General features: G+C 59.9%; 43 protein-coding genes and 6 pseudogenes. 25 read left to right on the top strand and 24 right to left on the bottom strand.

All coding sequences use genetic code 11. The features are described 5' to 3' along the window. Window positions 1–204, top strand: a pseudogene (locus ACP96_RS11000) (IS5/IS1182 family transposase); the annotation flags it as partial. 31 nt (window positions 205–235) lie between these two features. On the opposite strand, the pseudogene ACP96_RS17740 reads toward ACP96_RS11000, so the two are convergent. The 7 genes and pseudogenes from ACP96_RS17740 to ACP96_RS11030 form a co-directional block, all read right to left on the bottom strand. Beyond that, a pseudogene (locus ACP96_RS17740) lies at window positions 236–394 on the bottom strand (ParA family protein); the annotation flags it as partial. 204 nt (window positions 395–598) lie between these two features. Then, complete coding sequence (locus ACP96_RS11005) at window positions 599–1,816, bottom strand: tyrosine-type recombinase/integrase (protein ID WP_050033346.1); 1,218 nt, start codon at window positions 1,814–1,816, stop codon at window positions 599–601. A 436-nt stretch (window positions 1,817–2,252) separates the two neighbouring features. Continuing rightward, window positions 2,253–3,334, bottom strand: a pseudogene (locus ACP96_RS11010) (transposase); the annotation flags it as partial. Beyond that, a pseudogene (locus tag ACP96_RS11015) lies at window positions 3,321–4,127 on the bottom strand (APC family permease); the annotation flags it as partial. The pseudogenes ACP96_RS11015 and ACP96_RS11010, both read right to left, overlap by 14 nt. 21 nt (window positions 4,128–4,148) lie before the next feature. Next, window positions 4,149–4,895, bottom strand: coding sequence for an IclR family transcriptional regulator (locus tag ACP96_RS11020; protein WP_050022965.1), 747 nt, complete (start codon window positions 4,893–4,895; stop codon window positions 4,149–4,151). 826 nt (window positions 4,896–5,721) lie between these two features. Next, window positions 5,722–6,531: an enoyl-CoA hydratase/isomerase family protein gene (locus ACP96_RS11025; protein WP_050023052.1), complete on the bottom strand. Its 810-nt coding sequence runs from the start codon at window positions 6,529–6,531 to the stop codon at window positions 5,722–5,724. After that, window positions 6,518–7,414: a 3-hydroxyacyl-CoA dehydrogenase family protein gene (locus ACP96_RS11030; RefSeq protein ID WP_050033348.1), complete on the bottom strand. Its 897-nt coding sequence runs from the start codon at window positions 7,412–7,414 to the stop codon at window positions 6,518–6,520. The genes ACP96_RS11025 and ACP96_RS11030 overlap by 14 nt, the downstream gene beginning before the upstream one ends. Before the next feature lie 97 nt (window positions 7,415–7,511). Between ACP96_RS11030 and ACP96_RS11035 the strand changes: the two genes are divergently transcribed. Beyond that, a complete protein-coding gene (locus ACP96_RS11035) occupies window positions 7,512–8,654 on the top strand; it encodes a thiolase family protein (protein WP_050033349.1) in 1,143 nt (380 codons plus the stop codon). Between the two features lie 103 nt (window positions 8,655–8,757). Here the strand turns inward: ACP96_RS11035 and ACP96_RS11040 are convergent, their stop codons facing one another. Both ACP96_RS11040 and ACP96_RS11045 read right to left on the bottom strand, forming a co-directional pair. After that, window positions 8,758–10,191, bottom strand: a complete 1,434-nt coding sequence (locus ACP96_RS11040) for a zinc ribbon domain-containing protein (RefSeq protein ID WP_050022969.1) — start codon at window positions 10,189–10,191, stop codon at window positions 8,758–8,760. Continuing rightward, entirely contained in the window at window positions 10,188–11,360 is a 1,173-nt protein-coding gene (locus ACP96_RS11045; RefSeq protein ID WP_050022971.1) for a thiolase domain-containing protein, read from the bottom strand. Before ACP96_RS11045 ends, ACP96_RS11040 begins: the two co-directional genes overlap by 4 nt. 234 nt (window positions 11,361–11,594) lie before the next feature. Here ACP96_RS11045 and paaK point away from each other — a divergent pair, with 234 nt between their 5' ends. Beyond that, window positions 11,595–12,881: a phenylacetate--CoA ligase PaaK gene (gene paaK / locus ACP96_RS11050; protein WP_050033350.1), complete on the top strand. Its 1,287-nt coding sequence runs from the start codon at window positions 11,595–11,597 to the stop codon at window positions 12,879–12,881. A gap of 66 nt (window positions 12,882–12,947) precedes the next feature. Here the strand turns inward: paaK and ACP96_RS11055 are convergent, their stop codons facing one another. After that, window positions 12,948–13,343, bottom strand: a complete 396-nt coding sequence (locus ACP96_RS11055) for a PaaI family thioesterase (RefSeq protein WP_050033351.1) — start codon at window positions 13,341–13,343, stop codon at window positions 12,948–12,950. A gap of 103 nt (window positions 13,344–13,446) precedes the next feature. Here ACP96_RS11055 and ACP96_RS11060 point away from each other — a divergent pair, with 103 nt between their 5' ends. The 7 genes from ACP96_RS11060 to ACP96_RS11090 all read left to right on the top strand — a co-directional run bounded on the left by ACP96_RS11060 (window position 13,447) and on the right by ACP96_RS11090 (window position 21,018). Beyond that, window positions 13,447–13,914: a MaoC/PaaZ C-terminal domain-containing protein gene (locus tag ACP96_RS11060; RefSeq protein WP_050022978.1), complete on the top strand. Its 468-nt coding sequence runs from the start codon at window positions 13,447–13,449 to the stop codon at window positions 13,912–13,914. 28 nt (window positions 13,915–13,942) lie between these two features. Next, complete coding sequence (locus tag ACP96_RS11065; protein WP_050033352.1) at window positions 13,943–15,394, top strand: aldehyde dehydrogenase family protein; 1,452 nt, start codon at window positions 13,943–13,945, stop codon at window positions 15,392–15,394. A gap of 157 nt (window positions 15,395–15,551) precedes the next feature. Beyond that, window positions 15,552–16,802, top strand: coding sequence for an ABC transporter substrate-binding protein (locus ACP96_RS11070; RefSeq protein ID WP_050022981.1), 1,251 nt, complete (start codon window positions 15,552–15,554; stop codon window positions 16,800–16,802). A gap of 9 nt (window positions 16,803–16,811) precedes the next feature. Next, window positions 16,812–18,833 (top strand): ABC transporter permease, encoded by a 2,022-nt coding sequence (locus tag ACP96_RS11075; protein WP_050033353.1) that lies wholly within the window; start codon window positions 16,812–16,814, stop codon window positions 18,831–18,833. Then, a complete protein-coding gene (locus ACP96_RS11080) occupies window positions 18,830–19,597 on the top strand; it encodes an ABC transporter ATP-binding protein (RefSeq protein WP_050022983.1) in 768 nt (255 codons plus the stop codon). The genes ACP96_RS11075 and ACP96_RS11080 overlap by 4 nt, the downstream gene beginning before the upstream one ends. Beyond that, window positions 19,590–20,312, top strand: coding sequence for an ABC transporter ATP-binding protein (locus ACP96_RS11085; protein WP_050023056.1), 723 nt, complete (start codon window positions 19,590–19,592; stop codon window positions 20,310–20,312). The genes ACP96_RS11080 and ACP96_RS11085 overlap by 8 nt, the downstream gene beginning before the upstream one ends. Window positions 20,313–20,607: 295 nt before the next feature. Next, window positions 20,608–21,018, top strand: coding sequence for a universal stress protein (locus ACP96_RS11090; protein ID WP_050022984.1), 411 nt, complete (start codon window positions 20,608–20,610; stop codon window positions 21,016–21,018). 1 nt (window position 21,019) lies between these two features. On the opposite strand, the gene paaE is transcribed toward ACP96_RS11090, so the two are convergent. The 6 genes and pseudogenes from paaE to paaA all read right to left on the bottom strand — a co-directional run bounded on the left by paaE (window position 21,020) and on the right by paaA (window position 23,906). After that, on the bottom strand, window positions 21,020–21,187 hold the full coding sequence (paaE, locus tag ACP96_RS19780) for a 1,2-phenylacetyl-CoA epoxidase subunit PaaE (protein WP_303645585.1): 168 nt from the start codon (window positions 21,185–21,187) through the stop codon (window positions 21,020–21,022). Further along, the gene (gene paaD / locus ACP96_RS11095; RefSeq protein ID WP_050033354.1) at window positions 21,184–21,615 is read right to left on the bottom strand and encodes a 1,2-phenylacetyl-CoA epoxidase subunit PaaD; all 432 of its coding nucleotides are present in this window, start codon (window positions 21,613–21,615) and stop codon (window positions 21,184–21,186) included. The genes paaE and paaD overlap by 4 nt, the downstream gene beginning before the upstream one ends. After that, window positions 21,608–22,441 (bottom strand): 1,2-phenylacetyl-CoA epoxidase subunit PaaC, encoded by an 834-nt coding sequence (gene paaC, locus ACP96_RS11100; RefSeq protein WP_050022989.1) that lies wholly within the window; start codon window positions 22,439–22,441, stop codon window positions 21,608–21,610. The genes paaD and paaC overlap by 8 nt, the downstream gene beginning before the upstream one ends. Further along, a complete protein-coding gene (locus ACP96_RS11105; protein ID WP_394296550.1) occupies window positions 22,441–22,806 on the bottom strand; it encodes a phenylacetic acid degradation protein PaaB in 366 nt (121 codons plus the stop codon). Before ACP96_RS11105 ends, paaC begins: the two co-directional genes overlap by 1 nt. Continuing rightward, window positions 22,783–22,965: pseudogene (locus ACP96_RS19900) on the bottom strand (PacF protein); the annotation flags it as partial. The gene ACP96_RS11105 and the pseudogene ACP96_RS19900, both read right to left, overlap by 24 nt. A 2-nt stretch (window positions 22,966–22,967) precedes the next feature. Further along, the gene (gene paaA / locus ACP96_RS11110) at window positions 22,968–23,906 is read right to left on the bottom strand and encodes a 1,2-phenylacetyl-CoA epoxidase subunit PaaA (RefSeq protein WP_050022993.1); all 939 of its coding nucleotides are present in this window, start codon (window positions 23,904–23,906) and stop codon (window positions 22,968–22,970) included. Between the two features lie 87 nt (window positions 23,907–23,993). Between paaA and ACP96_RS11115 the strand changes: the two genes are divergently transcribed. The 3 genes from ACP96_RS11115 to ACP96_RS11125 all read left to right on the top strand — a co-directional run bounded on the left by ACP96_RS11115 (window position 23,994) and on the right by ACP96_RS11125 (window position 26,769). Then, complete coding sequence (locus ACP96_RS11115) at window positions 23,994–24,641, top strand: helix-turn-helix domain-containing protein (RefSeq protein ID WP_050033355.1); 648 nt, start codon at window positions 23,994–23,996, stop codon at window positions 24,639–24,641. A 110-nt stretch (window positions 24,642–24,751) separates the two neighbouring features. Then, window positions 24,752–25,513, top strand: a complete 762-nt coding sequence (locus ACP96_RS11120; protein ID WP_050022996.1) for an enoyl-CoA hydratase/isomerase family protein — start codon at window positions 24,752–24,754, stop codon at window positions 25,511–25,513. A 194-nt stretch (window positions 25,514–25,707) separates the two neighbouring features. Continuing rightward, complete coding sequence (locus ACP96_RS11125) at window positions 25,708–26,769, top strand: MBL fold metallo-hydrolase (RefSeq protein WP_050033369.1); 1,062 nt, start codon at window positions 25,708–25,710, stop codon at window positions 26,767–26,769. Window positions 26,770–26,835: 66 nt separating this feature from the next. Here ACP96_RS11125 and ACP96_RS11130 read toward each other — a convergent pair whose 3' ends face one another. Continuing rightward, a complete protein-coding gene (locus ACP96_RS11130) occupies window positions 26,836–27,276 on the bottom strand; it encodes a DUF302 domain-containing protein (protein WP_050033356.1) in 441 nt (146 codons plus the stop codon). Window positions 27,277–27,529: 253 nt separating this feature from the next. Here ACP96_RS11130 and trxA point away from each other — a divergent pair. Beyond that, window positions 27,530–27,942, top strand: a pseudogene (gene trxA, locus ACP96_RS11135) (thioredoxin). Window positions 27,943–28,244: 302 nt separating this feature from the next. On the opposite strand, the gene ACP96_RS18685 reads toward trxA, so the two are convergent. Further along, on the bottom strand, window positions 28,245–28,400 hold the full coding sequence (locus tag ACP96_RS18685) for a rubrerythrin-like domain-containing protein (RefSeq protein ID WP_152663287.1): 156 nt from the start codon (window positions 28,398–28,400) through the stop codon (window positions 28,245–28,247). A gap of 767 nt (window positions 28,401–29,167) precedes the next feature. Between ACP96_RS18685 and ACP96_RS11140 the strand changes: the two genes are divergently transcribed. The 7 genes from ACP96_RS11140 (at window position 29,168) to ACP96_RS11170 (ending at window position 34,670) form a co-directional block, all read left to right on the top strand. Continuing rightward, window positions 29,168–30,418, top strand: a complete 1,251-nt coding sequence (locus ACP96_RS11140) for a M20 family metallopeptidase (protein ID WP_050033358.1) — start codon at window positions 29,168–29,170, stop codon at window positions 30,416–30,418. A gap of 203 nt (window positions 30,419–30,621) precedes the next feature. Further along, complete coding sequence (locus ACP96_RS11145; protein ID WP_050023001.1) at window positions 30,622–30,858, top strand: sulfurtransferase TusA family protein; 237 nt, start codon at window positions 30,622–30,624, stop codon at window positions 30,856–30,858. Next, window positions 30,855–32,000 carry an NAD(P)/FAD-dependent oxidoreductase gene (locus ACP96_RS11150; protein WP_050033359.1) on the top strand — a complete coding sequence of 382 codons (1,146 nt, stop codon included), beginning with the start codon at window positions 30,855–30,857 and terminating at the stop codon, window positions 31,998–32,000. The genes ACP96_RS11145 and ACP96_RS11150 overlap by 4 nt, the downstream gene beginning before the upstream one ends. Window positions 32,001–32,002: 2 nt before the next feature. Continuing rightward, window positions 32,003–32,629, top strand: coding sequence for a DUF1641 domain-containing protein (locus ACP96_RS11155; RefSeq protein WP_050033360.1), 627 nt, complete (start codon window positions 32,003–32,005; stop codon window positions 32,627–32,629). A 116-nt stretch (window positions 32,630–32,745) separates the two neighbouring features. Beyond that, window positions 32,746–33,084 carry a thioredoxin family protein gene (locus ACP96_RS11160; protein WP_237561639.1) on the top strand — a complete coding sequence of 113 codons (339 nt, stop codon included), beginning with the start codon at window positions 32,746–32,748 and terminating at the stop codon, window positions 33,082–33,084. Between the two features lie 15 nt (window positions 33,085–33,099). Beyond that, window positions 33,100–34,218: an aminotransferase class V-fold PLP-dependent enzyme gene (locus ACP96_RS11165; protein ID WP_050033361.1), complete on the top strand. Its 1,119-nt coding sequence runs from the start codon at window positions 33,100–33,102 to the stop codon at window positions 34,216–34,218. A 131-nt stretch (window positions 34,219–34,349) separates the two neighbouring features. Next, entirely contained in the window at window positions 34,350–34,670 is a 321-nt protein-coding gene (locus tag ACP96_RS11170; RefSeq protein WP_050033362.1) for an antibiotic biosynthesis monooxygenase family protein, read from the top strand. Between the two features lie 271 nt (window positions 34,671–34,941). Here the strand turns inward: ACP96_RS11170 and ACP96_RS11175 are convergent, their stop codons facing one another. From ACP96_RS11175 to ACP96_RS11185, 3 genes are read right to left on the bottom strand one after another with little or no spacing between them, the layout of a single operon-like run. Next, window positions 34,942–35,160 carry a HalOD1 output domain-containing protein gene (locus ACP96_RS11175; RefSeq protein ID WP_050033363.1) on the bottom strand — a complete coding sequence of 73 codons (219 nt, stop codon included), beginning with the start codon at window positions 35,158–35,160 and terminating at the stop codon, window positions 34,942–34,944. A gap of 6 nt (window positions 35,161–35,166) precedes the next feature. Beyond that, window positions 35,167–35,739 carry a DsrE/DsrF/DrsH-like family protein gene (locus ACP96_RS11180; protein ID WP_050033364.1) on the bottom strand — a complete coding sequence of 191 codons (573 nt, stop codon included), beginning with the start codon at window positions 35,737–35,739 and terminating at the stop codon, window positions 35,167–35,169. A 2-nt stretch (window positions 35,740–35,741) separates the two neighbouring features. Further along, window positions 35,742–35,987 (bottom strand): sulfurtransferase TusA family protein, encoded by a 246-nt coding sequence (locus ACP96_RS11185; protein WP_050033365.1) that lies wholly within the window; start codon window positions 35,985–35,987, stop codon window positions 35,742–35,744. Between the two features lie 248 nt (window positions 35,988–36,235). On the opposite strand from ACP96_RS11185, the gene ACP96_RS11190 reads away from it, so the two are divergent. The 4 genes from ACP96_RS11190 to ACP96_RS11205 are packed head-to-tail and all read left to right on the top strand — an operon-like array spanning window position 36,236 to window position 39,635. Then, window positions 36,236–37,429 carry an MBL fold metallo-hydrolase gene (locus tag ACP96_RS11190; protein WP_050033366.1) on the top strand — a complete coding sequence of 398 codons (1,194 nt, stop codon included), beginning with the start codon at window positions 36,236–36,238 and terminating at the stop codon, window positions 37,427–37,429. Between the two features lie 8 nt (window positions 37,430–37,437). Then, window positions 37,438–37,995 (top strand): YeeE/YedE family protein, encoded by a 558-nt coding sequence (locus ACP96_RS11195; RefSeq protein ID WP_050023012.1) that lies wholly within the window; start codon window positions 37,438–37,440, stop codon window positions 37,993–37,995. Beyond that, a complete protein-coding gene (locus tag ACP96_RS11200) occupies window positions 37,992–38,450 on the top strand; it encodes a YeeE/YedE family protein (RefSeq protein ID WP_050023013.1) in 459 nt (152 codons plus the stop codon). The genes ACP96_RS11195 and ACP96_RS11200 overlap by 4 nt, the downstream gene beginning before the upstream one ends. A 9-nt stretch (window positions 38,451–38,459) precedes the next feature. Beyond that, window positions 38,460–39,635, top strand: a complete 1,176-nt coding sequence (locus tag ACP96_RS11205; RefSeq protein ID WP_050023014.1) for an inorganic phosphate transporter — start codon at window positions 38,460–38,462, stop codon at window positions 39,633–39,635. Between the two features lie 431 nt (window positions 39,636–40,066). On the opposite strand, the gene ACP96_RS11210 is transcribed toward ACP96_RS11205, so the two are convergent. The 3 genes from ACP96_RS11210 to ACP96_RS17745 form a co-directional block, all read right to left on the bottom strand. Continuing rightward, on the bottom strand, window positions 40,067–41,305 hold the full coding sequence (locus tag ACP96_RS11210; protein ID WP_050033367.1) for an RNA-guided endonuclease InsQ/TnpB family protein: 1,239 nt from the start codon (window positions 41,303–41,305) through the stop codon (window positions 40,067–40,069). 390 nt (window positions 41,306–41,695) lie between these two features. Beyond that, on the bottom strand, window positions 41,696–42,541 hold the full coding sequence (locus tag ACP96_RS11215; RefSeq protein WP_050033368.1) for a universal stress protein: 846 nt from the start codon (window positions 42,539–42,541) through the stop codon (window positions 41,696–41,698). Window positions 42,542–42,655: 114 nt separating this feature from the next. Beyond that, window positions 42,656–43,018, bottom strand: a 363-nt coding sequence (locus tag ACP96_RS17745) for a zinc ribbon domain-containing protein (protein ID WP_154020454.1), incomplete at its 5' end; no start/stop codon positions are given.

Consider the following 43,018-nt stretch of genomic DNA (forward strand, 5'->3'; position numbering starts at 1 on the left):
CTCCTCCAATATGTCTACGACCACGCGCACAACGCCAGAATCGACGATAACCGCTACAATCAGCGCTCAATGACTGAAACCGTGAACTCTGCTGTCAAGCGCTCGCTCGGCTTCGCCGTGCGAGCGCGGTCATGGTTCCGTGAGTTCCGCGAAATCGCGCTGATGTGTGTCGTCTATAACATCAAACGCTTCGTCAAACAGTGAATCCCTCCGCCTTACAGCGATTCAACACAGCCGTGTCAACCCCAAGTAGGCGGCTCAGGTCGCCGTCCTGTGGATCAAGGGGAACCACGAGTACATCGAGACCCGCTCGCTGGTGAGCGATAGCCGCATTCGCTGCAAGCGAGGTCTTGCCGACGCCCCCTGCTTCACTGTATACCGTGTACGCAAGCATATGAGTATGATTAGGCTCTTAGTTAATGAAGGTACGTCAGACACTTATCTATGTGTCTTAGATGTCTGAGCCAGGAATCTAAGACAGATAAGATAGTTGCCTTAGAAATTTATCTTACTTCTTCGTCTTAACTGTCTTAGAAACTAAGATTAGGTATGTATCTTAGATATCCACGTGAGATAGCGAAGAATGTCATAATACACTTCATCTCTCACCTTCAAACACGTTAGCCAGCTGCTCGCGCATGACACCCTGGCGGGCGCGGCGAGCCTGCTCCTCGCTCAGATACTTGTCGACGACAACGGCAGCCGATGAGCTTCCCTGATCAGCAGCCATCTGGGCAACCTGTTCTTGAAGATCCTGCATAGCGTCCTGATACGCGTTGTACCAGTAACGTCGACAGGCGTGCGGCGTCGGTCGCTCGCCCTGGAGCGTCACCCCGGCTGCCTCGACGAGCCGCGCGAACCGGTTATTCACCGTTCCCGGTGCGATATGCCCTGATTTAGCCGCGTTCGAGGGGAACAGATAGCCGTTCCAACCGGATGCATCGAATGCCTCGACGCGATTGAGGTAGTCCTCGACGCCGTACAGCAGTTGCACAGACGACGGGCCGTTCTTCCGATTGTCAAACTCGATCCGCGGTGGCTCGGCGTTTGGAATGAGCTGTGAGACGTGCAGTGCCGCGACCTCCCCTCGACGGAGCCCCCACGCGCCCAGCGCGACCACGAGAAGTCGATCCTCCCCGTCGTCACACACGGCGAGTATCTCGCGTAGCTGGTCGGGGCGCAGAGCCGGTTTTGTCTCGCCGCCCTCTGTGTCGGTGTTCCACCCACCGAACGACGTAGCGACCGTCGCGGCCGGGTTGTACGTCCCGATCGCTCGGTTCTGGAGCCACACGTACCAGTCGTTCACGTCGTAGTGGTGTTTTGCCTTTGAGTCGTTGCTTGCAAGTTCGTCATCGAACACGTCGAACACAGAGAGTACGCGCTCAATCTCCTTGGGTTGCAGGTCGCGGTCGCCGACGCGATCGACGAGCGGGGCCTCCCCGTGGAGGGCTTCGTACTCGCGGGCATACCGCGCGAGTCGCGTGCGCTTCGATCGGATCGTACTGTCAGCGAGGTTCTGCCGGCGCTGTCGGTCGCGAAGGTAGGTCTCGAAGCGCTCGATCGTCTCTTCGTCGCTGATCCCCCACTCGTACCCCGTGGTTCCGTCGTCCTCACCGGCGTCGACGCCGACCTCCTCGACGATGAATTGCTTGAGCGTGAGGTCGTGATGCTCTCGGAGGGTATACGCGATCCCGCTGTAGCCGTGGTCTGCCAGCCACTCGTACGAGGGCCGGTCCGTCGCGGGGCTCATCCCTGCGCGGTACATCTCGTCGGCAATCTCCGTCTCGTAGAACTCTACGAGCTCGTCGAGCGACATTCGACTCCAGTTGATTGTCTCACCCACGCAAATCACCGGGTGGAAGCCCGGAATCTCGGGGGTGCGCCGATTTTAAGACTGCCATTTTCGACAGCTAGACCTTATCCACCAACTTCTTAACACTTCTGCTGACTGCATTGTCTCGTACAGACAAAGTAAATTAGCAATATATGGGCGATGCCCCGCATATACAAATGTACTGTATATCGCTATACAAAATTTTCCAGCTGACGATCCACCGTTTCGGAGGATGGCCAGAAATAGACTGTTTCCAGGATTGAAGGACCTGAAGAAAGATTCTCAAACGGTTCACTTACTGGCAGTCTGAGATCTCTAAGAAGATCTGGAGAGTAAACGGCAAAACGACCGAAAATGTGCCTGAAGTGACGGCGTTGCCACTCATCGCCGCCACGAAAATCTGGATCTCAGCTAACCACTACCCGTACGGGAGAAGTGCCGACGAGACCAGCTCCGTTGTCTCTCCGGCTGTCAGAACTGGAGGGCGATCGAAAACTCCGTCCTCGATCCCACCGACTTCTGCCTTCAATAGGAAATCCGTCATCCGCCAAATATTGTGTAATAACGCCCCGAACACGAAGTAGAACAACCGAACGCGGTAGTCCTTGGAGGATGTCTTAGCGAGGAACTCGTGTTTGATCGATTTGTATTCACTCTCAATCTGCCAGCGCGAGCTGTATCTCCGACTGAGCGACTTTGCCTCAGCTGGACCGACGTTTACGTTCGTTGCGAACACACTTGTCCCATCGCTGTTCTTTGCTGGAACGTACAGGAATCGCATCGAGTGGGAGCCATTCTTGAGATGGACACTGCTCTTCTCAACAGCGACCTCCTGCCCGTCGTCATTCATTCGTTCAATGGCCTCCTTTTCAGGCGCATTGACTCGCGTCGGGATAAGATAATCCACATTCAGGTTCGACAGTGTCTGAAAGACATGTTTTGAATCGAACTCCGCGTCACAGAGGACCATCTCGATATCGACGTGTTCTTTCGCTCGTCGAACAAGCCGTCGCACAGTACGATGTATCTGATTCGACGGGTTCTCATCCCACTCGGAACTCTCACGGACCGGCTCAACCGCCAGAACGAGCGGGATGTTCTGCCCGATGATCGAGAGGGTTGCGAATTTGAATGCTCGACCGTCTCTGTCCTTGGTCCCGCTGACCATCGGCATTCCTTCGACCTCTCCGTAGTAGGGAATAGTCGTGATATCGATTGCCGCGGTGACCGGCCTTCGAAAGGATGCTTCCGAGGCGATCACGGAGAGCAAGCGATCCGTTGTCTCGTTGAATCCGTTCACGAGTTCTTCGGGATCGAACTGCTTGACGGCGCGGAGGTGGGTATCACCATGGGGCTGTACTCTTCGCCATGGCGATATTGGAAGCGAGTCGCTCCCTGCGCAGTTCCACAGTGGACCATCCCCATGAACGTCTGTAGCTCAAAGAATTGTGTGTCCTCGTACGAGGCGTTCGACGCCCGACCAGAGTCGAAGTGCGCAAAAAATCCCCGCGTTCGCAGTGCTGATCAAGGCGAGCATTACAGCGACTACGACGGCCGCCACGCCGATCGTGGGGAGCGCGTTACTGGCCGCGACCTGCATCGGCGTCTCCGTGTCGGTGAGTGCCGCCTCGTCTGCGACTCCGACCAGCACGGTGACAATCGCGACGTAGATGCCAGCGGTGATAATAAGCGAGCCGAGGATGCCCAGGGAGATTTCGATCCGGATTCTCTACCTCTTCGGCCACGGAGGCAATCTTGGTAACGCCAGCGTACGAGACGAACACAACCCCGGTAGCACCGAGAATTGCCTCAAGTCCACTGTCGAAGAATCCCGCAAAGCGGGCACGTTCAACGCTTGGCGCCCCGACAACGATGAACCAGACCATCATGGCTAACATGACCGCGACGATGCCGATCTGCATCCGACCAGTCTGTTTCGCGTCGACGATGTTCAAAACGATCAGTAAGGCTGCGACCGTCAGCGCGACTGGTGTCACCGGCAGATCGAACAACAACACCAGATACGGTGCACCACCAACCAGCGCCAGCGCTCCCTTGAACGTCAGCGAAAAGCATGTCCCGACACCGGCGATCGTGCCGAACAACGGGCCCATCGCTCGCTCAATGTATAGATAGGTCTCTTCAGCTTCGGGCATCGCTGTCGCCATCTCGGATTTGCTCAGCGCCGCCGGCAACACCAACACGCCTGCAAGGAAGTACGCGCAAATACGACCGCGAGACCGGCCATTCCCATGGCTAACCCCGGCAGAATGAAGATCCCGCTGCCGACCATCGCCCCGAGGCGACTCACTCTCTACAGATACGAGAGGTTCACTTGTAACTCACCGGAGATCCCTCGCAGCAGGTCAGTCAATTTGTTCGCGTCCTGCTCGTCGGCTAGTCGGTTGTTCGGTCCCGAAATGCTGATCGCACCGTGAACGGTGCCAGTGTTATCAAGGAGCGGTACACCAATCCCGGTGACTCCCTCAATGAAACTGTTGGTATCGTAGGCGACTCCTTCGTCTCGAACGCTCACTAGTTTCGACTCAAACTCCTCTCGGTCGTGTCCGCTTGGGAGCGGATACTCGTACCCGTCGAGAATCTCCGCTCGACGATCAGCGGGAAGGTTCGCGAGTATCGCTATCCCGGCAGCGAGTTGATACAATTCGAGATGAAGTCCGATGCGTGCGTTCGTCTGAATAGCCCGATTCCCGGCTGATTTCGCCATAAACACCGCCATTCCGTTTTCCTCGACAGTCCACCACGCCTTCTCATTTGTCTCTTCGGCCACTTGATCGAGTTTGGGAACAATTTCGTCATATATCCCCCGCGTCTCACGAACTTTGCTCCCGATATCGAGGAACTGTAAGCTCAACCGATACGCTTTCGAACGATCCTGCACGACATACCCGTGTTCTCCGAGCGTCGAAAGGTGCGCGTGGACTGTACTCTTCGGTATGCCCGTCTCCGCTGCGAGTTCGCTCACGCCTAAACTTCCGTGTTGTTTGAGCGTCTCGATCAGTAAAATGAGTTTATTTCCAGCCCCGATCGTGTTATCCATATACACTATTTCCCACGAACGTTCATAATTGTGTTCATCATAGCTGAACAGATCACGGGAGGGAGTCGCACGTGTCGATAAAATATGTAAGAAAGAAGTATAATATATTTACCTGTGTATTTAAATAGTAATACTAGATATACGTACTATTTTGGTTTATTTGTGTTATTCGCACAGAAATAGCTATGATTCAGAAATATATTAGTTAATCTCTATAATATATGTGGAATAATACTAATACAGAAATAGATATTTTGACAAATAGTCTATTACATAATTTTAATTGTATATTGGTTTGCGGGAGAGTTCAGAACTGAACGCCCCACACGACCTACCGTAGCGATAATTTGCCATCCGTAGTCCTGTTCATTACAGTCGTACGTCTGTAATTTGGTAAGAGTGATCCGACGGAGACGACGAGATCGGGCGACACTACCGATGTATTCGATACTATTGAACAACAGGTGCTACGGTACGCTGAGGAGCCATGTACTCGAAGCCCCCAAATAACGGGTGAAGACCTGATAACACGTGTTTGTCCTGTGGCCCGCTATACTTCGCGTGTGATCACGACAGGTATAAACAGGGGATGCAGGGCGTCTTCCCGTGTGATTTCTTGTTTCAACACACACAGCTTTGAGTTCGACGATGCTGAACAGTGATGTGTCCCACATCCCCGAAAATCAGCAGACACCGGTCGAAAAATCCGACATATCTCGGTGGAGAGGCCCGTCTCAGCCTGAAAAGTGCGAAATCACTCACCGGGAGACCGCGCTGGTACCGCCGAGCGTCAGTTCTACCTTGGTGAACGATGTCATGCCATTAGTTATTGTCCGCTCCATTCCGGATCGCGATCTTGGAAGAACGCGTCGATACCCTCATTCTTGTCCTCCGTGTCAAACAGCTGTGCGAACAGCTCCGCCTCGTACTCGATCCCAGAGCGGAGATCCATCTGCGACGCTGCTTTCACCGAGGTCTTCGCCATGCGGAGGGCGAGGGGGCTCTTTTGTGCTATCGATGTCGCGAGATCGGTCACGCGCTCATCGAACGTCTCGTCGTCATGGACTTCTTCAACGAGACCGATATCGACCGCCTCTTTCGCATCGATCAGTTCGCCGGAAAGGATCAGTTTCATGGCCTGACCCTCTCCGACGAGTCTCGGGAGCCGTTGCGTCCCGCCACCGCCGGGAATGATCCCGAGATTGATCTCCGGCTGTCCGATCTTCGCTCTTTCGTGAGCGATCCGGATGTCACACGCCTGGATAAGCTCACAACCACCACCTAACGCGTGGCCGTTGATCCGTGCGATCACCGGCACAGAACAGTCCGCGACACGCTCGTACACCCGCGGTCGTTCGCTTACTTCCCGCTGTTCGATCGAGTTTCGCTCCCGGAGCTCGGTGAGGTCCGCGCCAGCGACAAACGCGTTGCCGTCGGGATCGCCGGTTACGACGACTGCTCGAACGTCGCTTTCTTCGACGGCGACCATCGTCGTTTTGAGTTCCTCTCGAAGCTGCGCGTTGAGTGCGTTTCTCGCATCCGGGCGAGAGAGTTCGATCGTCGCGACGTGTTCTGCACGCTCGCCGATCGAGATGGAAACGGTTTCACAATCGGCGACGGCCTCACTGAGCCCCATCCCGGCCACCCCCGGAGCCGCTTACCCCCACGACTTCACCGTCGTCCCAGACGTAGAATCCCTCTCCCGTTTTCTTCCCGAGTTTCCCCGCACGGACCTTCCGTTTCAGAACCTGTGGCGGTCGGAAGCGTTCCCCCAGCTCTTCACGGAGGTACTCGAGGATATCCAGCCGCACATCCAGTCCGACGACATCACCGAGCTCTATCGGTCCCATCGGATGGTTATACCCAAGTTCCATCGCGGTGTCGATATTGCGGGGATCTGCAACGCCCTCCCCCACCATACGCATCGCCTCGACACCGAGTGCGACACCGAGCCGAGATGAGGCGAATCCCGGCGAGTCAGCGACTGTGACGGGGGTCTTCTGGATTCCCTCCACGAAGTCCGTTGCCGTGTCGATCGTTTCCTCGGTCGTCTGTTCGGCAACGACGACTTCAACGAGGTCCATAATATGAACCGGGTTGAAAAAGTGGAGTCCGATCGCCCGCTCGGGTCGATCGAGTGCGTTCGCGATTTGGGTCAGCGACAGCGACGAGGTATTCGAAGCGATGAGGCAGTCAGGGTCGACGTGTTCTTCGACGTCGGTCACCGTGTCGTGCTTGATCGGCAGTTCCTCCGGAACGGCCTCAACCACGAGATCGGCCCCGGTGACCGCTTCGGGTAGCGAGATCGTTCCGGTGATTCGGCTTCTGGCTGACTCGGCCTCAGAGGGCGTCAACTTGTCCCGTTCAACTCCTCCATCGAGATTCGATTCGATGGCGTCGAGTCCCGCTTCAACGATCTCGGTCTCAAGGTCACGCAGTCGGACGTCGTGACCTCCCATCGCCGACACCTGTGCGATACCGTGTCCCATCGTTCCTGCACCAAGTATTGCGACCTGCATCATTCGTCATGACCACGCGCAGACTCAAAAGGGTTTTCAGCCACCGGCTGCCCAACCGGTGATTTAATTACAGATACCTCGTAATCGCAGCGTGCTAATGGGTGTCTCTAGACAGCAGGCCGTTGTCATAGACGCCGTCCGAACTCCGATGGGGAAAAAAGACGGTGTGCTCGCGGAGGTGTTCCCGGAGGATCTTGTGACGGCGGTCCTCGACGAGCTAATCGATCGTACCGGCGTCGCCCCCGAAGAATGGGACGATTTCCGGCTCGGGTGTGCGAACCAGGAGGAAGAGCAGGGACGGAATCTCGCTCGACAGGTCTTACTCGCTGGGGGATATCCGGCGACGGTACCGGGGTCGACAACGACGCGGCTGTGCGGCTCATCGCTGACGACTCTCAACGATGCCGCCCGCGCGATAGAGGCCGGAGATGGCGAGGTCTACCCGGTGGCAGGCGTCGAACAGATGAGCCGTGTCCCATTCTCCGACTGGCTCCACCCCGCGATTGAGTCGCGATACGATGCGGAACGGCTCCCGATGGGACAGACGGCCGAGACAATCGCCCGGAGACACGGTATCACTCGTGACGCGCAGGACGAGTTCGCTCTCCGGTCGCACAATCGGGCGGCCGAGGCGGCACGATCCGGTCGGTTTGATAGCGAGATCGCTCCGGTGGAGACTCCCGCGGGAGCTGTTTCGACCGACGAGACGCCGCGCCCCGAGACGAGCCTCGATCAGTTGAACGACCTCCCGACGGTGTTCCGCGACGACGACGACGCGACGGTAACCCCGGGGAATGCGTCTCCGTTAACGGACGGCGCGTCCGGGATGCTTGTTACGAGCGCTGAGTACGCGCGGAGGAACGACCTGGAGCCGATGGCCAAAATCACGGCTCGGTCGGTCGAGGGGGTCGACCCGCGAGTGATGGGTCGAGGACCGATCCCCGCGACACGCACAGCGCTTGACGACGCGGGGCTCGATATCGACGACATCGATCTGGTCGAGCTAAACGAGGCCTTCGCCGCACAGAGCGTTCACTGTCGGACCGAACTCGGGATCCCTGACGAGAAGCTGAACGTGAACGGCGGGGCGATCGCGTTGGGCCATCCCCTCGGCTGTTCGGGCGCACGGATATCCACGACACTCCTTCACGAACTCCGGCGGCGCGACGCCACTCGTGGTCTCGCGACGATGTGTGTCGGATTCGGTCAGGGCGTCGCAACCGTGTTCGAACGGGCGTAACTCTCACCGAAGGCGTCGAAAAAGCGGACGGTCATCCCTCCGTACAATTGCGTGAACGGAGGAGGCGCCATTCCCTGTCCGTGAACAAAAAGCGGAACGCCCCTCAGTCGGCGTCGATCGGCTGCATTTTGAATCCGTAGCGGATCACACCCTCCTGTCGATAGATCCGGCGGATGACGGTCTCGGTTCGGTCGCCGACTGCAACGGAGGAGTCGCCTCGTGTGAGAACCTGTGCCGGGACACTCACAGCCTCGTCGCCTGCCGGCCCATCCAAAGCGATGACGGCACTAACGAACGGACCGCTCTGAGACTGTTGTTCAACGAACTCCGGCGGCGCACCACCCTGAGCAATGGTGGTGACACCCTCGACGGTTCCGGTTCCGGGAAGGGAGACAGTTTCGTAGGCGTCTGGGCGACTGTGACAGGTTCGGCACGCGCCGCTTGGTGGGAAGTTGAGGGCACCGCACGAGGGGCACTCTCCAGCGTTCAGTTGATGTCGCTGAGGTATCGTCCGCTTCCACGATGGGACACTCACGTACGCTCCGCCACCGTCGGGTTCGTCCGCGGTGATCACTTCACGGCGGCGGAGGTATTCGGGATACGTGAGATCAACGCTGGCGTCGAGCGCACACTTCGTCGGGAGCTCGCCGTCAACGATCATCGCGTTCGCGCCGGCACCGCTGCCGTACGCAGCGAGAAGAACGCGCTCGGCACTGTTGTCGAACGCTTTCGCGGCTCCGAGGAGGACGCTTGCGGCCCCGGTGTCTCCGAGCGTTTCGACCGTGTCGGCAGCCGCAACGTGATCGGGTTCCACGCCGAGTACATCTGTGACCCGGTACGGACGCTTTCCATCCGGAGATTGTACGGCAGCAGCGTCGACGTGGTCGAACGCGTTGAGCCCGTCGACAGCCCCGCCGAGTGCCGCTGCAAACGACTGGCGGTCGTAGTCCGTCACACCGAGCTCCGTCGTCTCGCCTTCACCCAAGGTTCTGAACCGAGTTCCGGGGAACGGTTCGACATACGACGACCGATCTCTGACAACACCGGGTCCGTCGTCGCCGAGAACTACCGCAGCCGCGCCGGCCCCTGCCGCGTGTTCGATTCCACTATCCGGCGATCCGGTGGGGCAGTCGGCCGCGACAACGATCCCAAGTCGGCCATCCCATGGGCCTGCATCAAGCGAGGCATCGAGTGCCTGGGCCCCCGCACGCGTGCTCCCGGTCATCGTCCGGGTCGTCGCGTCGGCTGTGACACCAAGGAGACTCGTCAGCCGGGCCGTCAGGTCGGATTCCGCCATCGGCGGCGTCGTAGTGGCGAAAGCGAGATATCCGACGTCGTCCGGGGAGACGTCGGCCGCGTCAATGGCGCGCCGCGCGGCTTCGACAGCCATGGTAAGGGAGTCTTCGTCGGCTTCAGGAACGGCCTTCGTTTCCACTCCCGCCGCCTCGAAGCGCCCCCACGCCTCTCGGAATTCCGCAGCGCTGATCCGGAGGCGCGGACTGTACGCACCCACCGATTTGAGACGGACATCGCTCATCGTCCCACCTCCCGTTCGAGGATGTGAACGACTGCTGCTCCGCCGCTCCCCCCAACGTTATGCGTGAGACCGTACGTGGGGTCCTCCACCTGTCGCTCCCCGGCCTTCCCACGGAGCTGTTTGAACGCTTCGGCGATCTGTCCCGCACCGGTCGCACCGATCGGATGTCCCTTCGATTTGAGGCCCCCGGAAGCGTTCACGGGGAGGTCACCGTCGAGGTCGGTGACTCCGTCGTCGAGAAGCTGGGGAGCGCCACCGGGGTCGCAGAATCCGAGGTCTTCGTACGCGAGCAGCTCGGCGATTGCGAAGCAGTCGTGAACTTCAGCGAAGTCGATATCGGATGCGCCGAGTCCGGCTCGGTCGTAGGCGGTCTCTCCGGCACGGCGAGACGAAGCGATCGTGGTGTACTCCTCGCGCTGGAAGAGGCCAACCCGTTCGCTGCTTGCACCAACGCCCGCCACACGAACGGGCTCCTCCGTGTATTCGTCGACGACATCCTCGCTTGCAACCAGTACCGCCGCTGCACCGTCAGACGTCGGACAGCAGTGGTAGAGGTTCAGCGGGTGCGCCACGTCGGGGGCGCTCATCGCGTCGTCCAGCGAGCACTCGAACCCGAGATGTGCGTTGGGGTTCTTCGCGCCGTTGGCGTGATTCTTGACGGCCACCATCGACAGGTGCTCTCGCGTCGCATCGTACCGGTCGAGGTAGGCGCTCGCCATTTGGGCGTACACACCGGCAAACGTCGTCCCGGTGAGGCGCTCCCACTCCGTTTCGCCGGACACACCGAGCCAGTATTTTGTCATATCTCCGCTCATGTCGGTCATCACTTCGACGCCCCCGGCGAGTGCAACGTCCGCCATACCGCTTTTCACCGCCTGAACGGCCTGCCGAACGGAGTATCCGGACGCCGCGCAAGCGTTTTCGATTCGCGAGCTCGGAATGCCATGAAGCCCGAGGTGCTCTGTCGCAGCAGGCCCGGAAAGACCCAACTGCCGTCCACCGACACCGAGAGATCCGATGACCGCCTCGTCGATCTCGTCTTCGTCGATCCCGTGTGGAACACTCTCAACGGCGCGCTCGAACGCTGTGAGAAACAGCGATCGATAGCTCCTGTCGGGCATCGAACCGAACGGTGTCTGGCCGGCACCGATGATATACGCGTCTCGCATACAAGGACACATACCGGATGCCGAAAAATAGCTTTCCCTTGGTTCGTCCCTGCCGTACCCGCTTGTTGCCGCGGTGGTATCTACCCGTTGATGCGGTGGATAGTTGCGTATTCGCGGGTCTCGGTATGTGAACCGGGGGGCGTGCCGTAGCCATTCGCGGGTGCGATGCCGGGCCTCCGCGGACCGAGCATATCCAACAAATTTTTAATATACTCGTCCAACCGATGAGTGAACATGGCATTCCAGCCAGTAGAGACGGCGGACCGATCCGAGATCCGTGAACTGCAGAACGAACGTCTCCGAGAGACGGTTGAACACGCGTACGAAAATGTACCGTTCTATCGAGAGCGATTCGACGAACTGGGCATCACTCCCGACGACATCAACGGTGTCGAAGACATCGAGAAGCTCCCGATGACCACCAAGGAGGATTTCCGCGATGAGTATCCGGACGGTCTATTCGCGGTGGACGAAGACGAAGTAACGCGCATTCACGCGTCTTCGGGAACGACGGGGAAACCCAAAATCGTCGGGTACACCGAAGACGACCTCGACGTGTGGAGTGACGTTGTCGCGCGCTCTCTCAAGGCGTCGGGCGTCGAGCCGGGAGACACCGTCCAGAACGCCTACGGATACGGTCTCTTTACCGGTGGACTCGGACTTCACTACGGGGTCGAGAAGCTCGGGGCGACCGTCATCCCGATCGGAAGCGGAGGGACGCAGCGGCAGGTCGAACTGATGACCGACCTTGAGAGCGACGCCCTCTCGTGTACCCCGTCGTATGCGCTCTACCTTGCAGAAACCGCGGAAGAGATGGGATACGATCCCCGGGAGCTCCCGATCTCGACGATTATCTTCGGCGCGGAGCCCTGTACTGATGCGATGCGAGAAGAGATCGAAGAACGGCTCGACGTGAACGGCGTCGACATCTACGGCCTGTCTGAGATCATCGGTCCGGGCGTCTCGAACGAATGTCACGAGGCACAAGACGGGCTCCACCTGTGGGAAGACCACTTCTACCCGGAGGTCGTCGACCCCGACACGGGTGAGCCCGTCGAGAAGGGCGAGGAAGGCGAGCTCGTTCTGACGACCCTCAGTAAGGAAGCGTTGCCAGTGTTCCGATACCGCACGGGAGATCTGACGAGCCTGACCTACGAGGAGTGTGACTGCGGGCGCACTATGGTCCGGATGGATAACGTCACGGGCCGGGCCGACAATCTCCTCATTGTTCGAGGGATCAACTTTTACCCGAGTGAGGTTGAGGACGTGGTCCTGGACATCGACGGTGTCGCGCCGCACTACCGGATCGACCTCAGAGAGGAGAACAATCTCGATGTGATGGAACTCATAATCGAAAAGAAACAGGAGTTCGACGGAGACGAGTCGGAGCTGTACGACACCGTCATGACGCGGCTGTCGAACGTCCTCTCGTTCACGCCGGACAAACTCACGCTCGTCGACTCGGGCGGAATTGAGCGAACGGAGGTGGGGAAGGTCCAGCGGGTGTTCGATCAGCGCTGAGGCGACTGGGAAGACGATCAGCTGCTCAGAGTGGACCGATCGGAGCTGAGCCCCTCCTCGGACGGGTCACGGCCGATATACGCGACCGCGGAACGTCGCGACCTGATCGCCGTCGCCGTTCGTCACGGTGACCTCATACTCGCCGGTCCCGTCCGTCAGGTGCGTCTCTTCTGCGGTCGCAAGGAGCGTCTCACCGACATCGACAGCGGCGAGGTACGAAATATTCGATTCGAGCCCGACCGCCGCGTCACCGTGTGAGTTCGACGCCGCAGCAAACGCGGCATCGGCCAACGAGTAGATCGCTCCGCCGTGGAGCGTGCCGTGGAAGTTCAGCAGCTCGTCGGTGACCGTCAACTCAGCCTGGGCAGTGCCAACATCGATATCGACGAAGGCGATATCGAGTAACTCACAGAAGGGGTCAGAGTTGATCTGTTCTCGTAGATCTGTGGGTACGTCACTCATCCGGTCCAACGGTGTGTGACGCGGAATAAATACGTACCGCTGTACTGACGGCTGCTGCTGCCGGGAGGTGAAATTTTTTATCCCAGCCGATCAGTTCACACGTATGGCTTACAGCTACGAACCTCACTACTTCGAGGACTTCGAGCCGGGCAAGGAGTTTTTGAGCGTTGGACGCACCGTCACGGAGGCGGATTTTGTGGTCCATTCCGCTCTCAGCGGTGATTGGACGGAACTGCACACGAACCGCGAGTACGCGTCCGAACAGCAGTTCGGAGAGCGGATTGCTCACGGGCCGATGACGTTCGTCCACGCAACGGGGTTCGTGTACCGGACCGGGGTTCTGGAACGGACCGCCATCGCCTTCCTCGGCATGAACTACATGGATCTTCCGAACCCAGTGCATATCGGTGATACGCTCCAGTTGGAGATGGTTGTCGATAGTAGAAAAGATATCAGCCGAGACGACGCCGGGCTTGTGGTCTTAGACACACACATGGAAAAGCAAGACGGGACGACCGTCTTTGAGGGCGATATGAAGTTCATGATCAAGCGGGCAGAAAGCAACGATTAAGGCAGACCGCACCCGTTTTTTCGATACGATGGAGTACTCCGGTCCAACAGACTTGTTTATCGACGGCGAGTGGTGCAAGTCAACGAACGGCGAGACGATCACGACCGAAGATCCAGCGACCGAAGCCGCCTATGCGACGGTACAGAAGGCTGGAGCGGCGGATGTTGATACCGCCGTCGAGGCGGCGACGGCTGCCGTTTCTCGGGGGTCCGCGTGGCGCGAGACCGATCTCGGAACCCGGCGCGAAATGCTTCACGGGATGGCAGACGCTATCGAGGAGATGAAAGACGAGATCGCGCTCGTCGAGTCATACGACAACGGGAAGACCCCGTTTGAGGCGGGGCTCGAGATCGACATGGTGATCGACACCTTCCGACATTACGCTGGGACGGTGGACAAACTGCGTGGAGAACAGATCCCCGTCTCCGGCAGTCGGCTGAACTACACCCGGCAAGAACCGGTCGGTGTGACTGCCCACATCGCCCCGTGGAACTACCCGTTCCAGCTCGCGGGGCGTGGGATCGCTCCTGCCCTCGCCACGGGGAATTCGGTTGTGTTGAAGCCGTCGAGTACGACGCCGCTGTCGGCCCTCTACTACGCGAAGGCAGCCGACGCGGCGGATCTCCCAGATGGGGTGTTCAACGTCATTCCCGGGTCCGGCTCCGACGCTGGGAGCGCGCTTGCCGGTCACGCCGACGTGGACCACGTCACCTTTACCGGGAGTACCGACGTCGGAAAGACGATCCAGCGTGACGCGGCGGATGCCGTCGCCGATGTGACCCTCGAACTTGGCGGAAAGGGGCCGGCGATCGTCTTCCCGGATGCTGACCTCGATGCCGCCGCACGCGGCGTCCAGTACGGGATATTCATGAACGCCGGCCAGATGTGCTGGGCGAACTCGCGGCTCGTCGTCCACGAGGATGTCCACGACGAGATGGTTCAGCGAATGACCGAGATCGCGGAGAAGATCCCGCTCGGCGGCGGCATCGATGACGACGGGCAGATGGGCCCGGTTGTTAGCGAGTCGCACCAGCAGGACATCCTTGAGTATATCGAGACTGGACGGGAAGAAGGCGCCACCGTCGCTGCTGGCGGCGGTGTTCCGGACGACCTCGAATCGGGATACTTCGTCGAGCCGACGGTGCTTACCGACGTCGAAAACAGCATGACGGTCGCTCGCGAGGAGATATTCGGGCCAGTTTTATCGGTCATCGAGGTGAGCGACGAATCGGAGGCCCTCTCCGTGGCCAATGACTCACCGTTCGGACTTACTTCGTGCGTGTGGACGAGTGACCTGTCTCGAGCGCACCGGTTGGCGGACAACCTCGAATACGGTATGGTGATGGTCAACGAGACGCCGAACACGTGGCCTCAGGTTCCGTTCGGCGGTACGAAGGCCAGCGGACACGGCGCGGCACAGGGCGAAGAAGCGCTCCGAGCGTACACCGAAGTGAAGAACGTTCACGTCAACCTCGACTGAGCGAAATCCGGTCTGCGCTTTTTGTCGTCGTTGACCTTCGCTGCCATGTGGAGTGTTGCTGTTCATGTTGGTATTAAATAATATTCATGTGTTCAGTACGTGCATGGTACAAAGATTTAATATCCCTTGGTTGAGATCCTATATCGGATCATCTGCCATGATGAATAACGATAGATCACCCGCTGTGGAGAGTGGAGTGTGTAACCGTCGAACGTTCTTGTCAGCGACCGGTGCAGCTGTATCGGTGGGTCTCGCCGGGTGTTCCGGTAACTCGGGGAGCGGCGGCAGCGAGTCAGCGACTATCGGCATTCTTAATCCGATGTCGGGGGACTACAGTACGCTCGGACCGTCCCAGCGTGCGGGAGCGGAGTACGCGATACAGGAGATCAACAACAGCGACGACTACAGCTACGAACTCGAACCGGTCTACTACGACACCGAAACCACAGCGAGTGCCGGATCGCAGGCGGCACAGCAGGCGATTCAAGAAGACGGCGCCGACTATCTCGTTGGAGCGATCTCCAGTTCAGTCGCTCTCGGCCTCAACGAACTCGCTGCATCCGAGGAAACGGTGTATTTCGCTGGTGGGGCCGCGGTCCCGATTACGGGGGAACAGTGCAACGAATGGGTGTTCCGCTTCGAGACGAACACCGCACAGGTCGCGGAAGCCATCTCAGGATACACGGTAGAGAATATCGGATCGAACGTCTGGTTCCACTACGCGGACTACGCGTACGGGACGTCAGTGTACAACCGCACCAGTATGCGCATGGAGGAGGCGAGCGCCGACTTCTCCGAAATCGGACAGACGTCATCGAGCCTCGGAGCGTCGAACTACGAATCCTACATTACCCAGATCGGCAACTCAGACGCGAACGTTGCCGTCTTGGGCATGACCGGTGGTGACCTCGTCACGTTCGTCAACCAGGCTGCGGATCGAGGACTGACCGAAGATGTGGCGCTGGTTGCCCCGACGATGGCGTACAAAAGCACCCGTGCGGGGACTGGGTCGAACAGCGTCGGCACGTTCGGGGGCGTCCGCTACGATCCGTCTATCGACATCGGGGACAACCAGGCGTTCGTTGACGGCTTCCAGTCGGAGTACGACGAGCTCCCGGGAAGTTACGAACGAACGGGATACGGGTCAGTGCGACTCATCGCAAAGGGAATGGAACGGGCCGGAAGTACGGATCCGGCCGAGGTCAGAGACACCCTCGAAGGCGGTGAGTTCACCACGGTCCTGGGAGACATCACACTGCGCGAGACCGACCGTCAGGCGACCAACCCGGCGTGGATCGCCGAGTTGACTGAAGGGGACGGTGACAGCGCCGATGTCGACATCCTCTCGAAAACCGAGGGGGCTGATGCGCTTCGTCCAGCAAGCGAGTTTGGCTGCGAGCTGAATTAGCGTAGATCCATGTCCACCGTAGTCAACTTGGCGGAGCAACTCATCAACGGCATATCACTCGGGATGGTGTATGTGCTGTTAGCGGCCGGACTGTCCATTATTTTCGGCGTAATGGACGTGATCAATTTCTCTCACGGAGAGCTGTTCGCGTTGGGCGCATACTTTGCGCTTAGCATCGTTGATCCCCTCGGTTCGGGGGTCGGATTCTGGGTCGCATTGATTCTCTCGCCGCTGCTGGTCGGAATCGTGGGTGTCGGTATCGAGCGGTTCACGATCCGCCCGTTGTACGGTCGGAACCCGCTTTACCATATTCTGCTCACCTTCGGGCTTGTTCTCATCATTAACGATCTGATCACGCTGGGGTGGGGACCGGAACAACAGAACCTGGGCGTTCCGGAATACCTCACGACGCCGATCGCCCTCGGCGGTATCGAGGTGTCGGTGTACAACTACTTCATGATCGGCTTCACCGCCCTGCTCGCGGCCGGAATCTGGCTGTTCTTGACGAAGTCGAAGTACGGGATGATTATCAGGGCGGGATCAGAGGACCGACAGATGGTCAGAAACGTCGGGATCGATATTGACCGGTACTACACGCTTATCTTCGGGATCGGCGCCGCCCTTGCGGCTGTCGGCGGTGTCATTCTCGGCGGGTATCAGAGCGTAAGCCCCGGCATGGGTAGCAGTGTCATCGTCCCTGCGTTTATTATCGTCGTCCTCGGCGGCCTTGGGAGCTTCCGCGGCGCGGTGTTCGGAGGCCTGTTGGTCGGTATCGTTCGGACGCTGACACGGACCTACGCCGGTTCCGAACTCTTCGAACTTCAGGGCACCATCGTCGCTGTTCCAGACTTCGAGGGAGTGACGATCTTCCTCTTAATGATTGGCGTCCTGCTCTACAAGCCACAGGGGCTGTTCGGAAGCTCTGAACACGGCGGTGGCGCCGAGAGTACACTTCTCACCGGCGTCGAGTCTCAGGTCTTCTCGGACGGCACTCGACGGACGCTCGGCCTCGCGTTTCTTGTGTTGCTAGCGCTCGCCCCGCTCGTGTTCCTTCTCACTGGAAACACGTACTACATTACGCTGCTCAATCAGATGTTTATTTTCGCTATTTTCGCGTTGAGTCTTGACGTTGTCATGGGATACACGGGCCTCGTCCCACTCGGACACACCATGTTCTACGGAGTGGGCGCGTACGCCGCAGCTTTGGTTATGATTCACCTGACCTCCTCGTTCCTTATTGCGCTTGCTGTCGCGATTCTCGTCTGTGCAATCCTCGCGTGGATCGTCGGGAGCCTCTCGATCCGCGTGTCCGGGATTTACTTTGCGATGATCACACTCGCGTTCGCCGAGCTGTTATACAACATGGTGTACAAATTCGATTTCACCGGTGGCAGCGACGGACTGGTCGGTTGGGAGCCGCTCGTCGGTATCGCCGGTGTTGGCATCGAGCTTGGTTCCATTTCGCTTCCGCTCGGTCTGATCGAAATAACACCAGCGACTGCCTTCTACTACATCGCATTCGGTCTCGCACTCCTCTCGTTGTACTTCGCGACACGGGTGATGAACGCACCGTTCGGTAGCGTTCTCGCTTCCATCGGAGAAACTGAGGAGCGGACTAAATTCCTGGGCTACGATGTGAGAAAGTACAAGCGACGCGTGTTCGTCATCAGTGGCGGGATGGCCGGTATGGCGGGCGGTCTCCTGGCCGTGAATCCCAGCACATTCATCGTCTCACCTGACCAGACGCTGGCATGGATCCATTCGGGAGAGGTCATCGTGATGACGCTGGTGGGCGGGATGGGAACGCTTGTCGGACCGATGCTCGGTGCTGGCTTCTTCGTCGGTGCCGAGGATATCCTCTCGTCGTACACCGAACAGTGGCGGCTGGTCATCGGAACCGTCTTCGTGTTGTTTGTGCTGTTCGTCCCCCGAGGGCTCATCTCGCTCCCCTCGGTCATCGCTGACGTGTACAGCGAGTCGCGGTTCGATAACTCGATCGCGACCAAGAAAGACATGGAGGAGTCCAAATGACCGAGACCGTATTAGAGATTCGCGACCTCACGAAGAAGTTCGGACAGTTAACCGCAACGAACCACATCGATCTCGATGTTGAGAGCGGTGAGTTCCGGAGTGTGATCGGTCCCAATGGTGCCGGAAAAACGACGCTATTCAACCTCATTTCCGGCGCACTCCGCCCGACGAGCGGCCGAATTGAGTTCGCCGGCGAACCCATCGCCGACCTCCCGCCGCACGAACGCGTGCGCAGAGGTGTCAGCCGCTCGTTCCAGATAACGAATATATTTAGCGGGCTCACGGTCCACGAGAACGTGCGACTCGCCGTACAGTCGAAACACTACGCCGGGCTTGACAGGACCGAAGCGCTCTTTCGTGACACCGGTTCGTTCGACACAATGAATGATCGGACAGACGGGATCCTGCGCCGAATTGGTCTCGCAGATCGGGCATCGGAGATGGCTGGGACACTCGCGTACGGTGACCAGCGCCGCCTCGAAATCGGATTAGTTCTCGCGACGGATCCACAGCTTGTGCTTCTTGATGAGCCTACTGCCGGCATGAGCAGCGAAGAAACAAGAGAGACGCTGGAACTCGTCAATGAGGTACTCGCGGACCAATCTATCATGCTCATCGAACACGACATTGACCTGATTATGGACGTGTCGGATCGCATCACAGTCTTGACGCGTGGTGAAGTGCTCGCGAGCGGAACTCCGGAGGAGATATCCACGAATGACGACGTACAGGACGCGTACTTAGGTGGTGGGCGCGATGAGTGATCCGATCCTCAGCCTCCGTGATGTCCGTGCTGGGTATCAGATGACAGAGGTGCTAACTGGGGTCACGATGGACGTCGAACGGGGGTCTGTAGTCTCACTTGTCGGCCGAAACGGCGTCGGAAAGACAACGACTCTCAGATCAATCGTCGGAAACATCGTCCCGACCGCCGGAACGATCACGTTCGACGATCGGGACATCACGACGCTCGACACCGAAGAGACGATTCGTACCGGAATCACCTTTGTTCCGGAAGAGCGCCGGATATTTCCCGGACTCACTGTTCGTGAAAACGTCAGAATGGGACAGATAGGCGTCGACGCGACTGACGGGCCGTCCGTCGACGAAGTGATCGACATGTTTGAGAACTTAGCAGAGCGCGAAAATAGTCCGGGATCGGTGCTGTCCGGCGGAGAGCAACAGATGCTGGCGATAGCGCGTGCGATGGTCGCAGACCCGGACCTTCTCCTCCTTGACGAGCCCACGGAGGGACTTGCCCCATATATCGTCAGACAAATCGAAGACGTGATCGCCACCCTCAACGATCGGGGAATAACCGTACTTGTCGTCGAACAGAATCTCCCGGTAGCACTAGATGTATCTGATTACACATATATCCTCGAAAAAGGACATATTGTTCACGAGGGGCCTGCATCAGAAGTGAAAGACAACCAGGCAGTATTAGACAAACACCTCGGCATCACAGCCGGCGAGTAAGTGTGGGTGACCTGTCGTAGTCCGGATATACTCACGGTCGCTGTGACAGGTTTCTCCGACTGATGTGGTGTATGCACTCGTCGGAGGGTACACACCAAAGACGTCCACTCGGCTCCTGGCCTGCCGGCCTCACGACAAGTAGGCGATCTCGGGTTGCAACGGTGTTGGGTACAATTCGATATCGAGGCGATCCGTTCTGATTGAGCGAGGCGATCGAAGTATAATAATATTAGAAAATTCTAGAATCTACTAAATAACCGATAATTATAAGATTGCCGAACTCCTACTTGCCGTTATGAATCAGCTATTGCTTGCGATCGATGAGAGTATCGAACGCGCGACTGCTCAGGTCGAGACAACTCTCGATCTCTTCGACGGCGACGACGTAACCGCGTACCTGCTGCACGACTTTGTCGACAACCCAGAAGGGGCCTCAGTCTCGCAAGTCGACGCAGTGACACGGGCGCAATCACTACTGGAAGCAGAAGGTGTGACCGTCGAGTTTCGCGAACGGAGCGGTGAACCGGCACGATCGATTGTCGAGACTGCAGACGACTTGAACGTCGACGCCGTTTGTGTCGCCGGTCGAAAGCGCTCACCGACGGGGAAAGTGTTGTTCGGTAGCGTGACACAATCAGTGATCCTGCAGACGGACCGGCCCGTGATCGTCTGTAGTCCTTCAGACGCCCCCGAAAGAAGCGAGTGACCTATCCGAATTTCTTGAACTGCTGAAGGCAGTCGTTACAGTAGTGGATTGACTGACATCGGGAAGGGCCGCGTGGGTGTTTACGCTCAGTGTCTGTCGACCCGCAGTAAGGGCATTCGGCACCAGTAGTCTCTCCACTCGTGGTAACGCTTGGATCGGGCTCGTTCATTCGAAGCTCAGCCCGAACTCTCTGAGCGCTTCTTTCCCTGCCTCAGTCACGAGGTCTACGGTCCAGTCCGGTGACCAGACAAGCCGCACCTCGGCGTCGGTGATACCGTCGACGCTGGCGACCGTCTGTTCGACGTCGTCTAATAGGATCTCCCGTGCGGGACATCCGCTGTACGTCAGCGTCATGTCGATCGTCGCGTTCCCGTCACTGAGCTCGACGCCATAGATGAGTCCAAGATCGACGATGCTCACCGGCATCTCCGGGTCCTCGATCTCGTAGAGTGCCGACCACACGTCTCGTTCCAACCCTTCGGCATCGTCACCGGTCGCCGGGACGTCCCCATCTGCTCGGTCACGCGTGTCGTACTCAGTGTGCGAACAGGGGGCTGCGTCTTCAGTCGAGCGTGGCCGATCGTAATCGCTACTCATCTTCTGGGTCCATAATGACGGTGGCGCTGTCGCGGCCGAGATCGCGGTACTCCGAGGTCATCTCCTCATGGAGACTGTGCCACGCGTCAGTGTGCTCGTTGTCTCGCCCGATCGGGCTCGCGACATCAGCATCAGTCGGGACAGAGAACCCGAGTTCAGAGAGCGTATCGACGATGCGGTTTTCCCACTCCGTGCGCATCTCGTCGAGCGTCTGCGTCCTGATCCCGAGTTCGACGATGTCCGACTCAACGGCACCGACGGGCTCGAAGAGCGTCAAAGCGTATGGGTACAGTTCGTCGATCGCTTCCTGTGCACGTTCGCTGGCGTCCGCATCAGCTGCGAGCCGTTCGAGCCAGCTTCGCGCGTGCTCGACGTGGTACCCTTCCTCCCCCTGTGCGCGACTCGCTCGTTCACGAATAACTCGGTACGAGGAGTCTTCTACTGCCGCCAACCTGATATCCTCAGCAACGTCGTAAAGGTAGGCCCGGACGATGGCGTTGGCCCACTGGCCCTCTTCGAAGGGAAGTTCGACGAACGTTGCGTGTTGGAAATCAGATGGGTCACTTTCCCAGAGCAGGTCCTCTTCGGAATATCCCAGTTGTTGAATGGCGTCGTACCACAGTCGGGCGTGCCCGAGTTCGTCCTGGGCATTATTCGAGATCGCAAGGTCAGATTCGAGCGTCGGTGAGCGAACCTGCCAGAACGTGTACCGTTCAGCTTGGACGTACTCGTCGTCGGCCAAGCGGAATAGCTGGGCCTCAACCGCCTTACGCTCTCGTTCAGAGAGATCCTCTGGCCGTCCGAGATCAGCATCGGTTGCGGACATCAGGCACCACCTCGACGTCGCTTTTCCGCTTCGATCTGCTCGTTCTCAGAGGCCTCGACTTCCTCCGCGGCAGGATCGACATTGTATGTCTGTGCGAACCGGTAGGACTTATCGGTCGTTCCGCCAAACGCGACATCGTCCGCGGTGATCTCGCCAATTCGGTCCGTCTCGACGACCCAAAGCGGGCGCTCGTCTTCGGCGAATTCGTCGACGGCGTCACGCCGGGCGACAGCCGCATTCGGGGCTTCGATATCACCGACGTGAGTGTGGTATCCTCTCGAGTCTGGACGGAACACCCGCCACTCGACGAAGTCGCCTTCCGCGTTGACGTCGCTCGTGTCCTCATCGGGGACAACACTCTCGATATCGTCTTGCGGCGCGACCCAAAGCGCGTTCGTCGGCTTACGGCGGCCGTGTTGAATCACAGCGAACTGCTTCGCCATTTCGCGGTCGGGCGCGTGCACGTCACGGCAGTAGACGAACTCTGCGTTCGGACTTCGTTGTCTGAATACTTCCCAGATCATGGTCAGTCTGCCGCCTGTGCACTCCGATTGGGGGTGCTCGTCGGGTTGTCCATCATACTGCGGACCCATTGCACGGCTTCTTGGGCCTGCGCGCGTCCGGTGATCTGTTCAATGCTTCCGTCGTACTCGTTCTGCGAGACCGTGAAGAACTCGTCCCAGTCGAGATCGTCTTCAACGACGTCGTAGGTCCCGTCGTCGCGCTCGCGGATCCGGGGCTCATCGGGGATCTCCAGACCGTAGTGCTTCGCTTTCTCCATGTACCGATTCAGGAAGGAGTTCCTGAGTTCGTCGTTCGAAGACACCTTGAGACCAACTTCTGCCGCGAAGTCGTGGTGGGTGCTCTGGTCGTCGGTCGGACCGAAGAATTGGAGGATCCGTGGCCACCACTCTTCGAAGGCATCCTGCACCATCTCTTGTTCGCGCTTCGAACCAGACATCAGTTCTCGCAGGATGGACTCACCGTGTTTAACGTGCATTCCCTCCTCGAAGCAGATCTTGTCCATCGCGTGGGCGTACGGCTCCCAACTGGATTTCTTGAGCGTGGCCTGCCGACGCATTGCCGCACCGTCGACAAAGAACGCGATCATCGGCGTCTCGGCGTAGCTTTCCATCGGGTAATGGAAGCAGTTGAGGAACTTACCGTCGCCATTTGCGAGGTCGTCGAGCATCTCCTCGCGGGTTTTGATGCCGAGCGACTCGGCTGCACGGTACAGCATCTGCCCGTGGCCGATCTCGTCCTGCGTTTTGGCACTGAAGGCCATCTTCCGCTCGAGGCTGGGGGCGCGGCGAATGAACGGACGCTCTAGATACGCGCCCATAATCTCACTGTTCGCGTGGAACTCCAACATGCGCGTTGCAGCTTTCCGATACTCGACCGGCATATCATCTTTCGGCGTAAACCTCCGCGGTTCCGCCTGCGCTTTCACTTCTTCAACGATCATTATCCATCATACAGTACTGACGGAAGTTGCTTACCTATTGGCCAGTCCATAGACTGGGTTTATATACTCACTGCGCTATGCTGCCGTATGATACGCGAGTGTCTAAGCGTTGAATTCGAAATTGAGGACGACGACTGTCCGCTCGCAGAAGCGACGCGGAGTGCGAACACGACCGTCGATGCCTCTCCGCCACTCCTGCGCGACGATGGAAACGTGCTCCTCCGGTTCAGTACACCGACCGGTGATGGCCTTACTGAGATCCTCGAAGAAGATCCTCGAATTAAATATCTGTACCGGTCAGAAACGGACGAACGGTACAATTATCGGTGTCTCTCTGTTCACCCGTGCGTCGTCCATGATCTCGTCAACAACGGGTTCATGGTCGAGTCGCTCTCGTATAAAAGTGGTAGCGCAGTTCTCACGGGGGCAGTCGTGGGGAGAGAGATACTCACAGAAGTGATGCAAACCGCCGGCGAAACGGTCGGCGTCCAACTCAAGCGTGTCCATTCGATCGGTGCCGATGCCGATACGGCAGTGGCCAAGCAGTGGGATATCACGCCGGCACAGGAAGAAAGCATCAAACAGGCGTTAGCATCTGGGTACTTCGAAATACCTCGGGAGGCGAATGCCGACGAGGTCGCTACGGAGCTTGGGATTAGCAAGACAGCATTTCTCGAGCGATTGCGGCGAGCGCAACGGGGGCTGTTCACCGAGTTGTTCCAAGATATCGGCTGAGAGAGCGAACCCATGGCCCGGCTTGTCGCGACAAAACACGTTATTCGCGTGATAAGAGGCACTCGTTTGATCAACGAAGAGTATAGGACGGTGCAAGTGCGAACACGAGTATGCACGTCGACGATAGTGACGTCCGGACTATCACATTCAATCGCCCACAGTCATACAACGCGATGACCGGCGAGGTCGCCGCCGATCTTGTTGATGCCATGGGTGGCCTCGACCCATCCACGCACGATGCCGTGGTCATCACTGGCGAGGGTGATGCATTTAGCTCCGGGGGCGACATCGACGCGATGGCTGAGCGCGACGAGACCGCACTTGAGTCGTACGATCGGGTCCGCGAAACGCTTGGTCGTGTCGCCGAATCGATTCTTGACGCTCCCGTTCCAGTCGTCGCGCGCGTGAACGGCGATGCCGTTGGTGCGGGCATGGCAATCGCGATGTTATCAGACTTCGCGTACGCCACTGAATCTGCCCGATTCGGCGCATCATTTATAAATGTCGGCCTCATTCCGGACGCCGGTAGCACCGCACTGCTTCCCCGAGTTGTCGGTCTGCGAAAAGCGAAAGACCTCGCATTTACCGGTCGGTTGATCTCCGCGTCGAAGGCGGCGGAGTGGGACATCATCAACGAGGCCGTTCCAGACGACGATATCGACGAGCGGGTTGAGACGCTGCTTTCGACGCTCGCGGATCGCCCGACTGAGACGATCGCGTTAACCAAACGAGCGATCCATGACAACCTCGGACAGCCATGGCAAGACGGACTCGAACGAGAGGCACACTTCCAGACGCTTGCGTACGGGACAGATGCGCACACGGAAGGCGTCGAGGCGTTTCTGGAAAACCGGTCACCCGAGTTCGAGTGATACCTTCTCGCGACAGTGGTGACCGTATGAGTTAATCGCCAAGCGCGTCTGAGATCTCTCGGAGGGTGAGACGACTCGTCGGGTCTCCGTTCAAATCAGGCGAACCGGGAGTTCTCACCCCGTGTGAGGAACACCGATCGGACCCGTTTTCCGCGGTGAAAATACTCAAAAGGGATTACAATCAACGACTAGTCGTGGAACGAATCCAGCTAGGGAATACAGTCTTCGAAGGCGCAAACAACGTGTATTTGCTTGACGGCCCGACGACCGCGCTCCTCGACACAGGAGTCGCAATGGCTGGCGTCCGTGACGAACTGCAGTCTGGACTCGCTGACCATGGCGTTGAATTCGGCGACGTCGACGAGGTGGTGTTGACACATTGGCACCCCGACCACGCCGGACTCGCAGGAGAGATACAGGAGGCGAGCGGGGCCGATGTGTTTGTGCATGAGGCCGATGCGCCAATCGTTGACGGGAGAGTGCAGCCGTTGATGGAGAACCCTGAGCTCCAGCGTGAGACGCTCGACGAGTGGGGGCTACCAGACGAGAAGCGGAAGGAACTGGCTGATTTTTTTGCGTCAGTTGGAGCAGAACTTTCCGGCCCTCATGCCGAGGTGACAGAAATATCCGACGGAGACGCCCTCACCGTCGGGGGCGTGACCCTCGAAGCCGTCCATCTCCCGGGGCACACGGCTGGTCTTACGGGGTTTGCGTTCGATGTGAATGAGATACAGGCAGACGGACCGAGTGCCACGGGAGACAGTGGCGACGACACCGACACATCGGACGCCGCTCCCGAGGGATTGTTTTCGGGAGACGTGATCCTTCCGAAATACACGCCGAATGTCGGCGGTGCCGATGTCCGAGTCGACGACCCGCTGGCCGCATATACTCAGAGTCTCGTCCGGGTGATCGAGCGCGACTTCAGCGTTACATATCCGGGGCATCGAGACCGGATAGACAAGACGTCACTTCGAGCGGCGACCATTCTCGAACACCATCGGACCCGAACAAAGCGGGTGATAGACGTGCTCGACAAACTCGGGTCGGCAACCCCGTGGGAGGTGTCAGCGGAGCTGTTCGGTTCGCTCAGCGAGATACACATCCTCCACGGCCCGGGAGAGGCGTTCGCACACCTCGATCATTTGGCGTCCGCTCGCGTCGTAGAGCGTGATGGCAGTCGCTATCAGCGTATTGACGCAGACGTCGATATTGACTCGCTGTTTCCAACCACCAGCATGGATCAACAGCTGTGATATCCGCCCACCGGAACGGTGTTTGCCGAAGCAGCTGAGTCCGAGAGATCGGTCGGTATCGGAACGTTACAGGTTCGCGAACGCCTCGTCGACGAGCTCGCCGGTATCGGCGACGATATCCGCCATCTCCTCGTTATCGGGCGCCATCCCAACCAGTCGGGCGACGCGCATGATTGAGACGTGGTAGACGACCTGCTTGCCGGGTTCTTCTTCCCAGATAACGACGTTACAGGCCATGAGCGCCCCGAGTTTGTTGTCCGTCGTCTCGAGCGCGCGGTCGGCGACCCCGGGATTGCACGCGCCGAGCACGTAGTAGGGGTCCCGACCCGCGTCGACCTTCTCGTTGAGCATCTCGGACGGAGAGAACTCGACGGGGACGCCGAAGCCGGCGTCCGTGAACACGTCGCGCACGTGTTCGATGGCATCTTCGTGGCTCATCTCGAGCGTCGACTGTTCTTCGCCGATGTCCTCCGGGTCGATCTGACGTGGGTCGATTGGGAGCGTCATTCGTGTGCTATCTTGGGCCTTCAGGACAAAGTCTCTTCGGGTGTTGTTCGACGAGAGCGGAGATTCATGGAATAGAATCGCTCTCGTAGCTTCTCTGTCAAGTGGCAATGTACTGTTCAGAAATATCAGTACGCTGCGCTTCCACCCGTTTTCCGAGATGGTCACCGCTTCTGTGCGTGAGGGCTCTCTCTCGAAGTAGTATTGTGTACAATATACAAAACAACTAAGTCGGCGCGGGGCGAATGGACACCGAATGGCTGAAGATATCGAGGAGATCCGACGACAGAAACTGGCGGAACTTCGAAATCGGGCTGCAACGGACGGTGCTGAGGCATCTGCCTTGAAGAGTCTGTCCGAGCCGTTCCACATCAACGGCGGCGCCGACCTCTCCGAGGCCATCGCCGAGTACGACCTCGTGCTCGCCGACTTCTACGCCGAGTGGTGTGGTCCGTGCCAGATGCTCGAACCGATCGTCGAACGGATCGCGGCCGAGACCGATGCGACCGTCGCGACGGTCGATATCGACGCGAACCAGCAACTCGCCGCCGAGTACGATGTCCGGGGGGTACCGACGCTCGTCCTGTTCGCTGACGGACAGCCGGCGGAACGACTCGTCGGAATGCAGACGAAGCGCAGCTTCGCTCCGTGATCGAAACGCACGCGTGAATCAACGGCGACCGATGGGCCTGCTGACGCAGATCGGGCCACTCGGAGGCCCGCTCACTTTCGGCTGTCGCCGGCCTCACCGAATGACGCTGACGGATGATCTCGGTGAGCCGCTGGTCGGTCTCGCTTCCCGCACGACGCCACGTACGCGGGTCCCGGGACGATCCTGCTGTGGTTTCGACGTCGAGGAACGTGGGCGCTTCGTTGAGCCGATGCCGGGACGTTTCGAGCGCTGATTACGGAACAACCACTTGAGCCTCCATCCGCCGCTGTCGATGCGGTCTCAGAAGCTTTGGTGTGACTTATTCGAGAGACTTCGCCCGGTTCTGGAAGTCGCCGCCACACTCACAGGTGCCGGGATGAGAGTTCGCCTCAACAATGGTGCCACACCGTAAACACTCGTACTGCGACGGTGACGCCGGATCGTTCTCGTGCTCGTAGTCTTGACCTTGTGGCATACGATACCACAGCGTCGTCAGAGATAAGTATTAATGGTAATAGAAATATAAGGTACCTTAATTTCTATATCCTGTAGTCCGGAATGCTCTCCTTCCGGATCTGGCCGAGTTCTGTCGACGGACACGTCCCCTGTAGCGAGCGGTATCTCGTTTACCGACACGAGGGAACCCGGCTAGGGAGACAACCGCTACAGAGCGGCGGAGGGTCCGTCTTCAGCCACGGCAACGCCGCCGTCGACGGCTGATTTCGCCTCCCGTCGCACCGGTTCGAGATTACGGTACGGGATGATGCGGGTGAGAACGAGCGTCTGGACGCCGGCGGAATCAGGGATCGACTGGCTATCGCCCCCGCACTGACCGATTCGATCCCCCACGCCCACCGGTGAGCAGCCAGTCCAGTGACAGCCCAGTCGACGCACTGCGACTCCGCGCGCAGTCCAGTGAAGTACTGTAGGTCGCGTCCCCTGGATGATCCCGCCCTCGCAACCTCGTTCGACTGCGACCGCCACGTGCAGACAGCAAGCCAGTCGAAGTGACTGGCCGGGAAGTCGGAGCAACGTCTCTGATGGCGGTAGACGGCGATTTGGCACGATCTCTCTTTCCGGTCGTGTACAGAGGGGAGAAGTGCACCCGACCACACAGTATTGTATGATCGCAGAAATACTTTAGTCACTCCCGATCCAATCCTCTGGTATGAGCGACACCCTCGTCGGCGGCGGTGGCGGTGCCGCGAGATCGGGTGCGGGGAGGGGGGAGGTAGCGAGTGAATGAGCGACACGACTCCCGCAGAGTACGTCCGGGCCCACCGCGAGGAGTTGGTCACGCTCACGCTCGATCTCCTCGCGAACGATTCGTCGAACCCGCCCGGTGACACGCGCGAAGTCGTCTCCGAGATCGAGCAGTTCCTCGATCCGCTTTCGGTCGACGTCGAGCGGTTCGCAGTCGATCCGGTGAAGCCGAACCTGCTCGTTCGAATCCCGGGCGAGTCCGACCACACACTGCTGTACAACGGCCACCTCGATACGGTGCCGTTCGACGCCGACACGTGGTCCCACGACCCGCTCGGTGAGCGGGTCGGTGACCACGTCTACGGTCGCGGCGCAACCGACATGAAAGGGGCCGTGGCGTCGATGCTGTTCGCGATTCAGGCCGTCGCAGCCACCGACGCAGTTCCGCCCGTCGACCTCCAGTTCGCGTTCGTGAGCGACGAGGAGGTGGGTGGCGACGCCGGCCTGCCAGCGTTGCTGGACGCCGGCCGGTTCGACGCTGACGCGTGCGTGATCGGCGAGCCGACCTGCGAGGAAGGCCGCCACTCCGTCACGGTCGCGGACCGGGGAAGCATCTGGTTGACCCTCGAAGCGAGCGGTGAGGGGGCCCACGGCTCCCGGCCGGTGCTCGGCATCAATGCCATCGACCGACTCTACGACGCCATCGAAACCCTGCGCGAGCGATTCGGTACCCGGCGGCTCGAGATCGACGCTGAGGTGGCACCGATCGTCGAGGAGTCGATCGAATACTACGCCCCCTCGATGGGTGAGGCCACCGCTCGAGAGCTGTTCTGGTACCCCTCGATCAATCTCGGCGTCCTCGAAGGTGGCGACGCGATCAACACCGTCCCGCAGTCTGCACGTGCCGAAGTCGACGTACGGCTGACGGCGGGTGTCCACACGCCCGACGTGCTGGAGAAGATTCGGGAATGCGTCGCCGACTGCGACGGTATCACGGTCGCCGACGTCGCTTGGAGCGTCGGCACCGCCGAGGATCCTGACGGCCCACTCGTCGAAGCCGTCGCGTCGACAGCGGAGGACACCACGGGAGAGCACGTCTTCAGACGGAGTGCCACGGGCGGCGGCGACGCCAAGAAACTCCGGAACGCGGGCATCCCGACCGTCGAGTTCGCGCTGGGGGCCGACACGGTCCACGCGCCCGACGAGTACGTTCCGGTCGACGTGCTCGTCGATAACGCGATCGTCTACGCCCGGCTTCCGGCAGCGTGGCGGTCCCAGATCGACCGGTAGGAGCTTCAGATCCGGGCTGTGGTGCGAGTGGACGGACGGACTCGAATCGGTGGGGCCTGTGCTTGGCTGTCGCCGGATCGGTGACAGCGACGGCGCGATCGATCGCCGGCCACTGGCCCCTCTCGACCGCACTTTTTCAGAATGTTGGAACTCATATACAATACTAATATCGGACGGTTCCAATCACCGCCTGTGAGACAGCTATGACCGACATCGAACCAGACGCCACCGTCGACGCCAGAGGTGCAGCGTGTCCCGGTCCGCTGATGGACCTCATCGGAAAGATTCGGGGCGCCGAGTCAGGGGACGTGATCCGCCTGCTGAGCGACACCGACCAGTCGCTCACCGACGTCCCCGAGTGGACCGAGGAGGCCGGCAACGAACTGCTCGCGGTCGAAGAAGGCGACGACCACAACGCGTTCTACGTGGAGAAAGCATGACCGAGCGAATCGTCATCGTGGGCGGCGGGACCGGTGGGTCGGTGCTCGCCAACGACCTCGCCGACCGGCTCGAACCCGAGCTCGACGCCGGCGACGTCGAGGTCACCCTGATCAACGACGGCCCCGACCACGTGTACAAGCCGGTCTGGCTGTACGTGCCGTTCGGCCAGCGCGAGCCGGCGGACGGTCGCCGCGCGCTCGACGAGCTCGTCGACGACGCAGTCGAGCTCCGGATCGACCGCGTGACCGATATCGACACCGAGTCCCAGCGGCTCACGCTCCACGGTAATGCCTCGACGGTCGGCTACGATCACCTCGTGCTGGCGACCGGGTCGACGCTGGAGCCCGACCAGATCCCCGGCCTCGCGGAGGGCGGTCACGACTACTACAGCGAGTCGGGAGCGACCGCCCTGCGCGACGAACTGCTGGAATTCACCGAGGGTGACCTCGTGTTGAGCGTCATCGGGACGCCCCACATGTGTCCGGCGGCACCACTCGAATTCGTCTTCATGGCTGACGACTGGCTCCGCGAGCGCGGCCTCCGCGAGGACGTCGCCATCACCTACACGTACCCCATCCAGCGCGTCCACGGCAACTCCCACATCGCCGAGTGGGCCCGTCCCATCATGGAGGAACGGGACATCAACGTCGAGACGTTCTTCAACGCCAAGTCGGTCGACCCCGACGCGGAGACCATCACGTCGATGGAGGGGACCGAACTCGATTACGACCTCCTCGTGACGATTCCACCCCACGGCGGGATAGACCTGATCGAAGAGGCGGGGCTCGGCGACGACGGCTGGGTCGACGTCGACAAACACACGCTCGAAGCTGAGGCTGCCGAGAACGTCTACGCGCTCGGTGACACCGCCGACACCGGCGTCCCGAACGCGGGCAGCGTCGCCCACTACCAGGCCGGCGTCGTCGGCCAGCGCCTCGCCAGCGAGATCCGCGACCGCCCGGCGACGGCGACCTACGACGGGAAGACGCTGTGCTTCATCGAGACGGGGATGGACGCGGCGTCCTTCGTCGAGTTCGACTACGAGAATCCGCCGTCGCCGGCGCCGCCCTCGGAGAAACTCCACTGGTCGAAGCTGGCGTACAACGAATCCTACTGGCTGACTGCACGAGGACTGCTCTGACTATGTCCGAGAACCAGACTAACGCGCCGACCGACCTCGAAGCGGCGATCGAGCAGAACCCCGAGGCGGTCGCCAAGTTCGTGGAGCACCTCGACGCCGTCAACGAGCTGCTGGACGTGCTCTCGCTCGGCGAGAGCGCGCTCGACGACGAGATGGTCCGGGAGCTATCGGCTACGGGATCGACACTGACAGAGTCCGCCGACGGGCTGGCGACCGACGAGACCGTGGCGCTGGCCGAGACGGTTGGGGAGAACGGCGACGACCTGCGGGAGGCCCTTGACACGTTGCTCGCGCTCCAGCAAAGCGGGACGCTCGACGACCTGGCCGAACTCGCGGAGGTAGGGTCGTTGGCGACCGCAGCGCTCGACGACGAGATGGTCACGTCACTGGCCGGTACCGGTGCTGCAGTCGGCGAGGTCGCGCAGACGGCCGCTGACGACGATACTCGTGATGGCATCCAAACGCTGCTGGAGAGCGTCGGTGAGGCGGAGCAGAGCTCCCCCGAGCAGGTCGGGGCCGTTGGTCTGCTTCGCGGATTACGTGATCCGGATGTCCAGTACGGGTTGGGCTATCTGCTGGCGCTTGCAGGCGCGCTCGGCCGTGCGCAATCCACGGAGAAGTCACACTAACCGCTCTCTCCGAGGCGGGCCACTTTCCCGGTCGATGTAGACGGGGAGTGACCGCACCGTATTGTATTGTGTAGTAGGCCCAAGACTATTAAACACCGGGTGCGTAGAGGCTGGTAATGGCAACGCAGACAGCGAAGACGGACCGCGTGGTTTCGCTTGGTGACGACGACCTCGAAACGGTCGTCGAAGACAGTAGCGTCGCGCTCGTGGAGTTCTACACAGAGTGGTGTGGCACCTGCAAGCGGATGAAGCCGGTTCTCGAAACACTCGCCGAAGACACTGACGCGGCGATCCTGACGATCGACATCGAGTCGAACCTCGAAACGGCAATCGAGTTCGGTGCCCAGAGTACGCCCACGTTCGTCCTCTTCGTCGACGGGCAACCGGTGAAACAGCTCCGTGGCGGCCAGAACGAACAGACACTCCGCGACCTGATCGCCCGATATCGAGACTAACTCACCGACAACGAGATGAACCCCAGAGAACTTCGCGCCGACACGCCCGCCTTACACGAGGACGTCTACCTGAATTTCGGCGCCCATGGGCCGAGTCCACGGTACGTCGTCGAGGCTGCTGACGAGTTCGTACAGTCACACGAGTACGAAACGAGCACGCGAAACGACCCCTACGAGGTTGCGTTCGACACTTATGACCGCGTACGGGGGCGCGTCGCCACCTTCGTCGGTGCGGATGACGACGAGATCGCGCTCACGGAGAGCACGACCGCGGGCATCAACGCCGTCGCGACCGCTATCGACTGGGAGCCCGGCGACACCGTCGTCCGAACCGACCTCGAACACCCAGCTGGGACGCTCCCGTGGCAACGCCTGGAACAGAAAGGCGTCGACGTTCGCGTCGTCGAGACGGAGAACGGTCGCGTCGATCTCGACGCCTTTGCCGAGGCCGTCGAGGACGCGCGCCTAGCCTGTTTCAGCGCGGTGACGTGGACGCACGGCACCCAGTTGCCCGTCAGCGATCTCGTCGATATCGTCCACGACGCTGACGCGTTCGCGCTCGTCGACGCTGTACAAGTGCCGGGACAGCTTCCGATGGATGTCGGCGAGTGGGGTGCGGACGCCGTCGCGGCGGCCGGTCACAAGTGGCTGCTGGGGCTGTGGGGCGGCGGCTTCCTCTACGTCGACCGGACAGCTGCTGACTCCCTCCTACCTACCACAGTTGGGTACCGAAGCGTCGAGACGCCGACTGCAGATCCCTACGAGTTCGCAGCTGGCGCCCGCCGATTCGAGGTCGGATCGGCGAACCCGGCTCCACACGTCGCCCTGGCGGAAGCCATCGAGGCGATCGACGAAGTTGGAGTCGACCGTATCGCTGCCCGAATTCAGGAATTGGCTGGCCAGTTGGCCGATGGGGTTTCCGACGACCGGCTTCTCAGTCCTGTAGACCCCGAGTCGGGACTCGTGACCATCGACGTAGACGACCCCGAAGCGACGGTTGACCGACTCGCGTCGGAGGGAATTGTTGTTCGTTCCGTGCCGACGCCGGATGCCATCCGTGCGTCGGTCCACGCGGTCAACACTCACACTGAGGTCGAGCAGCTGTTGGAGGCACTCGAGTCGGAGTGGATCTGACGCGAACACCGTTTTCTCCGTACCCCGACATGGCAGTTCCTTCTGAAGGTGAATCGTCTGCTTAGCAGGTGTGCGCAGTTCGGTCTTTGAAGGAGAACCGTCTTACTCGTGGGGGTGGGAGAGTTGTAGAAATGTACCTTGTCACGTTTCGCCTCGACCCTGGGGAGTATGACGAGGAGTTTCACGAGTTAAATGACGCGATACAGGCGGCTACTGAGGACACGGACGGCTATCTCGGCAAGCGGACGTGGCATGCTCCAGAGAGTGAGGAGGTTCTCGTCGCGTACTACTGGGAGTCGTTAGACGCGCTTGAGACGTTTGGCGCATATTCAGAGCACAAAGAGGCGAAACGGCGGTGGACAGAGTGGTACGATGCCTACGAGGTCACCGTTACGGAAGTCATCGAATCGTATGGAAGTGGATTTGGTGACGACGCAGACCCGCCCGCATAGGAGTTTCCGTCCCGCTTGATTGAGATTCTCAGCAATGACGCGATAAAAAACGTTCTGTATTCAACGAAGCTAGCCATCTGAGACAGGGATTACGCGCCCGCCGACTTCGACGCTAATTCCGTCTGGTAATCCTTCTTGTGACAAGCAGTAAGCAGAACGCGAACCGAGCTGTTAGCTTGTTCCCTATACCGAGCGAATCAGGGAAGCAAAGAACCAGAAGGTGAACCGTTGTGTGATTCTCTCACGTCGGAATGGAAAATGACGGTCTGCTTCAGTCGACCTGCACCCGACCGCTCTCGTCGACGACGGCGTGACCACGATATGCGAACCGAACTTCGAGTTCAGCCGATGTCGAATCCTCGACCAACGTTTCGATCGCATCCGGATCGGCGACCTCGGCTAGCGGCGGGTCGAGTGTGACTGGTTCGACGCTCTCTGCGTCTGCGACCGCGTCGACGATCTTGGGGATGGGCTCTTCGAGTGCGTTCATGGGAGATTAGACGAGGAGCTGAATGTCGGAGTCAGCCATGTCCTGCAGGGCGGTCGCCGCGCCGACGCCCGTGGTGACACCGTCGTAGAAGTCGTCCTCGTCGTAGTCCATCAGGTCGATGGTCATCTGACAGGCCTGGAACTCCACGCCCATGTCGAGACTCGTCTCGATGAGTTCCTCGATGGTGGCGGTGTCGTTGTCCGCGATCTTCTTCTCCATCATCTTCGTCGTCACGCGGTCCATGCCCGGGAGCGCGGCGACGGCGTTCGGGACGGGCATGTTGGGGTTGCCGACGGAGCTGAGTTTCAGATTCTTCGATCGCTCCTCGTGGAGGATGTCCAGCCCCCAGAACGTGTGGAAGACGGTCACCTCGTAGCCGAACGCGGCCGCGGTGCTCGCGAGGATGAGCGGCGGGTACGCCATGTCGAGGGTCCCCTTCGTCGCGATGATGCTCATCTTCTTGCCGTCGTCGTCACTGGTGGCTTCGGCAAGGGCATCCTCCAGTTCGTCCACGCGTGCGGCCAGCTCCGCACGCGAGGGGGCGTCGTCGGCCGGCGCGTCGGGTGTGTCCGTACCCATCGTTACTCCGTCTTGCGGACGTAGTGTTTGAACACGTCGTCGCCTTCCTCCTGGTTGACGAGCTCGATGCCCCCGGTGCCGGACGCCCAGCCGTCGATGTCGCTCATGCTTCCGGGGTCGGTCGCCAGCACTTCGAGGACTTCACCCTCCGAGAGCTCGTCGATGGCCGACTTCGCTTTCACCACTGGCATGGGACACGATGCACCTTTCACGTCTAGCGTCTCCGTAATGTCGAATTCAGCACTCATTGGTTATCTGCTCCGTTTGTCTGTATTGGAGCTATCGCACAATACCCCCTACCCAAGTAAAAGATTGTCGGTTCTTGGGAATACTCCAACAATCCAAGCAGCGGGATGTCTTCTATATTTCGGCTATCTGCCCGATTTCGGATGTCTGTGGGAAATAGGGCGTCTATATATCGCGATAGTATTGTGTAATTGAGGAACTTCTATGCGAATCTTTTTGTACGTCCACCCAGTAGAAACGACTGCACAACATGAACGCCGATGACTTCCCGACTCCGGACGTCGACGTCGAAACCGTCGACCCGGAGACGCTGAAGGATCGTATCGACGCCGGCGAGGACGTCACACTCCTCGACGCGCGTATGCAATCAGACTACGAGGAGTGGCGTATCGACGGTGAGAACGTCACGTCGATCAACATCCCGTACTTCGAGTTCCTCGAGGACGACATCGACGAGGACATCCTCGAGCAGATCCCCGACGACCGCGAGGTAACCGTCCTGTGTGCGAAGGGCGGTGCCAGCGAGTTCGTCGCGGGCACGCTCGCCGAGCGCGGTTACGACGTGAACCACCTAGAGGATGGCATGAACGGCTGGGCGAGCATCTACGAGGCCGTCGAAGTCGAGCGCTACGATGGCGCCGGCACGCTGCTGCAGTACCAGCGCCCCTCTTCGGGCTGTCTCGGCTACCTCCTCTACAACAACGGCGAAGCCGCGATCATCGACCCGCTGCGGGCGTTCACCGACCGCTACCTCGAGGACGCGGACGACCTCGGCGTCGATCTGCAGTACGCGCTGGACACGCACGTCCACGCCGACCATATCTCCGGCGTACGCGACCTCGACGACGAGGGCGTCGAGGGCGTCATCCCCGAGGCTGCTGTCGACCGTGGTGTCACGTACGCGGACGAACTGACGACGGCTGCGGACGGCGACACGTTCGACGTCGGCGACGCCACTATCGAGGCGATCTCCACGCCCGGCCACACGACCGGAATGACGTCGTACCTCGTCGACGACAGCCTGCTCGCGACCGGCGACGGGCTGTTCATCGAGAGCGTCGCCCGCCCCGACCTCGAAGAGGGCGACGACGGCGCGCCCGACGCCGCGCGCATGCTCTACGAGTCCCTCCAGGAGCGCGTGCTGACGCTGTCCGACGACACGCTCGTCGGTGGCGCGCACTTCAGCGACGCTGCCGAGCCCGCTGCGGACGGTACTTACACCGCACCGATCGGCGAGTTGGTCGAGGATATGGATGCGCTCACGATGGACGAGGACGACTTCGTCGATCTCATCCTCTCGGACATGCCGCCGCGGCCGGCCAACTACGAGGACATCATCGCGACGAACCTCGGCCAGAACGCCGTCGACGACGAGGAAGCGTTCACCCTCGAACTCGGGCCGAACAACTGCGCAGCCAGCCAGGACTCCCTCGCGGGTGACTAACGACGCCGATGGTTGCTGACCCAGTACTGCTCCAGGCGGTTGCCGACCTGTTCCCGAACGGGATTAGTCGGTACGCCGTCGGCGGACTGCTCGTCGGGCTTGGCACCGTTCTGATCTACATCGGGACGGGGATCCCAGCCGGAGCGAGTACGTTCCTGGAGTCGACGCTGTCGTACGTGTCCGACCAGTCCCGCTTCCAGCAGTACGTCGGCTCGCGTGACTGGCGGCTCGTGTTCACGGCCGGCATCATCCTCGGTGGGCTGGCGTTCGCGGCGACGTTCCAGTCCGGCCTGGTCACGAGCTCGCTGTATGAGCCCGGGACGACCGGCCAGCTGTACGAGGTTGCCGGGGTGACGCTCTGGACGACCGACGTCCAGCCGTGGCGACTGTTCGTCGGCGGCATTCTGGTCGGTATCGGAACCCGGATTGGAAAGGGCTGTACGTCCGGGCACGGCGTCTGCGGCGTCGGCTCGGCGTCGAAGACCTCGCTGGTCGGCGTCATGACGTTCCTGACCGTGGCCATCGGGACCGCCCAGGTCGTCGCTGCGCTGGGGGTGAGCCCATGAGCGATCGCCACCCGCTGTTCAAGCCGCTGATCTTCGTCGGCGGCATCGTGTTCGGGTTCGGTCTCGGGTTCAGCCACATGGCACGGCCGGAGGTAGTGCTGAACTTCCTCCAGTTCGACGACCTCGGCCTCCCGTTCGTCATGTTCGGCGCCGCCATCGTCTCCGGGATCGCGTTCGCGCTGCTGCCCCGAATTCGGGACGCCGCACCCCTTACAGGTGACCCCTACGAGCGGCGCCTGAAACCGTTCGACCGGAACGTCCTGGTCGGCGGCGCCGTCTTCGGCGTCGGCTGGGGACTCTCCGGCATCTGTCCGGGCGCCGCGTACGCGAGCCTCGGTGTCGGCAACATCACGATTCTCTGGGCGCTCGCTGGGATGTTCCTCGGCGCGTACGCCCAGGGCTACTGGCGGAGCCGCAGCCAGGCACGTGACACCGCCGTAACTGGCGCAGACTAACTCACTTCTATGGACCCCGCTCTCATCGCCCTCTTCGTTGGTGCAGCGCTCGCTAGCCTGTTCATGGCGTGGGTTATCGGTGCCGGGTCGAGCGGCGCAACACCGTACGCCCCTGCTGTCGGCGCGAACGCCATCGGGACGATGCGGGCTGCGTTCCTCGTCGGCATGTTCGGCTTCGCCGGCGCCGTCACGCAGGGAGGGAACGTCTCGGAAGCCATCGGGAGCGGCCTCATCGGCGGCATCAGCCTGCCGATCGCCGGCGTCATCCTCGTGCTCGTGTTGGGCGCGGGGCTGATGGCGGTCGGTATCACGACCGGCTATCCGATCGCGACGGCGTTCACCGTGACAGGTGCCGTCATCGGTGTCGGCCTCGCCCTCGGTGGCACGCCGGTCTGGCCGAAGTACCGCCAGATCGCCGCCGTCTGGGTGTTGACGCCGTTCGTCGGTGGTGGCATCGCGTTCACGATCGCGAGCCTCCTTCCGCGGCCCGACGTCCCCGAACGGTACAGCATTCCCGTCCTCGCCGGCCTCGTTGGGGCTGTTCTCGTGAACGTTCAGTTCAGCTTCCTGGGTGAGGGGAGCGCTGCAGGAACCGTCCGCGGGCTCGGACAGCGTATGCTGGCAGTCGACGGGCTCGCGTCGGGGGTCGGAATTACTGGCCTCGCGGCGCTGGCCGTCGCGGCGGTCGTCTGGTGGGACGTGAGTCGCGACGAACGCGGCGGCCTGCGTCGGGTGCTGCTGGCGCTCGGGTCACTCGTGGCGTTCTCCGCGGGCGGGAGCCAGGTCGGGCTCGCCGTCGGGCCGTTGCTGCCGCTGCTTGACGAGGTCGGGATGGTTTCGACGTTCGCGGTGCTCGTCGGCGGTGGCTTCGGAATGCTCGTCGGCTCGTGGACGGGAGCGCCGCGAATGATTAAGTCGCTCGCCCAGGACTACTCGTCGCTTGGACCGCGGCGCTCCATCTCGGCGCTCGTGCCGTCGTTCTTGATCGCACAGCTGGCAGTGCTGCTTGGCGTCCCGGTCTCGTTCAACGAGATCGTCGTCAGCGCCATCATCGGAAGCGGTGTCGCCGTTGGTGGTCGGGAAGCTGTGGATGCCAGAAAAATTCTCCTGACAGTTGGGGCGTGGGCAGGGTCGTTCCTCCTCTCGTTCGCGCTCGCGTACGGCACCGCCTTCCTCCTACTTTGACATCCTCTCCGCCCTAAAGGGCGAAGATTCCCACGGCACGACACCGCTGGGTTGGGATGGTTACGGTTTGTAGCGGCCGCGAAAGGCGGCTACTGGCTGTGCCAACCAGCCGTTACCCCTATCCCGGCATGGGATTCAGAGATACTTGTACTGCCTGCATCTCGAAATCCACGTACAGAAAGGGATGCTTTCTGCGTGGGATCGGTCAATCCCGATATTGTCCAATTAACTGGGCGGGCAGGCCGCCTCGGTTACCTGTTCGTACGACGACCACTCAGTTAAAACATCTGTCGGAACGTCAAACGTGGTTCGTGTGGAGTTTATCGGATTCATCCCCGTGCTGAAGCGCGAAGCTTTCTCCTCGAACTTCCGTAACCCACAAGTAAGCCACCACGCCCTGAAGGGCGTGGCATTCAGCGTGGACTCCCGTTCTACCCGCTGAGCGCGGTAGGCGAATACTCGCCATTCACGTTCAACGTCCCGCTGTTCAAGCGCACGCCTACGGGTGCGCCTCCGCGACCAGACTTTTGCTGGTCGCGGAGATACTTCAGACCGATATTCTTCGCCGCATTGTAATCCGCGTGAACATCGTACCCGCACTTCAGACAACCGAACACATCCTGACCATTCTGTGTCGGCCTGTTATCCTCGTGCGTGAATCCACACTTCGAGCAACGTTGACTCGTGTACGCCGGGTTAATTTGCGTCACCTCAAGTCCTTCAGACTCGGCTTTGTACGTGACATACTCGTAGAGTCGGTGGAACGCCCACTTGTGAACCGCCTTCGCGTGCGGGAGGCGTTCGTGGATGCCTTTGAGTTGCTCAAACACGATGTGCGTACAGTCGTTTTTAAGAGCTTCCTCCACGAGTTCGTTCGAGATCGTGTGAAGCAGCTGCTCGAAGCGCCCGGTTTGCTTGCGACCGACCCGTTGAACAGTCTCGTGTGCCCATCGAGTGCCGATCTGTTGCAGGTCGCCCCGTCGCTTCTCGTACTCTCGGTGCCAGTGGTTAAGTTCGCCGCCACTCCAGAACGTGCCGGTTGAGGTAGTTGCGATGTTTGTGATACCGAGGTCAACACCAAGGACGGAGACGTGCTTGGCATCGCCTTGTTCGGCCTCATCGTTCTCCACGGCGGGCTTTGTCCGCACGTGAAGATAGAAGCAGTCCTCAACCTCGTCGTAGTGGAGTGTGGCTCCTTTCACGTCGTAGTCATCGTTGAACAGGTACGCGGCGTGTGGCGTGTCACGCTGTTCGTCCGGAAGGACGAACTCTGCGGTCACTCGTCCATCGGTGGTTGCGAGTGTACAGTGGTCTTCGTTGACGGTGACGGTTCGCGCGTCGTAGCTGGCGAACCGTGACGCGAAGTGTGGTTTCGAGGCTTTCCTACCTTCCTTCCAGCGTTCGATGACGCCTTTGACGGCTTCTGCGGCGCGGTTTCGTGCGGCTTGCACGAGATTAGCTGGAAGCGGTGAGTCATCCCGAACGTCGTAGTATGTGAGGTCGTGGAGTTTCTGTTTGCTGGTGATTTTCCAGTCAGGTTCCCACGCCACGTCTACGACGTGGTTGGCAGCGTCAAGGAAGTAGTCGGTTGTCTGGTGGAGGAGTTCAGCGGCACTCTCGTCCACATCGAGTTTGATGGGCACGGTTCGAGTGCGTGAACTCTCCACCATCTGTACTTCATGTGAAGTAGGGAGTTCTTATAGTGGTTTGTGTTGACGTGGGGGAGTCAGCCTGCTATTGGGTATAGTTCGTGTAATGGATTGTCGGCTTCCTCCCGCGCCTAAAGACGCGGGTTTCCTCCTTGCGGTCATTATGAACCTGCTGAACTCAAGTACCCTGACTGCTGGTCTGATGTTTGTTTCCGGCGGGGTGGTGGATCTCTGGATGGAGGAGACCATCCCGAGTTCGGTACTCACGAGCCACCCGCGCCTGCGAGGGCCGGAAGGGAAAGCGTCACTGAAGACTGAATGCTCCGTGGGGGCCCCTGGACCCCCACGCGTCCCGAGAGCTGGCAAGGGCTGCCGACGCCAAACGATATCGCAGCCCTGGTGTTGTCTCTCTCAGACTGCCCGGGGTGGCGGGACGAGAAAGACGTTTCCCGTTGCCTGTGCGACAATCTCCTCGGAGACACTCCCCAACAGGAGCCGTCGGATACGGCTTCTCCCTTTCGACCCGACAAGGACCGTCGACGGTGTTACCTCAGATTCGACGGCGAGGATCTCGTTGGCGGGATCGCCGTGTCGGACCTCGACCTGTGTCTCGATGCCCCAGTTTTCCAGCGTGCTCGCATGCTCGGCCAACTGTTCCTGTGGGCTGGCATCGGCGTCGACGCCCTCGTCTTTCGGCGACCGAATGTGAACGAGCGTCACCTCCTCGGTCGCGTGACGGAGGTACGAGAAGGCGTCGAACGCTCGGTTGGCGTTCTCAGAGAAGTCCGTCGCGAAGAGAACACGTTGAAAGAGGTGTTCCCGGAGAACCTCGGGGTCGTCGGTCCCCCGCTCGACCCGGTTGACCAACAACGGAACGACAGTCGTCCGCGCGAGGTTGCGGGCCGTCGAGCCGATGATCCGGTTCTCTAACGGGCTTTGTCCTCGTGAGCTGACGACCGATAGATCGGCGTGGACGGTCTCAGCGATGCCGTTGATACGTCGATAGGGGGTCCCACGGACGACGTGAGTCTCGACGTCGAATCCGGCGGCCTCGATGACCGTCCGATACTGGTCGAGCGCTCGTCGACGTTGCTCTTCGAAATTCACGCCGGGCATCCCAGAGTGGACGTTCGCCGGAACGACCGTCACGAGGTGGATCGTATCGACGCCGATGCGGCCCAAGCACTCGAGGCAGGTTTCGTTCTCTATTGCGGCTTCACTTGCAGCCGACAGGTCGGTAGCGCATAGGGCCCTCATAGCGACACTTTTGTCGAGTGTCCACAACATGGTTTTGATCGATTTTGTAGGAGTGACATCCTCCTCGCCGTAAACGGCGAGGCTTCCCGTGCCGCAGGTGGGATATTTGCTGGTCTACGATACGACTTGCTCTCTCGTGTGAAATGTCCCGCTCTCGCGGTCGAACAAGTGTGTCGATGGCTGTGCCACACAGCCGTTACTCCTATCCTCGCCGTGAGGACTCGGAGTTATCTTCTGTCGCATATTCTCCGCTCCGTTGCAATCCGCGTTGGCTACTAACTCGCACGACGAGCAGACGTACAGGCCACGTTCGACACGGTTCGATTTCGTGTCGTCGCCACACGATGAACACGTTTTCGAGGAGTTCCACTCGTTTTCTTTCAGCACCTCAACACCCCGCATCTCGCCTTTGTATGCGAGGTATTGGTAGAGACGGTTGAACGCCCACGAGTGGAGCTGTCTCTTTTGTACATATAA

The organism is Halorubrum halophilum, assembly GCF_000739595.1.
GTDB lineage: Archaea > Halobacteriota > Halobacteria > Halobacteriales > Haloferacaceae > Halorubrum > Halorubrum halophilum.

Coding starts and splice junctions, on each gene's coding strand:
- ACP96_RS11005 (WP_050033346.1), bottom strand. CDS start 1,816: ATGTCGCTCGACGAGCTCGTAGAGTTCTACGAGACGGAGATTGCCGAC.
- ACP96_RS11020 (WP_050022965.1), bottom strand. CDS start 4,895: ATGGATAACACGATCGGGGCTGGAAATAAACTCATTTTACTGATCGAG.
- ACP96_RS11025 (WP_050023052.1), bottom strand. CDS start 6,531: ATGGGGCTCAGTGAGGCCGTCGCCGATTGTGAAACCGTTTCCATCTCG.
- ACP96_RS11030 (WP_050033348.1), bottom strand. CDS start 7,414: ATGCAGGTCGCAATACTTGGTGCAGGAACGATGGGACACGGTATCGCA.
- ACP96_RS11035 (WP_050033349.1), top strand. CDS start 7,512: ATGGGTGTCTCTAGACAGCAGGCCGTTGTCATAGACGCCGTCCGAACT.
- ACP96_RS11040 (WP_050022969.1), bottom strand. CDS start 10,191: ATGAGCGATGTCCGTCTCAAATCGGTGGGTGCGTACAGTCCGCGCCTC.
- ACP96_RS11045 (WP_050022971.1), bottom strand. CDS start 11,360: ATGCGAGACGCGTATATCATCGGTGCCGGCCAGACACCGTTCGGTTCG.
- paaK (WP_050033350.1), top strand. CDS start 11,595: ATGGCATTCCAGCCAGTAGAGACGGCGGACCGATCCGAGATCCGTGAA.
- ACP96_RS11055 (WP_050033351.1), bottom strand. CDS start 13,343: ATGAGTGACGTACCCACAGATCTACGAGAACAGATCAACTCTGACCCC.
- ACP96_RS11060 (WP_050022978.1), top strand. CDS start 13,447: ATGGCTTACAGCTACGAACCTCACTACTTCGAGGACTTCGAGCCGGGC.
- ACP96_RS11065 (WP_050033352.1), top strand. CDS start 13,943: ATGGAGTACTCCGGTCCAACAGACTTGTTTATCGACGGCGAGTGGTGC.
- ACP96_RS11070 (WP_050022981.1), top strand. CDS start 15,552: ATGATGAATAACGATAGATCACCCGCTGTGGAGAGTGGAGTGTGTAAC.
- ACP96_RS11075 (WP_050033353.1), top strand. CDS start 16,812: ATGTCCACCGTAGTCAACTTGGCGGAGCAACTCATCAACGGCATATCA.
- ACP96_RS11080 (WP_050022983.1), top strand. CDS start 18,830: ATGACCGAGACCGTATTAGAGATTCGCGACCTCACGAAGAAGTTCGGA.
- ACP96_RS11085 (WP_050023056.1), top strand. CDS start 19,590: ATGAGTGATCCGATCCTCAGCCTCCGTGATGTCCGTGCTGGGTATCAG.
- ACP96_RS11090 (WP_050022984.1), top strand. CDS start 20,608: ATGAATCAGCTATTGCTTGCGATCGATGAGAGTATCGAACGCGCGACT.
- paaE (WP_303645585.1), bottom strand. CDS start 21,187: ATGAACGAGCCCGATCCAAGCGTTACCACGAGTGGAGAGACTACTGGT.
- paaD (WP_050033354.1), bottom strand. CDS start 21,615: ATGAGTAGCGATTACGATCGGCCACGCTCGACTGAAGACGCAGCCCCC.
- paaC (WP_050022989.1), bottom strand. CDS start 22,441: ATGTCCGCAACCGATGCTGATCTCGGACGGCCAGAGGATCTCTCTGAA.
- paaA (WP_050022993.1), bottom strand. CDS start 23,906: ATGATCGTTGAAGAAGTGAAAGCGCAGGCGGAACCGCGGAGGTTTACG.
- ACP96_RS11115 (WP_050033355.1), top strand. CDS start 23,994: ATGATACGCGAGTGTCTAAGCGTTGAATTCGAAATTGAGGACGACGAC.
- ACP96_RS11120 (WP_050022996.1), top strand. CDS start 24,752: ATGCACGTCGACGATAGTGACGTCCGGACTATCACATTCAATCGCCCA.
- ACP96_RS11130 (WP_050033356.1), bottom strand. CDS start 27,276: ATGACGCTCCCAATCGACCCACGTCAGATCGACCCGGAGGACATCGGC.
- ACP96_RS18685 (WP_152663287.1), bottom strand. CDS start 28,400: ATGCCACAAGGTCAAGACTACGAGCACGAGAACGATCCGGCGTCACCG.
- ACP96_RS11140 (WP_050033358.1), top strand. CDS start 29,168: ATGAGCGACACGACTCCCGCAGAGTACGTCCGGGCCCACCGCGAGGAG.
- ACP96_RS11145 (WP_050023001.1), top strand. CDS start 30,622: ATGACCGACATCGAACCAGACGCCACCGTCGACGCCAGAGGTGCAGCG.
- ACP96_RS11150 (WP_050033359.1), top strand. CDS start 30,855: ATGACCGAGCGAATCGTCATCGTGGGCGGCGGGACCGGTGGGTCGGTG.
- ACP96_RS11155 (WP_050033360.1), top strand. CDS start 32,003: ATGTCCGAGAACCAGACTAACGCGCCGACCGACCTCGAAGCGGCGATC.
- ACP96_RS11160 (WP_237561639.1), top strand. CDS start 32,746: ATGGCAACGCAGACAGCGAAGACGGACCGCGTGGTTTCGCTTGGTGAC.
- ACP96_RS11165 (WP_050033361.1), top strand. CDS start 33,100: ATGAACCCCAGAGAACTTCGCGCCGACACGCCCGCCTTACACGAGGAC.
- ACP96_RS11170 (WP_050033362.1), top strand. CDS start 34,350: ATGTACCTTGTCACGTTTCGCCTCGACCCTGGGGAGTATGACGAGGAG.
- ACP96_RS11175 (WP_050033363.1), bottom strand. CDS start 35,160: ATGAACGCACTCGAAGAGCCCATCCCCAAGATCGTCGACGCGGTCGCA.
- ACP96_RS11180 (WP_050033364.1), bottom strand. CDS start 35,739: ATGGGTACGGACACACCCGACGCGCCGGCCGACGACGCCCCCTCGCGT.
- ACP96_RS11185 (WP_050033365.1), bottom strand. CDS start 35,987: ATGAGTGCTGAATTCGACATTACGGAGACGCTAGACGTGAAAGGTGCA.
- ACP96_RS11190 (WP_050033366.1), top strand. CDS start 36,236: ATGAACGCCGATGACTTCCCGACTCCGGACGTCGACGTCGAAACCGTC.
- ACP96_RS11195 (WP_050023012.1), top strand. CDS start 37,438: ATGGTTGCTGACCCAGTACTGCTCCAGGCGGTTGCCGACCTGTTCCCG.
- ACP96_RS11200 (WP_050023013.1), top strand. CDS start 37,992: ATGAGCGATCGCCACCCGCTGTTCAAGCCGCTGATCTTCGTCGGCGGC.
- ACP96_RS11205 (WP_050023014.1), top strand. CDS start 38,460: ATGGACCCCGCTCTCATCGCCCTCTTCGTTGGTGCAGCGCTCGCTAGC.
- ACP96_RS11210 (WP_050033367.1), bottom strand. CDS start 41,305: ATGGTGGAGAGTTCACGCACTCGAACCGTGCCCATCAAACTCGATGTG.
- ACP96_RS11215 (WP_050033368.1), bottom strand. CDS start 42,541: ATGAGGGCCCTATGCGCTACCGACCTGTCGGCTGCAAGTGAAGCCGCA.